This is a genomic window from Billgrantia hypersalina (assembly GCF_052584175.1).
On the sequence record NZ_JBMIQI010000018.1, the window covers coordinates 223494 to 280747 of the forward strand.

Below are 57254 nucleotides of genomic sequence, written 5' to 3' on the forward strand. Positions count from 1 at the left end.
CCCAGTCCAATGTTTCGCACTAGAGGGACAACCGTCAACACATTGCCAAGGTTCCGTTGCCACTTATTAATGACCGCATCCAGATTAGGCGTGAGCGGGCCATCCTGTACCAATACAATTTGGTTTGGCTTAAGTGTTTGTGAGTCATAAGTGCTGAAAAGTGCAGCATCGAGAAACTCAGGAGACTCGTTATGGTAAACCGACAGCAGGACTGACAGACTCATAGCTCAAGATCCATAGAGCATAGTTGACGCTTACCAGAAAATACAGTGTCGAAGAAAACTTTCTGACCATCTCTAGAAAATCTTGGATGCAGATCACATCGGCTTTCGCCAGTATAGTCAAAGCCATGAAAAAATTCACCAAGCTGTTTTACTTCACCTGTTTTCCAGTTACAAAGAAACAAGTGCTGCATTCTAGCTTTGTCAGGATAGGTATCAGTGACAAACCAATCACCATGAACATGCGGATGGCCGTCACCATAGCCATGTAGAGCGTTACCTGGCAAACGCGAAAATTCTTTTGAACCTGTATCAACTAACCAATAGGCGTCGATATACTCAGGGCCACGCATATAACCTAAAATAGTTGAGTCATCTGCCCAAAAACAATGGCTGACCATCCCAAAATCAGCCAGCAGCTGAAGCTCACCCGATGCAATGTCTAGCAGAATAAGCCTGTCAGAGCGCCTTTGGCCTTGAAGAAAGCGGTGCATGAAAACCAACTGCTCGCCATTCGGAGATATAAGCACATGATTAAACTTGTGCTGGGCACCGGCAAAGTCTTTCAAGGGACTTAACTCACATGCCTGTTGAATACTAACCAGAAGCCTGGACTCACCTGTATTAATATCAACATACCACAAACCATCATTGCTCAGGTCTGCCAGCTGTTTAGCATCTAGAGATGGCAGATTACGGTAGCCATAATCGGGACGCAGCGCCATGAGTCGCTGGTAATTCAAAGATATAAAATATTCATCCTTAAACGAATCCTGAACTGCAAGCAAGTAGCGTTTTACTTCAGCTTCCTTACTAACCGAAAAAATTCTGGCTGCATAACATTTCTCGTCTTCGTCAAAATCATTAAAAATAAACTCGTCATCATTCAGCCAGTGCGCACGGCAGCCTTGCTGCCAGTTATAAGCTTGAACAGGAATAGTTAAAATATTATTCTTCCCAGTTATAACAGCCAGTTTAATCGCAGCATCAGCAGCCGGCTTTTCCTTAGTACTGCCCTGCACTGTACAAACCAGAACGATGCCCTTGGAATTTATTGGAGACTTATCATAATAGCCAAAAAAATTTTCTTGAGCATCTGTGCAATACATTACAATTGGAGACTTAACTTGGTGCGTGTAGTTTTTTTTAGCCCTTAAATAAACCAACCTTGTGTAAGAAAATTTAGCGATTTTTTTTACTAAAGGAAAGCGAGCCAAGAGGCGTGCCCCGGCACGCTCTACATTGTTGAACTCTGTCATTTATTCACCTTTGAAAAAATAAAAAAAAACGCTTTTCGGCCTAACATGCTAAAAAAGGCAGCGAATAAAAATTTAAACTGCCTATACCTCATAAAAGAGGACAATAGAACACGAAAGGCTTTGAAATTAAGACCATTCATCATATATTTGTGCGCGAAAAATGTCGAAAATGCTGCAGACCGCTCTTTCTTCTGGTCTTCATTAAGCATTGATATATCGCCATAGTATTTCTTATCAATAAGAGAAACCGCAGCAATATTGTTTTCAATCGATTTTGAAACACTTGCAGAACAAAAGGACATATTTATTTGCACCAAATCAGTTTCAATGCAGCTATACGTAAACCCCTTTTTTAACATTCTTAACCAGGCCTCGTAGTCCTGTCTAGCCTCCAATTCTTCGTCAAACATACCAGCATAAATAAAACTCTCCTTACGAACACAAACCATGGAGGTCATACCGGTCTTATTTTTAATCAACTGTTCCTCATAGTTGCATTCAGCTGGAGGCCTTATCGTATAAAAATATTTATTCTCCAAGCTTACAGTAGCAAAGCTTGTTATTAAATCTGGTGATTGGTTACTCAACATGCTTATTATTCGCTCTATCTTACATGGCTTAAATTCATCATCATCATCCAAAAAAGCTATGAATGAGCCTGTTGCAGCAATTACCCCCTGGTTTCTTGCATTGTTTCCACCACGTGGTTTTTCATTACGCAACAGGGTACAGTTTACGCTTTCTGGAAAATCCTGAAAGATAGCTTTATTCACCGCCGGAACAGAGCCATCATCGACAACAATTATCTCATTAGGCAAAAGTGTCTGATTAATAATACTCTGCAATGAATGGCGTAAGCCATCTGGACGATTATGAGTTGGGATAACTATGCTAATAGTATTCGTTGTGCTCTGACCTGACATAATCATTAAACCCTGTAATCAGTAAAACCATAGATCCAATAGCAATGTAAGAACTTGTAATGGAAAAGGAGGAGTTGAACTGGAGAAAGAAAAATAAAGAAACACCGGCAGCGCTTAACAAGTGCGGGTTATACATATATTTTCTAAGAACTTTAATACCAACCATAAAAAATAATAAAACAATAACAATAAAAGGCATAAATAAAACCAGCCCGCCGATAGATAGTATTTCTAGAAAAATATTATGAGGGTAGTTACCATAAAGGGCTTTAGAAGAGCCAATCCCATAACCCAAAAAAGGGTTATCGGCTATATAGTTAATGGCTGGAATATATTTGTCCACCATCCGCGGCTCTGAACTGGTATTTTCAATAAGCCGGAGCATACGACCTGCTTGTCTAAACTCAATTTTTTCAGCAAAGGTATATATTCCAATTGCAGAGATAGTAATGACTATTGATACAAAAAACGTTTTATAGCGTAACCGAACATTAGTATTTATCAAGAGGAAAGCAAAGAAAAACATTATTGAAATAACAGCATTAAATATTAAAGCCGACCTACTTAATAGAGTAGAGAGCGCCATTAAAATAACAACTAATGAAGAAGCATAAAATACTCGTTTAACAAAAGTATCCTCAGTGGAAAAAAGGAAGCGTAGTGAGTAAGCTAAGGCAGCACCTAATGGCATAGAAACTGTTAAATAATGTTGACCGAAGTCGCGGCTCGTACTTACTCCGACAGTTATCTGCCATATCGCTATAAACACTCCCCATGCAAAAATTAACGATCCTGTTTTTTTTAATATATCATATGAACTTATAATTGTGATCAGATAAACAGAAAAAGATAAGTACAAAAAAGAAAAAACGTCATTACGGTCAAAAGTAAATTTACTCCATAACATACTACCGGAATACAAAATACAAAAAAATGACCATAAGAATAAAATAATTTTTTTATCATTCCCAAGTTTCACATTGATCACAAAGAAAGACATAATAACAAGCGAGGTTAGAGCAGACAAGTTAACAAAATGATTAGAGTAAATAAGCTTCACTGAGGGAATGGATAGTGTCAGCCAAATGCTTATAGAAGCAAGCCAAACAAATATTTTATATTGTAAAGCTGAATACATAACTTAGGCACCCCATCAAGTACTCAACCAAAACCAAAGGATGTTAGACGGCATAAAGATAACCGATACTCACGCCTCATGCCCCTGAAACCAATAACGAACAAAAAGCCGAAAAAGCCTGGGCGATGCCTTAAAAAACAGAAGTGATACGCCTACTTTTTTATTTCTTTTAATTACTTTCATTATATTCTTTAGGTTATACCTTTTTGGTTCTAACGTAGTCTTGAGCTCTTTTATGTCATATAAATAGTGTTTAGAGTATCTCGCAAACGTTACAATGGCAGGAAAAACAAATACTTTCAAATACACGTAATTCAAATATTGAGAATCACACAACTCTATTTTTTTTGCAAATGAGAACTTAATATTAGTTACAGCCATACGATCTTTTAAGTAGCCGGGCTTCAGTCCGTGTGTAGTTGACCCCTTTCGCTGCACATAATGATAAAGGAATTCATCAGTTTGAGCCAACTTACGGTTATAAACTAATCTAAACAAAAGATGCGCATCTTCAAATGTTTTTACGCTTGGATCAAACCTCACACCCTGAAAAATTTTTTTCGAAAAAAGCTTATCGCACATCCAATTTGAAATATATAAATCAGCATTTAGAACATCCTTTTCGTCTAAGAATTTTAATGTTTGATTTCGAAATGTTTTTACTACTTCTCCTGTCTCCGAAACATACCATGCATTACACACGCACACTTCAGCTTCTGCACGCTTGAGCTCTTCATACATGGCTTGTAGAAATCGTGGCTCTACATAGTCATCGCTATCAATGAAGGCAATATATTCACCACGAGAATAATCAAGCCCTAAATTACGTGCAGAACCCTGCCCACCATTTTCCTTGTGAATAATAATAAAGCGTTCGTCTCCAGCAATCGCTTCTTTTGCGACAGTAATTGAATTATCCTTAGTGCCATCATTTATTAATATGGCTTCGAAATCAGCGAAGGTTTGCTGCTTGATACTAGCAAGACATTTAGAAATATAATTTTCAACACCGTAAACGGGTATAATAATTGAAATGGTTGGATTACTATTCAATATGGATCCTCACAGGTGGTTTAGCAAGGGCACGCATAGGCAATTGCACAGCGCGTTTCTAAACCTTGGCATTTATGATGAAAGTCAATTTTAAGTTAACAAAAAGCTGTCGGCATAAGGAGATTAGAACATTACTGCTTTAATATACGCACAAAGTATATAATAAATAAGTTTTTCCATTGCAAGATTCTATTCCACATTCACAAATAAATGTTTGTTAGAACGCGTATGCTAATATCAAAACTGACGCGATAAACACTTTTGCTACGCGGCTAATGCAGAATATTTGTGAGGTGCCACATACCCTAGAGACTAATACTATCATTCTACATTACTACCATATGCAGAGTTCAATGGCCAATCGGGCCTAACCTAGGAATTCCAACACATGCTGACGAATTTATTCTTCAATTAAAATATAGAAGAAGCGAACCAGCACCCCTTTTGTACTAGGTATATCCCTTTGCAAAATTTGGTGAGGCCATTAGCTTTCTCTATCGCTTTATATGGTGGCAGCTGCTAAAGGCGAGCCCATTGACGTAATCCAGACGATAAATTAATGATGCGAGCCAGGCCGCCGAATCGGTCTACCAGGTGCTCTTCCAACGCCGCTGCGGCGGTTTTAATGCCGTCAAAAAGGCGTGGGTTCGATAGCCCATCCCTCATCAAGCCGTGAAGTCACTGACGCCGGGACGAAAGCCCAGGGCCGCTTGCGTTCGTGCCCCCCCTCCAATAGTAGGATGCGTCGTATTCTCGCTTTACGGTTCTCGCTCAGGTTTCACGCCATCAGGCAATAGTCAAAGGTTAAAAACTGGACTAGGGCCAGCTTAACCTACCTTATTAGCCAGTTTGGTATTTTTCGCACGATGCCGTGGCTCGGGCCGGTAATACAGAGTATACGAGTCCCAGCCACCAACACAGCTTGGCAAGTCATGCTACGCAGACCTCCTTGTCCATTTCCGCCTGCAACGACCTTACGAGATCTCATACTCGTCGAGCAGACAGCAAAACTTTAGTGTGTAGATTAGCAGACTGGTCTCGCCCAGCGCCTCTTAGCTCTTCGCAGTTACGTTGAGCCTCTCCGATACAGCCCTCCACCTCTGAAATGGTGAGGTCATTCTGAAAAGCGAGTTACCATAGCACTCAACTCGATGGAAAGTTATAAGTTAATTTTTATTATACTGTCAATGCCTAGCACATATAATAGTTAAAAACTTTATTATCGGCAATTTACGTCTCTATAAAAACTACGTTTTAAGAAAGTTACTATTAAGCTTGTCTGAATTTTATGAAAGAAATAAAAACATTATGTTCGTAACAAGCGCATATCTAAATTAATTTATCTTAAGTGAAAGAATAAAGCACAAGAAGCAATTAATAAATCAGGAGCAAGGTTCTGGTGCTCCATTTATTAAAGATAGAGCAAAGTATAGGTAAAAATTATCATAAAAACGTATTTTTAACAAATTAGACGTCTTTTTCACTTAACAATAAAGGGTTCGAAAATGCACGTATGGTAAAAACTGTACCGTTTTACAGAAAGTGGCTTTTAATTAGCAAGCTCTTTACATAAAAAATCAGTTGATTTATTGCGAAGGGTTTCGAGGTTTTTTATTACATGATTAAAGTTAATAGGTGTGTGAAGTAATTTTATTACACTTTTTTCATCGTATTCAGTTAATAGCCTCCATTCTAGCCCCAACTCATTAGCGAGAGATAAAAACCTCGACGCCCCTCTACTTGGATTAACCAAACTAATAAAAGGTTTGTTAAAAATGATGGAAAAAACTGTGCCGTGGAATGAGTCAGTGATGACTAAATCAGCTTCGGCGAAGCCTTTTAACCAGTTTTCTAACCTGGGCATTTTACAATCGTTCAGATTCCTTGCGCTACTCTTCGACATAACTAATTTTGGCTGGTTGCTGTACTGGGGCTTCTTAAGTATTTGCTTGGCGGTTTGTACTACTTGGCCTTTCCATTCCGACTGGTCGAGGATGTAGGTGTAAATTCCCTTCCTTACGGGTAGTTCTTTGCTTTTGTATAAATCTTCGTAGTCATGTCTTTCTAGTAACAGAGACGGATCAAGAACGTGCGTAGCTTCCACTCCTAAGTGGTTCCTGCATAGGGCCACGCCGGATTTCTCACGCACGCTGATAGCATCAAACTGCTTCGCAAGGGCAGCGCAGCGTCGGGTTTGCTCTTCGGTGAATTCCCATTTATCTACACCAAAGGAAGAAGCGTAAGCAATGCGCTTGATATCGCTACCTTGCAGAAAATCGAAAAAAAAGTTTTCAATGTTTGGCGAATATCTTGGGCGCCATGTCTGATCACTGCCGACTATTACCGCATCGTACTGCTCACTCTTGAAATGGGCCTTGAGTTCTGCGGTGCTACCCAGTGGCTCAGACATGCTAAGCTGCTGATCAATAAAAGCATGAGTGTGTTGGTAAATAAAAGGCATATGTCGTTCGAAATGAATTGGCGCCTTGCGCTTACCCAACACCTGTTGCAGCAAGCGGTAGCCAAGGCGGACCGCATGGTACGCGGGGCCTTTGGCTTCTTCCTGCCGATCAATGGTAACCGGCTCGTGCCCTGCTTTTTTTAGTACCTGCTGCAGAGCCCAGGCTTGAATTATGCCTCCATAATTTTTACCCAAGGGCTGGGTCATGATAGCAATTTTCATGATTTAATACCGGTTATTCTTTTAACTTTTCTCATAATGTGTGATAGCTTGGTGACTATCTTCAATTTCAACAACACAGGTTTCATACAACGGTCAAACTCTATCGAATTTTTATGTTCCGCCCATACTTCTAAACTTTTAAAGCGTGTCTCTCGTCGCCCACGTTGGACCAGTTCGAGATAAAACGGTAACTTATTCTTGCTGACACGCGTGGGCGGTACTGTATGACCATTACGCCTTGCTAGTTTCACTCTTGTGCTCATTCCATCATGTCTGTGGTTAAAGCTACCCTGTTGTGACGCTAGAAATTTTTCGAGAGATAGACTATCAAGGTGTAACTCTCCACTTTTTACACCTTCTTGCAGAATTCGATCCGCTAATTCTGTGCGACAAACAACAACGTTGTGCCCGCTACCGTCCTGACTGTAAGGCTTTAGCCAAGCATCACCCAAAGAAATGTCAGACAGCTCGGTTGTAACGTCATCGCAAAAATCACAAGCGTTGGCTTTGAACATCCCTGTACCCCACATATCACCTACTTCTTGCATTTTTATCAGTTTTGTGGTGCTACTAGGGTTATCGATGCAACTAAATCCGTAGTCTATTGCGGAACTATTTTTATCCTTAACACGGTACTCTGGATTGGTAAAATTATGTAACGACGAGCCGGCTCTATCAGCAAGATAATCGGTAAAAAATTTGCTTTTAACCCCGCCACAAATAATCCCCACCAGAAAGGTAATTTTTTCCTTCAAGACAGGATCGTTATCTTGAGCAAGCCTGATTGCTTTTATGAAGCATCCAACACCACTGATTGCAACTTTTCCCTCCAATAGTTTAATTTTTTCTAGCGCAGTAGCCAACGTGACTGGATAGTAACGAGTTTTGGATATACGCAACAGTTCTTCTTTACTGCTAACGATGTTGTACTCATAGTGTGTGTCTGAAGACTCCGACTCGCCAACTGTAACTATATGGTTTACCAAATTTCTATTGAGAAGCTTTTCGTAAACATAAGTGCCAATACCTCCTGAAGACGACGTTTCACGGTACTTATTTGAGTAACCGGCGTAAATGGCATGGTATCGCCCTACTTTGGGGTGATGGTTGTGGGCTTCAGCTAGAAAAACCGCTGCCAAACCATCTTCGTCCTTATATTCAATATCTGGTTCGGGATTGAATGGACAAACTTTTATACATACCCCATCAGCGTCACAGATGTTGTCGTTACGGGTCGCAATCAGAAAACCATAATCGTTCCAGTTTACATCCAACGCCTTGTTTGGGCATGCCTGTACACAAGCACCGCAGCCGATACACAGGTCCTTTTCTACGACTTTTGACAGAACAAGGGGTTTTCCAAAATCCATTTTACCTGATCCGTTTTTTCAAAGATTTCAATAGGATTATGACCATTTTCTTTTCAATTCCTTCCAAACCAAAAAACCATATCATTGTCAGAGTAACTGACATGGCAACTACCATGTTTACAAGAAGCAGCAGTAATGAATCAATTGACGCAATCTGAGTCAAGACCGCGATATTTACCGCCATTAATGCTACTACACCTACCCTGATAACAACATGCGAAACAAACAACCCTGCCGACAGGCCTATCAGAGGTGTAATGATGTATAAGCGCGCAATCAATGCAACCAGTGCCAGGCATATGGTTACCGCCAAAACCGTTTCTGGCGGTAGCCCATATGACAGAAGCAGATAGTTTATCGGCACATTCAACAACAGAACCCCGCCTACTACGCTATGATACACACGGATATGGCCTGTTGCTTGAGCAGAAGTCATCAGAGGTCCAGATATCGAGTTAATTAATGACGCAATGATGGTCAACTGCAACAAAATTGATGCATATGGTGGCACCTGCACCAGCCATAGCCTTAGCAAATGCTCAGTATTCAGTAGAACTGGCATCGCAAGTGTTAAAAGAACGAAGAAGTTATATTTGGCCGCCCGTAGCACAAGCTGATGCATTTCTGTCTTGTTGCCACTGGCATACAACTTGACTATTTGCGGGTTAACCGCAGCCTGAACATTGACAACGAATTGATTCAATGCGGCATTGGCTTGTGTTGCAATGCTACGACCAGCGTTGACAGCAGAACCAAAAAAGATATTGATCAGCATGTTATTACCATGCTCTGACATGGAGGCCGCAAAGTTACCCCAGGTGTTCCAAGCGGTAAAGCCCAGCATGCTGTAAAAACTTTCTTGGTTCCAGCCCCACTGGAGGCGCACAGCGGGGAAGATCGAGCGATTTACCAGTAGGTAGCCACTAAAGGTAACGATCGATACTCCCAGCAGCAAACCAGCATACATGCTCAACTTATCGTAGGCTAGATATGGCAAGAGCAGTGCAGCCACCAACTTGAGCAGGATATCGAGCATCCCCATCAGGGCAAATAATCCCATTCGTTCGTTAGCCATAAGCATGGCTATCAGGGGCACAGTCATTACGGTTATAGCAAAAGTTGCTACCGATAGGTGGTAGGCCATGAGCGCAGCATCCAGTCTGCCTTCTGGGAAGACTAGCTGAGTGCTAACGAACCAGTAACCAAAGGTTTCGGCTATCAGAACAATGCAGAACGCCAGCAGAGCGTGAACCTTTAAACTAGTATTGAACAAGCTACGTAGGTTGCTGCCGCTGTTCTGACCTATATCGAAAGCGAAGTAGCGTTGGGTGGCAGTAACCATCGCGCCCTGCAAAAAGCCAAGCAAAGCGACAAACCCAGCTACCACATGGTAGGTTCCAAAGTCTTCGGCGCCAAGGACATCTAGCACCACGCGGGACGTATACAGGCCAACCGCCATGGCCAATAGCATGCGTATGTAAAGCAGGCCAGTGTTACGTAGAATGCGTCTGTGATTGTTTACTAGCATGCTTTAGCAACTATTAAGAGCCCTACCGAATAGTACCTGAAGTTTTCACTGCTATTTATATGAGCTTGGATATAATAAATTTGCGTAGTGAACGGTTAGGAGGGTTGCTGTTTGAACAGGTCAAAAACCGTGGCGCGGAAAATTTTACATCGGCAATGCTCGCCAGAACGTTAGCGAATCGTAGGGTGGCTCCCTTGATACCGCACAGGTTGTGGTCGCCCGATACCCAGCTAAACAATTTGTGTTCTTGCAAGCAATTCTTGCTCAGAATTTTTCGTTTTATCACCCCCCCTTCATCTGGTTGCTTATGTAGGTTTTCCGTATTAAATGGCGCTAGCAAGCCATCTCTGAGGTGGAAAACAGTAAAATAGCAATATATATTTACAGACAGCACTGCACCTGTGTTGACAAAAAATCTAACACACCGAATTAAAGAATTTTCTTGTCTTGCATTCGGTCATAACAACCCTCCACCTAAGGTTCTTTATGTTCATGCGATGGTCGCAATCATACTGGACATGAGCTTGGCATCAGTTAGTTCTTAGACTTGTCACGATCCAATGTCTGCAGATCCGAATACGAACTTTTTTGCCGCTTTTTTTACCTTGAGCCTTCCTGCAGACTAAGTCTCACAATACTAGAAAAATGTAACATAAACGCCACCATTAGAGCCAGTATTCCGCCCATAACTATGGCTAAGGCTAAAATTAGCGTACGGCTGGTACCGGTTGGCTCCAGGCTTTGCACCGCGACTTGTACTACCCGGCCCTCATTGAGTTGTGCTAAACGTGTTTCTATCTCAGCTATGCGGTTCATTTGGGTTGCCAGCAGTTCACCGCTCGCTTCACGCTGCTCAGCAGTTTCCAGCGCCAGCTCGGCACGCGCAAGCCGCCTCTCCAGCCGCTCTCGGCTATGCTCAACGAGCGACTGTTGGTCATCCATAGCGCGCTGCAATAAATATTCGTGCAGCTCGGCTACTAACTCGCTATTCGACTCGCTGGTGTTCGACTCCAGCCGCACTAATAGTGTATCGATGGGGTTGTTGGCGTTAATCTCAAACGGCAAACGCTCAAGGTTGCTAGATTGGATGAGCTCCCGAACCGCCGGCCCTAGGTAGAGGTTCTGGATTTTGGCAATTATCGAATTGGGGGATTCCAACCCTGTAGGAGCCCCGCCCCCCCCTTGCTCTGCTAAGTGGTAGAGGGAGACATATTGATACGTACGCTCCTGCAGCAGCACATAGGCTAGCGCTCCTGTAACGACAATAAGGAAAGTGATGAGAATAGCTTTCCAGCGCTTGATCAAAATTTTGGCCAAGTCTACTAAAGTAATCTCGTCGCCATGCACTTTGGATTGGTGATGGGGGGGCACAGAGTGGGTCGTCATGAGTTTATAAGTCTCGTCCAAGATATGCTTCGTCGTTCCTTTAGCGGTGCAACGGTAAGATTTCAATCCATTGTCTAACGCGCTGACCAAAGGCAATAAATTCGGGGTTGATAAGGCTTTCCTGCTGATTGTATCGCAGCGATTCCAAGGTCCGGATATTAAGCACTTCACCTCCTGCGGCTTTTAAGACCGCCTGTGACGCAGCCGTGTCCCATTCACTGGTCGGCCCCAGTCGGAGGTAGAGGTCGGCTTTGCCCTCAGCGATGAGGCAGAACTTCAGCGAACTTCCCATTGTGATGCGCTCATGATTCGGCAGGCGAGCGCAGAAGGCTTCCAGCTCGGCAAGTCCATGGGAACGGCTGCCCGCGACTATCCAAGGCGCATGCATGGGGTCGGGCAGTGGGCGCACATGGATCGGTTCAGGAGCGTTAGCAGCTTTCTGCTTCCACGCGCCCTGCCCTAACTGCCCGAACCAGGTGGTATCCAGCACCGGGGCGTGGACGATACCGAAATCGGGCTCGCCCGCTTCGATAAGCGCCACGTTCAGCGTGAACTCACCATTGCGCTTGATGAACTCCTTGGTGCCGTCCAGCGGGTCGACGAGCCAGTAGCGCTGCCAACGCCGGCGAATCTCGTAAGGTATCTCACCAGACTCCTCGGAAAGAATCGGCACATCGGGAGCTACAGCTTCGAGTAACGCCACCAACGCATGATGCGCGGCCATGTCCGCTTCGGTCAGTGGACTATCGTCCTGCTTGATCTCGACAGCGAATCCACGTTCATAGATTGCCAGCACTTCACGCCCTGCGGCGCGAACGCCTTCGGCAAGGCGGCTACGCATGGTATCGTTAACGAAAGCGGTCAATAGCGACTCCCGCGGCTTCGGGCTGCAAGAATGACACCCAACGCTATCAAAGCGCCGTTCGACGTTAAAAATCTTAACGTTACTGCATTAACGCCCAACGGAAAGGTACGTGAAACCCTTGATCGCCATGCGCTTGGGGTCGAACATGTTGCGCCCGTCGATGATCAGCGGTTCGGAAAGCTGCTGCTTGATCAGCTCGAAGTCCGGCGCGCGGAAGCTTTGCCACTCGGTGACGATCACCAGGGCATCGGCACCACGCAGCGCGGCCTCCTTGGTGCCGCACAGGCTCAGGTCCTCGCGGTTGCCGTAGAGGCGCTGGGCCTCGTCCATGGCTTCCGGATCGTAAGCCTGCACCTTGGCGCCGGCTTCCCATAGCGCTTCCATCAATACACGGCTGGGGGCTTCGCGCATATCGTCGGTATTAGGCTTGAAGGCAAGGCCCCATATGGCGAAGGTCTTGCCCTCCAGGTGGCCCTGGTAGTGCTTGGTTATCTTCTGGAACAGCGTGGTCTTCTGTTCGTTGTTGCGCGCCTCCACGGCCTTGAGCACCTTGGCCTCGAAGTCGATCCCATCGGCAGCGCGAATCAATGCCTGTACGTCCTTGGGGAAGCATGAGCCGCCGTACCCTACGCCGGGGTAGATGAAATGGTAACCGATCCGGGGATCGGAACCGATGCCCTGGCGCACCATCTCGATATCGGCACCTAGCCGTTCCGCCAGGTTGGCCATCTCGTTCATGAAGCTGATCTTTGTCGCCAGCATGCAGTTGGCGGCGTACTTGGTCAGCTCCGCGCTGCGCACGTCCATCACGATCATCTTGTCGAACTGCCGACTGAAGGGAGCGTAGAGCTCCCGCACCACATCTTCGGCCTGCTTGCTGGAGGTGCCGATGATGATGCGATCGGGGCGCTGGCAGTCGCTGACGGCGCTACCCTCTTTCAGGAATTCGGGGTTGGAGACCACATCGAAGCGAAGATCCTTGCGCCCGCGGGCTTCCAGTATGGCGTCGACCTTGTCGCGCACCCTGTCGGCGGTGCCCACCGGCACGGTGGACTTGTCGATGATGATCTGGTCACGTTCCATGTGCTCGGCGATGGTCTCGGCCACGGCCAGCACGTACTTGAGATCCGCACTGCCGTCTTCGTCCGGCGGGGTGCCCACGGCAATGAACTGCACCTGGCCGTGCTTGACCGCGGCGGCCGCATCGGTGGTGAACTCCAGCCGGCCGGCGGCATGGTTCTCCTTCACCAACGGTTCCAGGCCCGGCTCGTAGATGGGCACATCTCCCATCTTGAGGCGCTCGACCTTGGCATCGTCCACATCCACACACACAACATGATGCCCTACATCGGCCAGCACAGCTCCTTGCACCAATCCAACGTAGCCGGTTCCAAAAACGGTAACGTTCATCGTCGTCCCTTTATTGAATGTGCGTTGCTACAAACCGTTTCATGCCAGCGCCTCGGCAGCGGCGTTGGTCGATCGAGTAACACCGGCAACCTGCTCCGCCCCCAGCGTGACCGTTAGTTCATGCCCCGCCCCTTTGGCCCACTCCAGCAGCTTGGCTTTAAGGGCGGCCTGGGCATGAGCCTCGCCATGAACCAGGCGTACCTCCCTGGGCGGGTGTCGCATGCGACGCACGAAGTTGAGCAGGTCGAGCTGATCGGCATGAGCCGAGTAGCCGTTCACGGTTTCGATTTGGGCGCGAATGTCGATACGCTGCCCGTCAAGCATCACCCAACCGCCACGCGGCCCGTAGCGCTGGATGTCGCGGCCCGGGGTGCCATGCGCCTGGTATCCTGTGAACAGTACGCAGTGGCGCGGATCGTTCAGCATGCGCTTGAGATAATTGACTACCCTGCCCCCGCTGGCCATTCCGCTGGCAGCGATCACCACTGCTGGCCGTCCCGTTTTCGCCAGGTACTCCACGGTGCGATCGTGGGCTTCGTGATCGTCTACGGTGTAGAGGTTCTCGAAGCTGAGCGGGTGGCGCCCGCTGCGCAGAACCTTGTGCGCTTCGGCATCCCACCAGGGCTTGAGCTCGCGATAGACCTCGGTGAAACGGGCTGCCAGGGGCGAGTCGACGATGATCTCGAGCTCGCGCCAGCGCTCATCGCGGCCGCTATGGACCAGCCCTTCAAGCTCGTAGAGCAGCTCCTGGGTGCGGCCTACGCTGAAGGCGGGAACAATGACGGTGCCGCCGTTATCCAGTGCCCTGTCGATGGCCGCCTTCAAGCGCTCGCGGCGATGGCGCCTATCTTCATGCAGTCGATCGCCATAGGTGGCTTCCAGCACCAGCACATCGGCACGATACGGCGGTTTGGGTGCCGGCAACAGCGGCGCATAGGGCGCGCCCAGGTCACCGGAGAATACGGTGCGCTGGCCCTTCCCTCGGCGTTGGCCGATGGCCTTGTCCAGCGTATCCACTTCCACGTAGGCGGAACCGAGAATATGCCCGGCACGCTGCAGCTTGACTCGAATGCGATGACGTTCGTCATCGATTACGGTGTGCCAGGTCTTGTAATCCAGCGCCACCAGCCGCCCCTGCACTTCGGCCAGGAAGCGTTCGATCAGGGCACGGTCGCGGGTGAAGCCGATCTTGAGGGCATCTTCTATCACCAGCGGCAGCAGGCGGGCCGAGGGTACCGAACATAGAATCGGTCCCTCATAGCCCGCCGCCAGCAGGTAGGGAAGCCGGCCGATGTGGTCGATGTGCACGTGGGTGACGATCAACGCCAGCACGTCATTCACCGGGAAGCGCACCGTGTGCTGCTCGAGGCTGTCGATGTGTTCGGCATCCTGCCCCTGGAATAGGCCGCAGTCGACCAGCAGGGCACGGTCCGGCGCGATCTGCAGGCGGTGGCAGCTGCCGGTAACGCCGGTAGCGGCACCATGATGGAGAATCTCAGACCGCATAGAATTTCCGGTACCAGTCCACGAAACGATGCACACCCTCCTCCACTTGAACCGTGGGCCGGTATCCCGTCGCTTGCAGCAGCGCTTCGGTATCGGCCCAGGTGCGCGGCACGTCGCCGGGCTGCATGGGAAGGTATTCGCAAACGGCCTCACGCCCGGTGGCGGCTTCCAGCGCGCGGATGAAGCTCATCAGCGAAACCGGGGCGCCATAGCCGATATTGTAGAGCGCGTAGGGGGCAGTGCTCCGGTCCGGCCGGGCGCTGGCCGCAACCTGGTCCGTAGTGGGCTGGGGAATCACGTCGAGAATGCGTACGATGCCTTCCACGATATCGTCGATATAAGTGAAGTCCCGCGACATGTCGCCGTGGTTGTACACCTGGATCGGCTTGCCCTCGAACATCGCCTTCACGAACTTGAAGATGGCCATGTCCGGCCGCCCCCAGGGCCCATACACGGTGAAGAAACGCAGCCCGGTCATCGGTACGCCGTAGAGATGGGCATAGGTGTGGCTCATCAACTCGCCGGCCTTCTTGGTCGCGGCATAAAGACTGACCGGGTGGTCAACGCTGTCGGCGGTGTCGAACGGTGTCTTGGCATTCATGCCATACACCGAGCTTGAAGAAGCGTAGACCAGGTGCCCCACTTTATGCAGGCGGCAGCCTTCCAGCACGTTGAGCTGACCGATCAGATTCGAGTCGGCATAAACGTGCGGATTTTCGAGCGAATAACGCACGCCGGCCTGGGCAGCCAAGTGAATCACCCTGTCAAAGCCGTTTTCTCGAAACAGCGCCGCCACCGCCTCTCGATCCGCCAGTTCCAGGTGAATGAACTGAACGTCGCGACAAACGGACAGGTCGTTGAGCCGCGCCTGTTTCAACGTGACATCGTAATAGGTATTGAGGTTGTCGATGCCGACGATCTCGTGACCCTGCCCACTGAGGCGCTTCGCAACGGCGTGGCCAATAAACCCCGCAATGCCGGTGATAAGTATCTTCACGCTGTCCTCTACCTGTATGAATCACGCATCCTTGGAGGCTTCATGTCGCTTACAATTACGGATATTGCGTTACCAATCTTAACGAAAGGCAAATGAGTCGCGAGATGGTTCGTCTCATGCGAGGAGTATGGTTCCTGGTAACCGGTCGTTCAGGCACGCTACCGCCCAGGGATTGTTCCGGGCGGTTCCCTTGCCCTTACTGCATGCGATACCTGAATCCATAAGGCAGGCACCACCAAAATTTTTTGTGCACCATGAGCCGTGGCTGGTGGCCTTGGCCGTTCCTGACGGTCTACTTGGGTATCGTTAACGGAATGGCGTAATTCTACGGGACTCCGGCAACACGCTCTACTGCTGATAACGATAAAATAGTCGTTTCATTCCAGTCAGTTGAGATCGACTTACGATTCAATGACGAAAAACCGTAAGAAAGTATGAGCCGCCCTTCTCTCTACGCTTTCTCAACGACACCGCCACGCCGCCAGGCGGTGCAATAGCGCGAGCAGAATAAGCGCGGCAGAAAGCCAGCCAAGGCCGGCCACGAGGGAATCGAACCCACTGGGCGCGCTGTAGGGCGGCCGGTAGCTCATGCCGTGTTCCACGAGACGTGCCACGAGGTAGACGAGCGCGGCGACCAGCGCCAGCGCCATGCTGGAATGCCACTCGGCCAGGCGGCGAGTGATACCCCAGGGCTGGCTGGGAGGCTTACTCTCGCTCTTGGTGCGGGCACTTTTGGGTTTGGTGTTGGCGGCGCTGGACTTAGCACTACCGGCCTTGGCGGTACGCCTGGCACCGGCCTGTGTTGCGCCGCGGCGTTTGGCCGCTGCGCCCCGAGACTTCCCGGCCCCACCTGTACGGGCCAGCGTGAAGCCGGAAGCCACCCAGCGCAGCAGGCGGGAAAGCGCCCACCCCAGCGTGAACAGAACAGACAGCACCAGGCTGCCCATTACCAGGAAATACGTCATTCGCGAAAGCCGCTCTTCGACGAAATGGGCTTAACGCCGCTCAGGCGAGGTGTCCGAGGGACTGCAGGGTGCGCAGCAGGTCGGTCACGCTCTCCTTGGGCTGGGCGTATTCGCTCATCAGCGACTTGAGCCGCTGTTCGAATACCTGCTGGCGTTGCTGCTGCTCTTCCGCCTCAAGCTCCGCCAGGCTGCGAACCGGGGGGCCCGTGGGAATGTCGAGCCTTGAATGGGGTTTTTCCAGCTCGCGCAGCGCCTGAGCGAAGGCATCATCGAGCTCACGAAACTTGCGCAGTTTCTCGCGCTCATCCATGGAACGGTTGGGTTTTTGGTTTCTCATCGTAATCCATATTGACTCAAGTACCGGAGGAACAGGGCACGCCCATTGCCTTCCACACGCGGGCGGCACCGTCGGTACAGGGTGGTGAGTGGCCCCAGTATACCGCCAAACCGCCGGGTAGCGAAGGCAGGGCCATGCGCTACGCTGGGAGTCAGGAACGCAACGAGCATGGAGGCACATATCGCTATCGAAAAATATTATGCACAAACGGTCAAACTGAGTAACCGAACTTGCCTTTGCATCCCGCGACAGCGCATAAAGAGATCATAAAAAGCATAAAAACGGGCGTTCGGCCGAACCGGCACGGCCCAGGTGCCTTCAACGGCACCAGCGTTGTTAAGGACGCAGCAATCGCGCTTTTGCTGCTGAATTCAAGCAAGGGACAGTTATGTATAACGAGATGATGCGGGCGGAGATCTGGCTGCAAGACCATTTGGATAGCCAGCAGGGAATCGAAGACCTCGCCAGCCGACTCGGTTATTCGACCTCACAGGTTCGGCGCAGGTTCAAACAGTGTTTCGGGCAATCCCCCAGTGCGTACCGTGACAGCTTGAGGCTGGAAAAGGCGGCTCGATTGCTGGCCTTCACGCCGTTTGCTGTCCAAACCATTGCGAACAAGTGCGGTTATCAGAACCATTCCGCGTTCAGCCGCGCCTTCCAACGATACCACAATCAAACGCCGCGCCAATACCGCCAGGCCCAGCGTTTGAAACTACGCGACCACCCCTTTGGCAGCGACAAGGAGGGCGAGCCCCCGGCGTTCCAGATACGCAAGCTGCCCACCAGCCACGCCGTGGTGACGCGCCTGTACCGCCTTGCTCACCACTCGCCTCTCAGTCTGTTGAGAAAATGGCGCCAGCATGCCAAGGGAGCAGAAGGTTTACCGGAGCGCTTGAAGCAGGGAAGCACGCTTGCCCTGCTGCATGGCAATCCTCTGGCCTGCGAAACCGAGCGAATCGACGTGGGGCCGCTGGTCAAGCAGAGCGAAGCGCCGGGCATTCCGATTCCGGCCTCATTTCGACTGCTGAAGATACCCGCCCAGGAACATGCTTGTGTCGCAATACAGACGCTCGAGGAGATACCGGACGTCCTGCAGTATCTGGTATGCGAAGGCTTGCCGGGAGAACAGCGACACGCCACGGGAGATGCCCTTCAAGTGGAATGGGGAGAGGATGGCATTGAAATGCGCTTGCCCGTTCAGAAAGCCTGAGCGCTTCATACCCAAAACCCACTCATACTAACGCTATATACCGAAGCCGGGCCCCAGGCCCGGCAACATAGTGCCAGTAACAGCAATGGCTCAGGATTCGACGCGAACCAGCCAACCCTCGACGGTGTCGGAGCCGTATTCGTCTTTCCACGCTTTCAGCGTCTTTTGATTACCGCCGCGGGTTTCCACCACTTCGCCGGTCTTGGGGTTCTTGTAGATCTTCAGCTTGCGCTTGCGACGGCCAGTGCTGTTAGAGGATGCCGTCTTGGCCGGCGCAGATTTTCCGCCCTGCGGTTCCAGCAGGTTGATAACATCGGCCGAGCTCTTATTGAACTCGCGCATCAGCGCTTCAAGCTTATCCTTGAATTCCAGTTCGGCCTTGAGGCGCTCGTCGTTCTGCAGGCGCTCCATTTCAGCCTGGAGCTGCTTGAGCTGCTGCTCTTTCTGCATGAATTCGCTTAAGAGGGACATTGGCGATTCCTGTCATCGATTGGGAGTTTGCGGGATGCGGCTTATAAATACATCAACGCGCTTGAAATGACAATAGCGTAAGATAATTTTTAGCGAGTCTTATTGGCAGCGTCAATATACCGAAACTTATGCCGCCTCGAAAAGCATCAACGAAAGAGATCTTGAATAAGTGCGCTCGCGCTCAGACTGGCTGCTCTTAGCCAGCCGTGGCCGGCTTGTCGGGTCACTGTCGTTTGCTACACTGCTAACGGAAAGAAATGGAGCGGCAACGTAAGGATGACATGTATTTTTTCCATAATTTCAAGTCACGCAATGACTTATGCGACGAGGACAAACGCGTTTTCTTCTCCTACATGGGGCCTGTGCGCGAGGTAAGGAAAGGCAGCCACATTGTCCGTGAAGGCGACACGCTCGCCTGCCTGCACCTAATCGAGAAGGGCTGGGCCTGTCGCTACAAGATGCTGCGCGATGGCCGCAAGCCCATCACCTCGCTACTGCTGCCCGGCGACATTAGCGACAATGGCCAAGGGCTTTACAACAGGCTCGATTTTTCCATCAAGGCCATCACGCCCCTTCGCTTCACCACCATCGATCCCGAAAGCGCCGAGCGACTCTTCGAGCGACCGCGCATCCTTCGCCTGTTCAAGGCGTCGGGCCATATGAGTCATAGCGTGGCCATGAACTGGATCGTCAATGTGTCGGCACGCGACGCGGAGGGCCGCATCGCCAACTTGCTGTGCGAGTGTTACGCCCGCTCGTACGCCGCGGGCCTGACGTATCAGGGGCGTTATTTCTTTCCTTTGACGCAAGAGGAAATGTCCGACGTCCTCGGCCTATCGAGTGTTCACGTCAGTCGCTCGATGAACAAGATCAAGCGCAAAGGCCTGATCGAGCATTGCGATCATAAACAGATCCGCATCAAGAACTGGCAAGGCCTGGCTTCGCTGGGCGATTTCAAGCCCCACAATCTGCATTTCCCCCACTAGCCTCCCGGCCCGCTTCTCTTCGCCAGCCCAACTTACGCAGCCACCCAATGCCTGACCATTGCGGAGGCGGATACCTGCGCAGATTTGAAACTTCGTGTTACAACCGTTAGGGTTGTCGGTTTTGTCGGGCAAGGCATCGCAATGAACGAAAATCGTAACGTCAAGATACGCGTTCGACACTTGAGCAAGGTCTTCGGCAACCAGCCGAAGAAAGCGCTCGAGCTGCGCGACAAGGGGCTCAAGCGCCCCGAGATACTCGAGAAGATAGGACAGACACTGGGACTCTCCGATATCAGCTTCGATGTCTATGAAGGCGAGCTGCTGGTCATCATGGGGCTTTCGGGTTCGGGCAAGTCGACCCTCATCCGCTGCCTTAACCGTCTTATCGAACCCACCCAGGGCGAAATCGTCATCGATGGCGAGAACATCCCCGAATTGGGCGACAAGGCGCTGCTGGAATGCCGCCGCCGCCACTTCTCGATGGTATTCCAGAACTTCGCCCTCTTCCCCCACCGCACCGTGCAGCAAAATGCCGAGTTCGGCCTGGAGATCCGCGGCGTTGACAAGGCCGAACGCACCGAAACGGCCCGCAACGCCCTCAGGCAGGTGGGGCTCGAGGGCTGGGAGGACGCCTACCCCAACCAGCTTTCCGGCGGCATGCAGCAGCGGGTGGGCCTGGCCCGGGCACTGGCCAACGATTCCACCGTGCTGCTGATGGACGAGGCCTTTTCGGCGCTCGATCCGCTGATTCGCGGCGACATGCAGCAAGAGCTGCTGGAGTTGCAGCACCGCATGCAGAAGACCACGGTGTTCATCACCCACGACCTCGACGAGGCGCTGACCATCGGCGACCGCATCGTGCTGCTCAAGGATGGCGAGATCGTGCAGATCGGCACGCCGGAGGAGATTCTCACCCGCCCCGCCGACGAATACGTGCGCCGCTTTATCGAGGGGGTCGATCGTTCGCGCATCCTCACGGCCGAGAGTGCCATGCGCAAGGTGCGGGCCACCGTGCGGGATACGGACGGGCCACGTACCGCCCTGCGCAAAATGCACGAGCACGCCATCGACTCCATCTACGTCACCCGGCGCGACCGTTCGCTGGTGGGCCTGCTCGAGGCCGAAGCCGCCGAGAACCTGATCAAGGCAGGCAAGGAGAGCATTGCCGATGCCCTGACCCAGGATTTTCGCACCGTGGGGCCGGATGAGCCGATGCATAACCTCTTCGCCATGTTCTCCGAGAAGAGCTTCCCCATCGCCGTGGTCGACGACCAGAAGCGACTGCTGGGCGTGGTGGTCAAGGGAGCGGTACTCGATGAACTGGCCCAGGCGGCTGAAGGAGGCAACTGATGGCTATCGACATTCCCCGTATTCCGCTGGGCAAGTGGATCGAAGGCGGCCTGGACTGGCTGACCAGCGAATATTCGATGGTGACGCGCGGTATCTCCCGGGTGACCCAGACCGGCATCGCCTGGCTCAACGAGGTGCTGATGTGGCTGCCCGAGTGGGCGCTGCTGGCCATTATCGCCGGGCTGTGCTGGAAACTGGCCAACCTGCGCCTGGCCATCGGTGCCGTGGCCGGGCTGGCGCTGATCTGGAACATGGGCCTGTGGGAGCCGATGATCGAGACCCTGACGCTAGTGGTCATCGCCACGCTGGTGGCGGTGGTCATCGCCCTGCCGGTGGGCATCGCCGCGGCGCTCTCCGAGCGGCTCTACCGCGCCATCATGCCGGTGCTGGACTTCATGCAGACGATGCCGGCCTTTGTCTACCTGATACCGGCAATACCTTTCTTCGGCATCGGTTCGGTGTCGGCAATATTTGCCACCGTGATCTTCTCCATGCCCCCCGCCATCCGTTTCACCACCCTGGGCATTCGCCAGGTGCCGGTGGAACTGATCGAAGCCGCCGATGCCTACGGCGCCACCCGAGGCCAGAAGCTGTTCAAGGTACAGCTGCCGCTCTCGCTGCCCACGGTGATGGCAGGCATCAACCAGACCATCATGCTGGCGCTTTCCATGGTGGTGATTGCAGCGATGATCGGCGCCGATGGCCTGGGCAGCGAAGTGTGGCGGGCCATTCAGCGCCTGCGCCCCGGCGATGGCTTCGAGGCGGGAATCGCCGTGGTCATCCTGGCCATGTTGCTGGACAGACTCACCCAGTCGCTGCGCAAGCCACGAAAAGGCAGAGGCTGAGCCCGTCCTTGCATCACGAGTGATGAAGGGGCAGGCTGTTCATGTAAAGCAAAGTAAACTGAAGCAAAGGGAGGGAACTCATGACTACTATCTCGCCGCGTCATATGCGTCTATCTGGCCTGGCCCTGGCTGTTGGTGCCGGCCTGGCCGCGGGTGTTGCCCAGGCCCAGGACAAGGGCACGGTTCACCTGGCCTACGTGGAGTGGTCTTCCGAAGTAGCTTCCACCAATGTGGTACGCGCCGTACTCGAGCAGGCGGGCTTCGAGGTCGACATGACCTCCCTGGGTGCCGCCGCCATGTGGCAGGCCGTGGCCAGCGGCGATGCCGATGCCATCGTGGCGGCCTGGCTGCCGACCACGCATGAAGAGTACATGGAACGGGTCGGCGACGATGTCGAGGATCTCGGCCCGAACCTGGACGGCACCAAGCTGGGCCTGGTCGTGCCGGAGTACACCGAAGTCGACAGCATTGCCGAGCTCAACGACAATGCCGACACCTTCAACGGCGAGATCATCGGTATCGACCCCGGTGCCGGCCTGATGGGCCTGACCGAAGAGGTGATCGATACCTATGACCTCGAGCTGGACCTGCGCAGCGGCAGCGATGCCACCATGGTTGCCGCCCTGTCCAACGCCATTTCCAACGAAGAGGACATCGTCGTCACCAGCTGGACGCCGCACTGGATGTTCGCACGCTGGGACCTCAAGTACCTGGAAGACCCGGAAAACGTCTACGGCGGCGCCGAGCAGATCCATACCATCGTCCGCCAGGGCCTGGAGGACGACATGCCCGAGGCCTACGCCATCCTGGATGCCTTCGAGTGGACACCCGAACAGATGGGTGAAGTCATGCTGATGAACCAGGAGGAGGACGCCGACCCCTACGAGAACGCCAAGCAGTGGGTCGAAGAGAACCAGGACGTGGTGGAAGGCTGGATTAACGGCTGAGCGAGTATGCCACGTCGCAGAAGTGGGCCCTGCACATCAGCAGGGCCCTTTCTATTGTCTAAAGGTGCCGATGACTAGAGGTCTCCAATCGCCTGGAGACGGGGTAAAGCTATCGCTCCGCCTTCGTTCAGGCCATCGGGCATGTCTCCGAAAGCCTCGTCATAATGGAATCCACCCGCGCCGTCGACCGTGATGCTACCAGCACTTACCTCTCCATAGAATTGGCCACTACCATTGATGAGCACTTGTGAATAGGGTGCGATAATCTGACCATAAAAGCTCGACGATCCCCCAATCTTCACACCCACCTTGCCGCCATCGTCTTCAAGCGTTGAGATAAGGGAAAAGATCGGCTGGATTTCACCATCCACCATACGCGTCGGCTTGCCATCCCCCAGCACGATTCCACTGGGGAAATCAACCTCCCCCGTGGTGAGCAATGTCAGTGAGCTTCCTTCAGCAATTTCAAACGATGCGCCACCTTTAACAGCCACGTTTCCTGTCACCACCATAACGATGTCGACTGGCTCGCCCACCTTACCGATCTGAAACTTGGCGCTACCGTCAAGGTTTAAGCTACTGGCACGAACGACAAGGGGCCCCTCGTCTGGTGGAACACCGACAGATCGGGGGGGCACTGCTCGGATCTCGCAAGCCGTCCAATCCCAGTGTAACAGTACGACTCCCTCCTCCGAAATCGAGAGCACCAAGGTGTTCTCCCGATGAGCTGCTAAGATAGGGCAAGAAAGACGTATATCGCCCATGCACGATACAATCTTCTTTATTAGTTTTCGGCTTGAAGCCAAAAGATTCTTCATCGGGTGGAGCGGAACCGATAACAAGTTCTCCACTGACATGATCATCAGGCGAACGATTATCTGACAAGACGAGCGGGCTCCTGGCATTACCATTCACACCAGCAGAATGGTTTTTGAAGTGAAGCAAGTGGCCTGCATGAACGTTACCATGAACCGTGGCGCTACTTTCAAATATAATATCCTTCATGCCAGAGGTTGAGCCGTAGACGTTAACCCCACCCCCTTTGAGCTTGATGTCTTCGTAGGCGCGTACTCGACCATGGATTTCACCCGACCCCTCGGCCAAGACTCCACCACTCGAGGCAACGTTGCCATAGATGGGTGAAGAGCCGGTCACAAAGACATTGGAATCAGCAGTTTGAGTGGCTACATCGATATTGCTCCGCCTCGAATTACTACCCCCATAGCTACCTAAGCGAGAGTCATAGCTATCGATCATGCCACTTCCCTTGACAAGGATGCTTTCACAACTGGTCAGCCCCCGCCGACCTCCTGTTGGGAGTTCAGGCAGTAGCATGAGTGCGGAGAGGGAGCGCTTGGCTGCCTCTTGATCATTAGCCGAGCCGTAAAAACCCTCGCTTTCGATACGAATACCAACCTGCCCCGCTAGCAATGCTTCCTCTTCAGGTGTAGGCGGCCTCAGGCGCCATCGGTAACGCCCGCCGTCATTGAGATTGCCGGTTTGCCATGGTCCGGAAAAGGCACTGGCGAGTGCTGCCTCGATTTCTTCAGCACTGTCCAGATTGGCTGCATCACGCAAACGGCTGTAGAAGTTACTGACATTGCCGCTGGCAAATACAGGCGGCACGGGTAACTGGCCCTCGTTAAGTGCCGTGACAGCCGCACGCAGCTCATCATTAAAAGTAAATAGCCCTGCTTCCGCTTCGTTCTGCGCCAGAACCGATGCCCGGTAGTTACCCGCCAACCTCTCGTTTACGAGACTGCCGCTCATGCTGGAGAGGCCGAGCATGAGCGTCATGCTCAGCATGGCGAGCACCATCACCAACGCAGCGCCCTGCTGCTTCTGTCGTATGCCCGCCATCGCCACCTCCTGTGACATTCGCACCTAAAATTTACACAACTTTACTTTATTCACTGATAGGCGTCACGCATGGATGGGGTGCGTGTCTTATCGAAGGCGAACCGATCATTGATCTAGCGCCATGACCAGAACAACCAATGATCTGGCGCGACCATTTGCATGCATTCCAACCGGCCCTGAGTCCAGAAGCGGGGGTACAGCATCGGTCGCCCTGCTTCTTGCATACACAACGTGCGTGAATCCACCGAGAGCCAATAAAGCTCCATGCCCGCGTAGAGAAGATAAGCCATCATTAGCATCATCCCAGCCCATAACAGCGTCGCCTGAATAGGCACTGGGCCTGCGGGTCGCTGCATAGGTGGCTGTTGGGAATCGCGATAGCCGAACACCAAGCCGATAGCAAGCACCATTACTAACGAACTCAAAGGAAAGATATGCGCACCGGCGAACTGCACGTTCACCATGACGCCGACGAAAGCCATCACCAGGCAGGCGTAAACCGGCTTGTCGGCTTCAGGTATGACACGTGAGCGTTGGTAAATTTTCCAGCACCCATAAATAATCAGTGCCAACAGCATTAGCGCCAGCGGAATGCCCCATTCCGCGGCCGTATTAAGAATCAGGTTATGGGCATGGGCGTAGCTGATCCGCCCATCCCCAGCGAACTGCATCGGCCCAATGCCTAACGGAAAGTTTTCCAAGCCATACTGAATGGCGGTTCGCCACAGGTCGAAGCGGTTGCTGTCACTGGTAATGTTACGAAGGAAAATGGCGCCATCCGCTGACTTACGAAGGGGATTAATGAACCACCAACCTGCTAAGCCTGCAAGAGCAGAAGAAAACAGCGTAGCCACCGGCCATTGTGCGGCACGTCCAAACAGTACCAAAGCGATAAACGTCGAAAGCACAAGTGAAAGAATACCTGCCCGCCCCTCAGTAATGAATAGCACATACCACCAGACGGAAAGCGGCAGGAAACTGAGAAAGGCGGCGATTAGGGAAGGACGGGAGCGGCAAACGACATAGAGCAGCGCAAGGGGCATCAGGCCTGCTGCAACGTCTGAGAAATGGCGAATGTTCGTAAACCCAGGGGTAAAATCTATTTGCCTTATAAAGTAATACTTTACGTAAACCGCATCGAAAACATAAACAATGTATGCAGCAAAAAAAATAATAAGCATACTGCCAAAAAGATACCAGTGATTATTTTTCCCGCTTATTTTTAATAAAAAAATCAAAATACCAATGGTATAAAATATAAACAAAAATGAAAACAATTCTAGCAAAGACAGAGCAAGGTAACCTTCACTCATGGTTAAAATAAAAAAAATAGTCACAAACAAAATTGCAAAACGCACGACTGGAGTTTTGATAGATTTATTTAAAAAAAACAGCCACATAGTATGGCTAAACTTCCATCCAAAAACAGCAAAAACCAACAAAAAAAACAAAACAAAAATTCGGCTTAAATCAAAAGTATACATAAAGATGGCCGGCATTTTGCCGGCCTTAACTGATGTCGAGTTAAGTTAGCTGCCAATATCTTGGCCGCCGACACGGACAACGACGTTTTCACTTGAAACTGACGTCCTAGTAGGATTAGCCGTAAAAGTTGCACCCAATGCTGTATTTTGTACGTCTGCAGGGTAGGCGCAAGCACCGTTAGCTTGTGGTTGAGGCAACGTGTTAGCTTCGATTATCCTTGCTCCAGCTAAAGAATTAGCGTAAGCCTTAGCTTCAGCTTCGCAGGCTGCAATAGCCGATCTATCTAAGTAATTATTGTATTGTGGAACAGCAATAGCAGCCAAAATACCAATGATCGCCACGACGATCAGCAGTTCGATCAGGGTGAAACCGCCCTGGCCTCGCTTGGCTGCCGCCCTCTTCTGCATCAATTCATTCATTTTCATCGCCGTTGTCCCCTGCTCTCTCTCGTGCCGTGCGGCTGCATCGGCAGCCTTGGCCGTCACCTGTGCGGCACGGTGCCGCTCTCGCGTCGTGGGCAGCAAGCTGCCCTTCCCCTTGCCAACGGCCCGAGCCCTTGCCTGCCTTTGCCCGGGTCCGCTTCGTTCCGGTGGCACACGGCCCCCTTATGGCTCACATTAATTTACACATACTTCACACTGCAAGCGCTACCTACGTATGCCGTAGCGAGCATGTGAACAAACTCATCATAAACGATGCTAACGTTAATGCCAGTACGTGGCTGGACGAGTCAATAGTGTGTGATATCTCATACCTACGGACTAGAATGCCGGTAACCCTGAGCTCACGCCCGTACGGGCCAAACGCCTGAGGCGACATGAACGAGTATCGTAAAGCACCTCACGCCTCCCATGCGGCTGCCGACGAGCAAGCCGCTGCGCCGCCTGTGGCCGATCTGGAGGGACTGCGCGGCTTTACCCGCCGCCTGGTGGAGTACGGGCTGCTTTCGCGCGCCGCAGCGGAGCGGGCGGAATACGAGGCGCGCGAGGCCGAGATCAGCCTGCTGCAACATGTGATCGAAACCGGCCTGGCCACGGCCCGCCAGGCCACGCTGTGCGCCGCCTGGGAGTACGGTCTGCCGGTGGTCGACCTGGATGCGCTGCGGCTCTCTAGCCTGCCGTCGGCCAGCGAATACCCCCACAAGCTGCTGCGCAAGCTGTGCGTGGTACCGCTGACCCGGCGTAATCATCGCCTGACGGTGGCGGTGCCCTACCCCTCCACCCTGGCGTTGCTCGATGAGCTGCAGTTCGCCACCGGCTTGAGCATCGAGGCGGTGCTGTGCCCGGTCGACCAGCTCACGCCGGTGCTCGAGGCCTACCTGGCGCAGAACGACGCCAGCATGATGGACGAGCTGGCGGGCGTAGACGACGCCGTCAGCGAACTCGAGTTCGAGCATGGCGTCGATATCAGCGACGATAGCGCCCCCGATGCCGCCACCAGCGGCGCCGACGACGCCCCCATCGTCAAGTTCGTCAACAAGGTGCTGCTGGATGCCATTCGCCGGGGTGCCTCGGACATCCACTTCGAACCCTACGAAACCAGCTACCGCGTGCGTATGCGCGTGGACGGCATGCTGATGGAGGCGGCGCGCCCACCGTTCGCCATGCGTTCGCGCATCGCCGCGCGCCTGAAGGTGATGGCACGGCTGGACATCTCCGAGCGCCGCCTGCCGCAGGATGGCGCGATCAAGCTGAAGGTGTCCCGCACGCGCTCGATCGATTTTCGTGTCAACTCGCTGCCTACCGTGTATGGCGAAAAGCTCGTGCTGCGTATTCTCGACCCCACCTCGGCGCAGATCGGCATCGATGCCCTGGGCTTCACGCCGGAGCAGCGCGAACTCTACGAAGGCGTGCTGGACCACCCCCAGGGCATGATCCTCGTCACCGGGCCCACCGGCAGCGGCAAGACGGTCACGCTCTACACCGGCCTGAACATTCTCAACGAGGTGCAGCGCAATATCTGCACCGCCGAGGATCCGGTGGAGATCAAGGTACCGGGGGTCAACCAGGTCAACGTGCTGCCCAAGATCGGCCTGGATTTCGCCAGCGCCCTGCGCGCCTTCCTGCGCCAGGACCCGGACGTGGTGATGGTGGGCGAGATACGCGACCTGGAAACCGCGGAGATTGCGGTGAAGGCCTCGCAGACAGGCCACCTGGTGCTCTCGACAGTACATACCAACTCCGCGGCCGAGACGCTGACACGCCTGGCCAACATGGGCGTGCCGGCCTTCAACATTGCAAGCTCCGTGAGCCTGATCATTGCCCAGCGCCTGGCACGGCGACTATGCAAGCACTGCCGGCAGGAGGCCGCCATCCCCCGCGAAGCGCTGCTGCAGGAAGGCTTCACCGAGAAGGAAGTGGATAGCGCGACGGTCTACGAGGCGGTGGGCTGCAAGCACTGCACCCTCGGCTACAAGGGGCGCGTGGGGATTTACGAGGTGGTACCGATCAGCAACGCCATGAGCCAGCTGATCATGCGCAACGGCAACGCCATGGACTTCGACCGATTGGCACGGGAAGAGGGTCACCCGGACCTGCGCCGCAGCGGGCTGCTGAAAGTGATGCAGGGTATTACCAGCCTGACCGAGGTCAACCGGGTGACCAAAGACTAACTCATACCTTTGCTTTATCTGGCTGGGCAATTTGTTAGGGTGGAATCCGTTAGCGGTTTACTCAAGTTAGGCGCACACGCGCCGATGATAAATAAAGCTTCGTTAGAGCAGCAGGGAACCTATGGCAACCAGATCGGCGAGAACGCCACGGAAGCTGAAGCTGTATCGTTGGCGCTGGACGGGCAAGGGCCCGGGCGGTCGCACGGTGAGCGGCGAGCTCGTTGCTGCCGAGAAGTTCGAGGTGGAGCGCGAGCTGGCCAACCAGAACATTATCGTCAAGCGGGTGCGGCGCAAGAGCGGGATCGGCGGCGGCATGGGGACCATCAAGCCGCGCGACGTGATGCTCTTCGCGCGTCAGATGGCGACCATGATCCGCGCCGGCGTGCCCGTGCTGCAGGCCTTTCAGGTGGTCGCCGAGAGCATTCGCAAGCCGGCCATGAGTGCGGTGGTACAGCAGATGATGAACGAGGTGGCGGCCGGCTCGAGCTTCTCCCAGGCGCTGCGCAACCATCCCGATCATTTCGACAGCCTGTTCTGCAACTTGGTGGAAGCCGGCGAGAGTTCCGGTTCGCTCGACCGCATGCTCGACCGGATCGCCACCTACAAGGAAAAGGTGGAGTCGCTCAAGGGTCGGGTGAAGAAGGCACTTTGGTATCCCATTGCGGTGATCCTGGTGGGTATCGGGGTCACGGCCCTGCTGCTGATCAAGGTGGTGCCTCAGTTCGAGAGCCTGTTCCACGGCTTCGGCGCCGAGCTGCCCGCCATGACCCGCATGACCATCGCCCTTTCGGAGTTCGCGCAGCGGTACTGGCTGTGGGGCCTGGCCGGGTTGATCCTCTTCGTCTACCTGATGCGCCAGGGCGTAAAGCGCTCGCCGGCCTTCGCCTACCGCGTGCACGCCTTCATGCTCAAGGTGCCGGTGCTGGGCGATATTTTCGATAAATCCGCCGTGGCGCGTTATTCCCGCACCCTGGCGACGACCTACGGTGCCGGCGTGCCGATGGTGGAAGCGCTGGATATCGCGGCCGGGGCCACCGGCAACCTGGTCTACGAGCGTGCCACGCGCCAGATCCGCGAGGATGTCGCCACCGGCCAGCAGCTCCATTTCGCCATGCGCCTGACCGAACGCTTCCCGGCGCTGGCGGTGCAGATGGTCGGCATCGGCGAGGAGTCCGGTTCGCTGGACGCCATGCTCAACCGCGTGGCCGATTACTACGAGGAGGAGGTCGACAACAAGGTCGACGCCCTCACCTCGCTGCTCGAGCCGCTGATCATCGTGGTCCTCGGCGTGCTGGTGGGCGGTCTGGTGGTCTCGATGTATCTGCCGATCTTCGAGCTGGGTACGGTGCTGTGAGCGAAGCGCCGTATAGCCACCGGTTTTCGCGCTACGTTCATGTCACGCGCCATGCGCGTGAGCGCATGGCGGAGCGCGACATAACTGAATCCCTACTGCTCGAATTGTTAGAGAGGGGAAGCACACGTTATAAAGATCCAGAGCGGCTCTGGATTGCATTGAATACCAAAGGAAGGCGAGACAATCTAATCTGTGCTGCAGTAGTGCTTGAAGATAAACTTGTCGTCAAGACGATAATGCATCACTTCCGCTGGGAGGAGTAGATGAGAACCACTTACGATGAAGCTGATGACATCCTCGTACTCCATCTTTCGGACAAGCCCATCGTGAAAGAACTGTCCCAGGATTGGAATACACATGTCAGCTATGCCGAGGACGGTACCTTGGTTGAGATCGTGATTCTAGATGCTTCCAAGCAGGGCGCCTGGCCGCTGCTCAAGAGTGAGGCGGCTTGAGTAAGGAACGACATTGACTGACCTTCCCCCCGCCATCCTGTGGCCGCTGGCGGCCGTACTGGGCTTGTGTCTCGGCAGTTTCCTCAACGTGGTGATCGTGCGCCTGCCGGCCATGCTGATGCTGGGCTGGCGAGCCGAGGCACGCGAGGCGCTGGAATTGCCGGAAGAGGAAACGCCGCGCTTCAACCTGCTAGTGCCGCGTTCGATCTGCCCTCGGTGCGAAACGCCCATTGCCTGGCACGATAACCTGCCCGTCGTCGGCTGGTTCAAGCGCCGTGGACGCTGTGCCACTTGCGAGGCCCGCATCAGCCCGCAGTATCCGCTGGTGGAGCTGGCCGGTGCCGGCCTGACGCTGGCCGTTATGACGCTGTATGGTGCGACCTGGCAGGGCCTGTTTATCCTGGCGGCCTGCCTGACCCTGCTGGCCCTCGCCGTGATCGACCTGCGCACCCAGCTGTTGCCGGATGCCATGACCCTGCCCCTGCTGTGGGCCGGCCTGCTCTATCAGTTGCTGTTTCAACCGTTGCTGCTGCCCAGTGCGGTCATCGGCGCCATGGCGGGCTATCTTGCCCTGTGGAGCGTCTACTGGCTGTTCAAGCTGGTCACCGGCAAGGAGGGCATGGGCTACGGGGACTTCAAGCTCCTGGCTGCCCTGGGCGCATGGCTGGGCTGGCAGTACCTGCCGATGGTGCTGATACTGTCGGCCGGCGTGGGCGCCATTGTGGGCATCGCCGTTCAGCTGGCCCTGCCGCGGCTGTGCGGGGCACCGATGCCCTTCGGCCCCTTCCTGGCCAGCGCCGGCCTGCTGGCGCTGCTCGTGGGTGAGCCGCTCCTGGCCACCTATGCCGGCCTCTTCTTCTGAAACCAGCGAAGGAGAACGCATCGTGATCGTAGGCGTAACGGGCGGTATCGCTTCCGGCAAGAGCACTGTGGCGCGGGCCTTCGCGGCGCTGGGCGTACCATGGGTGGACGCCGACGACGTGGCTCGCGAGGTGGTCGAGCCCGGCGAGCCGGCGCTGGCGGAGATTGCCGGACGCTTCGGCGAGCGCGTATTGCAGGCCGATGGCACGCTGAATCGACGTGCGCTGCGCGAGATCGTGTTCGCCGATGAAAACGAGCGCCGCTGGTTGGAGTCGGTGACGCACCCACGCATTCGTCAGCGTATCGTCGCCCACCTGGAGCGGCTGCAAGCCGAGGGGGCGCCCTACGTGCTGCTGGTGTCGCCGCTGCTGTTCGAATCCGGCCAGAGCGAGATGGTGGATCGCTGCCTGGTGATCGACGTGCCGGAGCGCCTGCAGATCGCCCGCACCGCCGCCCGCGACGACGTGGACGATAACCAGGCCCGCGCCATCGTTGCAGCCCAGATGCCGCGTAGCGAGCGTTTGGCCCGCGCCGATGACGTGATAGACAACGCCGGCAGCGAAGCGCACCTTGCCGCCCAGGTCGCCGAGCTGGATCGCCTCTACCGCGAGATGGCGACCTCTTGAAAGACTCATTAAAAGACCTATAATCAGGTCTCGAATGAATCAAGTGACAGGAGGCTGTTATGCCCCACACTATTCTCGCCAATACCACAGCCAGCATTTCTGAGCTTAAAAAGAATCCCATGGCCACCGTGGCGGCAGGTGAGGGCTTTCCTGTGGCTGTTTTGAATCGAAACGAGCCGGCTTTTTACTGCATACCCGCAGCCGCCTACGAAGAGCTGTTGGAAAAGCTGGAAGATGCAGAGCTGAACCGAATCGCCGACGAAAGAAGCTCTCAAGCCGAGATTACGGTAACGCTGGATGAGCTATGAGCTTCGCTTCAGGGAGGAAGCGCTCAAGGAGTGGCGAAAACTCGATAGCAGCGTTCGTTTGCAGTTCAAGAAAAAGCTCATCGCCATTCTCGACTCCCCCGTCAGGCCCGCATCGCAGCTTTCAGGCAGCAAATGCCGATACAAGATAAAGCTACGCAGTGCTGGCTTTCGCCTCGTTTACGAGGTTCGCGACCGGGAGCTTGTCGTGCTCGTCATTGCCGTGGGTAAACGGGAGCGCAATGACGTCTATCTCAAAGCGGACCGTCGGCACTGAACGTCGATGGTGAGTTCCATCGGCCTGGCCATCCACTCTCCGGGCTAGCTAAACTGCACGAAAGCCACCAACCGCTTCGGAATTCATGAGCCAACATAGCCAACGCCCCCTCACCGTCGCCTGCCCGCAATGCCAGAAGCAGGTGGCGTGGAGCGAGAAGAACCCCTACCGCCCCTTCTGCAGCGAACGCTGCAAGCTGATCGATCTGGGCGCCTGGGCCGACGAGTCGCACCGCATTGCCGGCGAACCGGCCCTCGATGAAACCAACATCGAGGAGTGGCTGGCCCGCGCCGACCGAGGCGAAGAGCGGTGACCCTGGCCCCGGCGCCGACCTATCGGCTGCTGGCCGAGCTGGAGGCCGCCTTCGACAGGCTGATCGAGCGCACCGAGGAATTGCTGGCGGCCTACGCCGCGTCGCCCGGCGACGCATGGGCATTCCAGGCGGAGGCCAGTACCGACTGGCTGCGCCGCGCCCTGCTCGATTTCTGGTACACCGACGGCCAGGACGGGCGAGCCACCCGCAGCCATATCGGGTTGATTGCCGCCGATGAGACACTGATGGCCAAGGTGGCCGAGGTGAATGCAGCAAAGGCCGAATTCGCCGAGCGGCTGAGCCGCATCAAGGCCGAGGACCCACCGCTGCTTGCCGAAGCCAAGGCGGTGCTGCCCTTCCGCCATCCACAGCTGCACGACCATTTACGCGGCAGCGGCCTGGCACGGCTACATCTCAAGCAGTGCTGGCGTGCCATTCCCCTGGCCGAGGCGCCGGTAGCTCGGGTGCGCCTGGCCTGGTACTCGAGCGGCCGCTCGATCAAGCGGCTGACGGTGCGCGAGGTCGAGAAAAAACTCTTGGCGCTGGATACCGACGCGCCGCATGTACGCATTCAGCTGCGCAAGCTGGCTGCGCTGCCCTCCAGCGAACCGCTTGCCCAGGTGCAGAGCCAGGCGCCCCTGATGCGGGCCAACCTGTTCTACTGCGAACCGCTGGAAGACGGCCGCACACGACGCGCCATGAACGTGGCGCTGCCGCTTTTCCTGCCCGCCCCGCGCGAGCGCCTGCCCGACCATAACCTGCCCCCCGCAGCCCCGCCGCCGAACCGCACCCGCGCCCGGCGCAGCGACGAAAAGCTGGAAGAGCACCCTTACCTGCCCTCGCTGCGCATCTACCGCTACCGCTACCGCTAAGCCTAGCCGGCTTGACGCGCCTGGTGCTCCAACTCACCGGCAAGTTCGGGGGCAAGCTTCAGTTCCTTGGCCAGTTGGTCGAGCCAGGCTCGCTCCATGGGGTTCTGCTCGTCGATCACCGCTACGCTGATCAGGTACATCTCGCGCGCCGCCTGCGGCGAATCGGCCTGACTGGCCAGCGCCGCGGCATCCAGCGGAGCGCTCAGCTGGCGTTCGACCCAGCGATGCAACTCGTCGTCGGCGCCCAGCGCGTCGATCTGTTGGGTGATGAGCTCACGCTCCTGCGCGTCGATATGGCCGTCGGCCCGCGCGGCCATGATCATGGCCTGCAGCAGTTCGAGGCTACGGCGCTCCTGGTACTCCCCTTCCAGCTCTTCGATCCGCGTGCCTTCGCTTTCACCTGCCCCTGCCTGGCTGCCATTGCTCTTGGCCTGGGCGTTCTGCCAGGCTTTCCAGGCCAGCATGCCGACGGCGGCAATCGCCCCATACTTGAGCGCCTTGCCGCCGAGCTTGCGACCGCGTTTGGAGCCCACCAGCAGCCCCATCGCCCCGCCACCCAGCAGGCTCTTCATGTCCAAGCCACTCCCGCCGGACGCTGCCGAACCCGACGAGCCGCCTCCCAAGTGGCGAGACAGGCCGTCGAGCATGCCTTTCACATCCACGCCACCGCTGTTCTGGCCACGGGTCTGGCCTCCGGCCTGCTGCATCAGTTGCTGCAAGATCTTGCTGGCGTTCATAGTCCGTTCTCCACGGGATGGAATTGGGCTTTCAATCGGAGCATGACGCTTCATACCAGTCGAGCGCCTGCTCCATGCGGTCGTACCCCCAGAACGGCTCGTCACCGGCCATGAAGAACGGTGCGCCGAAGATGCCCAGCGCCTGTGCCTTTGCCGTGGCGTCGCGCAGTGCATCCTTGGCCTCGGGCCGTTGGCTCTCCTCCAGCAGGTAGCGGGCATCGAGCTTCAGTTCGGCCAGGCAATCCGCGATGACCTGGGGGTCGGCGATATCCTTGTCGTGCTCGAAGTTGGCGCGGTAAACGCTGCGCACGAACGCCGGCACCCACTCCTCCTCGGCATGCCAGTTGGCGATACGAGCCGCCAGCAAGCCATTGCGGGGAAACTGCGAGGGGCGGCGAAAGACGATGCCCTCGCGGTTGCAGATTCGCTCGACGTCGCGCCACATGTAGCGCCCCTTGGCCGGGTAGAGCTTGAAGGGCGTGTCGTTCCAGCCTTGGGCCTGGAAGATCGGCCCCAGCAGGAAGGGCTGCCAGCGCACCTCGATGTCCCGCTCGGCGGCCATGTGTTCGAGTTGCATGGCGGCGGGATAGGAGTAGGTACTGGCGAATTCGAACCAGAAGGTAAAGGCCATGTGCGGCTCCTCGTGTTTCGCTACAGAGTCGCGCGCCCGTGACAGGAGCGCAAGCTCGCCCGCGCGTTTGACCTTCATCAGGCATTGTTCCTGCGTCTCCTCCATACTGGCCAGTATCAGAGATCAAGGAGAGATGTCGGTGAGACCTTTGGACACCACGCAGGTTTATCGCGCCTGCCCTGAGGATAGCTTCGATTTCGAGCTGACCAGTGAACTCGAGTCGCTGGACATGCTCAGTGGACACGAGCGTGCCCGGGATGCGCTGGATTTCGGCACTGCCATGCGCAGCGAAGGATTCAATCTCTTTGTGCTGGGCCAACCCGGGCATGGCAAGCAGCCACTGGTGGAGCACTTTCTCACCGAACGCTCCCGCGACGAGCCCACACCGCCGGACATCGCCTACCGCTACAACTTCGATGAACCCTCCCGTCCGTTGCATTTACGGCTGCCTGCCGGTCTGGGCCGTGTGTTGCGTGCCGACATCGAACAACTGGTCGCCGAGCTGCGCACCGCCATTCCCGCCGTGTTCGAGGGCGATGAGTACCAGAACCGCCTTCATGAATTGAAGCAGGCCATGGGCGAGCGACAGCGCGATGCCATCGAGGCGGTGCGCCGCGAGGGTCGGGAGTACGATATTCTGCTGCTCTCCACGCCCAACGGTTTCACCTTCGCGCCGGCCGCCGGCGACGACAGCATGATGGCACCGGAAGAGTACGAGAAGCTCGACAAGGATGAACGCGAACGCATCGAGGCTACGGTCGAGGTATTGCAGCGGAAGCTGAGCCAGGCCATTCGCCAGATGCCACGCCTGGCCAAGCAGTTGAGCGAACGGATCACGGCGTTGAACCACGAGATGCTGCAAACCGTCATCGAGGCGCCATTGGCCGAGCTGAGGGAGCGCTACGCCGACCAGCCCGGTATCCAAGATCACCTGAAGGCAGTGCACGACGCACTGTTCCAGCACGTCGACGCCTTCCTTGCCACTGAGCCGGAAGTCACTCCCGAGACGATCTTCAACCGCTTTCAGCTCAACCTGATCGTCGACAACAAGCACTGCGAAGGCGCGCCCGTGGTGTATCTCGACCTGCCTACCCATCATCATCTGGTAGGCCGCACCGAGCACTATGTGCAGAACGGCACCCTGCTGACGGATTTTTCGCTGATTCGCGCCGGTGGCCTGCATCGAGCCAACGGCGGCTACCTGCTGGTGGATGCCCGCGCCCTGCTGGCGCAATCAGGGGCCTGGGAGACGCTGAAGCGCGTGCTACGCGCCGGCGAGATCCGCACCGAATCGCTGGAACAGGCTTATGGCATGCTCAGCACCACCACGCTGGAACCCGATCCGGTGCCGCTGGACCTCAAGGTGGTGCTGCTTGGCGAGCGTCAATACTACTACCGGCTGTGCGAGAACGACCCCGACTTTCTTGAGCTGTTCAAGGTACAAGCCGACCTGGAAGACGAGCTTTCCCGCAACCACGCCAGCCAGAAGCAACACGCGCGCAGGGTTGCGACGCTGGCACGCGATGCGGCCCTGCGCCCGCTGGACCGCAGCGGTGTAGCGGCGGTGATCGAGCGCGCTAGCCGTCTCGTCGACGACCAGAACAAGATCACGGCACGCCACCGGGCATTGAGCGACCTTCTACAGGAGGCCGACCATTGGGCTGAACGGGATGACGCCCGGGTGATTGCGCGCGCTCATGTCGAGAAGGCCGTCGTCCAGCAGCTGTGGCGAGCCAGCCGCATCCACGAAAGCAGCCACGAGAACATCGTGCGCGGCACCGTCGCGATCCAGCTCGAGGGAAGGCAGGTAGGTCAGGTCAATGGCCTGACGGTCAGGAGCTTGGGCGACTATACCTTCGGTCAGCCCTCCCGGATCACGGCCACCGCTCGGCCCGGGCCCGGCCATGTGGTGGATATCGAACGCGAGGCGAAACTGGGCGGACGCATTCACTCCAAGGCGGTAATGATTCTGTCCCGCTATCTGGCCAGTCGTTACGCACCGGATACCCCGCTGTCGCTTTCCGCCAGCCTGGCCTTCGAGCAGTCCTACGGCGGTATTGAGGGCGACAGCGCGTCGGTCGCCGAGGCGTGCGTGCTGATCTCGGCCATCGCCCGGGTGGGCATCGAGCAGCGGCTGGCCGTGACTGGCTCCATCGATCAGCATGGTCGGGTGCAGGCAGTGGGCGGGGTCAACGAGAAGATCGAGGGCTTCTTCGATATCTGCCGGGCACGCGGCGGCGTGAAGGGCCATGGCGTCCTGCTTCCCGCGGCCAACGTGCAGAATCTGATGCTCAAGGGCGAGGTCCGCGACGCTATCGCCGTCGGCGACTTCAGCGTCTATGCCATTGAGCATCTGGATCAAGCGCTGGAGCTGCTGACGGGCATGGCGCCCGGTGAGCGTGGTGCAGAAGGTTCCTACCCGGCAGGAAGCTTGAATGCGAAGGTCGCCGAACGGTTGGCTGCCTTTCACCGGGTAGTGAAGCAGCGTAGTGGGCCGGAGAGGAGCAGGGGCAACGGTAACCCCGACGGTATCGACGCCCAGGGCGACGAGGAGCACGGCGATGACGAATGACGATACGCTGCGCGACCCTACGCAAACGCTGCAGGCGGAACGGGTATTGGTGCTGCTCGACGCCTCGCGCCATAGCCTGGCGGCACTCGCCGCTGCGGTGGAATTGGCCAGCCAGCGGCATGCCGAACTGGTCGCTTTCTATGTGGAGGATCTTGACCTGCTGAGCTGCGCCACCTTCCCCTTCTCTTGCGAGATCGGCGCGCAGTCAGGGCTGACACGCCCGCTCACTCCGGATTCGCTGGAAGCCGGCATTGCCAGGCAGCTGCAGCGTGTGCACGAGGCGCTTGCCGGTGCCGTGGCCGGACATCGCCTGGCACATCGGCTCGAAATCAGCCGCGGCCAGGTGGCCAATGCCGCCTTGAGCATGGCCAGGGCGAGCGATGTGCTGGTACTGGGCAAGGCAGGCAACAGCGAGCATTGGGGCGCCCGGCTGGGCTCCACCAGCCGTCGGCTGGTCATGGAAGCCCCCTGCGCGGTGCTGCTATGGGATGAACGCCAGACCGGCAAGCGTGGCCCGCTACGCTGGCTGGGAACATCGCCAGAAGACGAAAGACCACGGCAAACCGCCTCGTCGGCGCTGGTTGAGGGGTGGTCACCTCTGTTCGACGGGAGCGCTTCCTTGCCGGTGAGCCATGCCGGCGATCTCGAAAGGGTTCTGGCACATGCCGACACCGGTGGACTGCTGCTGCGGCGTGACGAGTTGATGCGACTGCTGCGAGAAGATCCGGAACTGATTGCCAGGGTGCCGTTGCCGATCGTCGTCATCGCCTGATCAAAGCTCCCGGCCCTGCTCCACCCTCATCCACGCCCCGACGAGCAGCAGCAGGGCCAGGGCGAACAGCGGCAGCAGGATGTCGAAGCTCAGCGCCTCGTCCTCGCGGGATACGGCTTGCAATCCACTGTAGATGGCACTGGCATAAACCGCCCATTTGATGCCAAGCCCCAGCACGGCGGCCAAGATGAAAGTACTCAGGGGAAGCCGGCAAAGGCCCGCCGCATAGTTGATCACCGAGTGGGGAAAGCCTGGCAGCACGCGCAGGGCACTCTGGGTGAGCAAATCGCCGCGTCGGGTGAGCATGATCATGATCTTGCGGGTCAGCCCCTTGGGATTCCAGCGCTCCCTGACCCGGGCAGCCAGATGATAGGCACCCAACGCACCGCCGACGCTACCGAGGATCAGCATCGGCGTAGCGAAATGGGGCGGATAAAACGGTGCAATGAGCCATAGCCCGATGCTCCCGGGCAAGCCGATGGCCAGCGTAATGGCCATGATCGCCATGACGCCGATGATGACGAGTGGATGGTGGGAGGTCTCCTCGACCCAGTGCCGCACGGCCGCCAGGTCCGGCGAGTGCCAGAACCAGAGGTAGGCTGCCATGGAGGCGCTGGCACCGAGGGCAACCCAGCGCCAGCGTCGGCGAAGTGACGACTCGTTCGGCATCGGCATTCCTTCCTTCCGTTTGCAACCCAGGCTGCCATGCCGTGCCGTTCAGGTCACTTCACGATGAGTCGTTGCCGTAAGCGTTCAGGCGTCGAGCTTGCCCTCCCTCTCGGTCGGTGCGGTAACGACAGGAGCGGTAGTGGCAGGGGACGATGCCTCTTCGCGTTCCAGGGGCGGTTCCTTCAACCGTGGCATCGCCGCCACGCGTATGTCCACGAAGTACAAGAGCCCGAGCAGGGCTGACAGTACGACCAGGCACCACAGGAGACCTTCTATCTCGCTCACGACTGCTTTCCTCACAGAGGCCGATGCGACCTCGCCTAAACGAGTTTAGACCTCGCCTGAGGAAAGCAACAGAGGGTACCGACTTTTTAGCGAAGTCGGGCCTCGACTCTTTCGAGTATCTGCCGGCTTACCTTGCTCACCAGCGGCCTGGCGGCCTTGGTCACGGCCTTTTCGACCAGTCGATTGCGCAGGTGATAGGTCAGCGTGAAATTGACTTCGGTCCCCCCTTCCACCGCGCGCAGCCGGTAACAGCCCTGGTTCTGCACGCCATCCACCGACTCCCAGGCCAGCACGTCGGGCGGCTGACGCTCGGTAATGGCCACGTCAAAGGTCCAGTCCATACCCACGGCATGGACATGCCAGCGGTAACGGTCGCCGCCGAGGGGCTCGATCGCCTGGATCAGGTCGGAATAGTCGACAAAGTCCTCGACCCGTTCCAGCAGGGCGAATACCCGTTCCGGCGGGGCCTGGAGAATTGCGCTGTGCTCGATCGTGGCCATGCGGTTCCCTATGCTGCTGTACGAGGCTAAAATGCTCCACCTTCATTCCGCAGGGTAAACGCCCTGCCCCTCATCAGACCATACTCGCTTCAGATTTTACTGAAGAAGGATGGTTCAGCGTTAATCAAGAGGTTTCGCATGTCCACACCCAAGGTCGGTTTCGTCTCGCTGGGTTGCCCCAAGGCACTGGTGGATTCCGAACGAATCCTGACCCAGCTGCGTACCGACGGCTACGAGATCGTGCCCAGCTATGACGACGCCGATGTCGTGGTGGTCAATACTTGTGGCTTCATCGACAGTGCCAAGGCCGAGTCGCTCGATGCCATCGGCGAGGCGATTGCCGAGAACGGCAAGGTGATCGTCACCGGCTGCATGGGCGTGGACGAAGGCGCAATTCGCGACGTTCACCCCAGCGTGCTGGCGGTTACCGGCCCGCAGCAGTATGAACGTGTCGTCGGTGCCGTACACGAGGCGGCCCCGCACCACCACCGTCACGACCCGCACATCGATCTGGTCCCGGCACAGGGCGTCAAGCTCACCCCTCGCCACTATGCGTATCTGAAGATATCGGAAGGCTGCAACCACAGCTGCAGTTTCTGCATCATTCCTTCCATGCGGGGCAAGTTGGCGAGTCGCCCGGTAGGCGACGTACTGCGCGAGGCAGAAGGCCTGGCCAAGGCCGGCGTAAAGGAACTGCTGGTTATCTCGCAGGACACCAGCGCCTACGGGGTGGACCTGCGCTACGCGCCTAGCGAATGGCGCGGCCGCGAAGTGAAGACGCGCCTCACCGAGCTGTGCGAGGCACTTTCGGAGCTGGGCATTCGCGTGCGGCTGCACTACGTCTACCCCTACCCGCACGTCGACGAGCTGATTCCACTCATGGCCGAGGGCAAGATCCTGCCCTACCTCGACATTCCCTTCCAGCACGCCAGCCCCAAGGTGCTCAAGGCGATGAAGCGCCCCGCCTTTGAGGACAAGACGCTGGCCCGCATCAAGTGCTGGCGCGAGCTCTGCCCCGAGCTGACCATCCGCTCCACTTTCATCGTCGGCTTTCCCGGCGAAACCGAAGAGGACTTCCAGTATCTGCTCGACTGGCTGAGCGAAGCCCAGCTCGACCGTGTGGGCTGCTTCCAGTACTCGGCGGTGGAGGGCGCACCGGCCAATGAACTGGGGCTGGAACCGGTACCGGATGAGGTGAAGCAGGCCCGTTGGGAGCGCTTCATGGCGCACCAGCAGCAGATCTCTGCTGCCCGCCTGGAGCGGAAGATCGGCCGCGAGATCGAAGTGCTGGTGGACGAAGTCGATGAAGAAGGCCCGATCGGTCGCAGCGAAGCCGACGCTCCCGAGATCGACGGCATGGTGTTCCTGGAATCCAAGCGCACGCTGCGCCCCGGCGATGTGGTTCGCGCCCGGGTGACGAATGCCGACGAGTACGACCTGTGGGCGGAAGTGATCGAGGAGACGCAACCCGTCAAGTTCATGGATTTTTACGGTGCCTGAGTAAAAAACCCAAACGCAAAAACGCCACCCTAGGGTGGCGTTTTCGTTGGCTACGAGAGCCGGGTTCGGGCTCCGCAAGCGGAGCCCGAGGGACGATCAGTCCTGACCCATCTGCTGCTTGATCAGGTCGCCGATGGTGGTCGGGCCACCGGTCTCGACTTCCTGCTCGCGCAGCTTCTTCAGGTTCTGACGGGTGTCGTCCTGATCCTTGGCCTTGATCGACAGGTTGATCGCGCGGTTCTTGCGATCGACACTGATGATGCGGGCTTCGACGGTATCGCCTTCGGTCAGCACGTTACGTGCGTCTTCGACGCGGTCGGCGCTGATTTCGGAGGCCTTGAGCACGGCGACGACGTCAGTCGCCAGCTCGACGTGAGCTTCCTTGGCATCGACCTCGACCACGCGACCGGAGACGATGGAGCCCTTGTCGTTGACGGACAGGTACTCGGCCACCGGGTCGGAATCGAGCTGCTTGATACCAAGCGAAATGCGCTCGCGCTCCGGATCGATGGAGAGGATGACGGCTTCGGCTTCGTCGCCCTTCTTGAAGCGGCGCACGGCTTCTTCGCCCGTCTCGGACCAGGAGAGGTCGGAGAGGTGAACCAGGCCGTCGATGCCGCCTTCCAGACCGATGAAGATACCGAAGTCGGTGATCGACTTGATGGTACCGGACACACGGTCGCCCTTGTTGTACTGGGCGTTGAAGGTTTCCCACGGGTTCGGGGTGCACTGCTTGATACCCAGGGAGATACGACGACGCTCCTCGTCGATGTCGAGGATCATGACATCCACTTCGTCGCCGATGTTGACGACCTTGGACGGGTGGATGTTCTTGTTGGTCCAGTCCATCTCGGAGACGTGAACCAGGCCTTCGACACCCTCTTCCAGCTCGGCGAAGCAGCCGTAGTCGGTGAGGTTGGTGACGCGAGCCGGGACCACGGTACCCTCGGGGTAGCGGTCCTTGATGTTGACCCACGGATCTTCGCCCAGCTGCTTCAGGCCCAGCGAGACGCGGTTACGCTCGCGGTCGAACTTGAGCACCTTGACATTGATCTCGTCGCCCACGGCCACGATTTCGCTCGGATGCTTGATGCGCTTCCAGGCCATGTCGGTGATGTGCAGCAGGCCATCGACGCCGCCCAGGTCGACGAAGGCGCCGTAGTCGGTGAGGTTCTTGACGATACCGATGATCTGCTGGCCTTCCTGCAGGGTGGCGAGCAGGGCTTCACGCTCGGCGCTGTTCTCGGCTTCGAGCACGGCACGACGGGAAACGACAACGTTGTTGCGCTTCGGATCGAGCTTGATGACCTTGAAATCGAGTTCCTTGTGCTCGAGGTGCGTGGTGTCGCGCACCGGACGCACGTCGACCAGGGAACCCGGGAGGAAGGCACGGATGGAATCGATGTCGACGGTGAAGCCGCCCTTGACCTTGCCGTTGATCACGCCCTTGACGATTTCTTCCTTCTCGAAGGCCGCTTCCAGAACCTTCCAGGCTTCGGCGCGCTTGGCCTTCTCGCGAGACAGGCGGGTCTCGCCGAAACCGTCTTCGACGGCTTCCAGGGCGACACTGACTTCGTCGCCAACGGCGATGGTGAGCTCGCCGTTATCGTCGCGGAACTGCGCCGCGGGAATCTGCCCTTCAGACTTCAGGCCGGCATTGACGGTGACCCAGTCACCCTCGATGTCGACGACGGTAGCCGTGACGATGGCGCCCGGCTCCATGTTGATGTCCTGCAGTGACTGTTCAAACAGTTCAGCAAAGCTTTCGCTCATGATTTTCCTACGTGATCAACGGTGTTGAGGCGTTGCCGCCTTCTCCGCACCACCAGCGAGTGCGGGCCTTATTTACCAAACCCCCGGGGATGTTAGCGCTGGTTGGACCTGGCCGGGCTTGCAAGAATGATAGTGCCCGACCATGCCATGACATCCGCTCGAGGGCGCCGCAAGGGAGTTCAAGTCCCGGAGACCAGGCCGCGCTCGGCCAGCCACTCCGTCAACCGTTCCACCACTTCCGGTATCTTCAGGCTCGTGGTATCAAGCGTTATGGCGTCATCGGCCGGCTTGAGGGGAGCCACGCTGCGCTGCATGTCGCGTGCATCGCGCGCCTGAATTTCCTTCAAAAGACTCGATAGACTAGCATTCACCCCCGCTTCCTGCAACTGGAGGTGGCGCCGGCGCGCACGCTCTTCCGAGCTCGCGGTGAGGAAAACCTTCAGTTCGGCATCGGGAAATACCACGGTGCCCATGTCGCGGCCATCGGCCACCAGCCCGGGAGGCTTCCTGAAGTCGTGCTGTCGCTGCAGCAACGCCTGGCGCACGCCGTTCAGCGCGGCCACCTGAGAGGCAGCGTCGCCCACCTGCTCGGTGCGGATCTCACGGCTGACGTCGTCGCCCTCGAGCAGCACACGCGTGGCCTGCTCCTCTGCCACGAATACCACGTCGAGCCTTGCGGCCACCTGCGCCAGCGCCGCTTCGTCATCGAGCGCCACGCCGTGACGCATGGCCGCCAGCGCCGTCAGGCGGTACAGCGCCCCGCTGTCGAGCAGGTGCCAGCCCAGGCGTTCCGCCACCAGGCGGCTGATGGTGCCCTTGCCGGCGCCGCCGGGTCCGTCGAGAGTCAGCACCTTGGCCTCGCTCATGCCCCCACCTCTTGTTTTTCCTCGCTCACTCTGAGCCCAACCACCCGGGCGAGTTCCGTGAAACCGGGGAAGGACGTGGCGACGTTGGCACAGTCATCGATGACGATCTCCTTGCCGGCGCGCAGGGAAGCGACGACGAAGGCCATGGCAATGCGATGGTCGCCCAGGCTGTCGATGCGACCGCCGCCATAGGCCACCTCGCTGTCGCCCGCACCGACGATGTCGATGCCGTCATCACGCACGGTGTGCTCGACCCCCAGGGTGGCCAGGCCATCGGCCATGGCCTGGATGCGGTCGGACTCCTTGACCCGAAGCTCTTCGGCACCGCGCAGGCGGGTGGTGCCCCTGGCGCAGGCGGCAGCGATGAACAGCGCCGGGAACTCGTCGATGGCCAGCGGCACCTGGTCGACGGGGATGTCGATTCCCTTGAGCGGCCTGTAGCGAATGTGCAGGTCGGCCACCGGCTCCCCGCCTACTTCGCGCTCATTGGTGAGGCGCAGGTCGGCGCCCATCAGCTTGAGAATGTTGAGCACGCCGATACGCGTGGGGTTGATACCGACGTGTTCGAGGGTCAGGTTGGAGCCTGGGGTGATCGCCGCTGCCACCAGGAAGAAGGTGGCCGAGGAGATGTCGGAGGGCACGTCGATAGGCGCGGCGGTCAGCTTGCCGCCGCCGCGAAGCCAGCAGGTATCGCCTTCACGATGCACGTCGTAGCCGAAGCCGGCCAGCATGCGCTCGGTATGGTCGCGGGTGGGGGCCGGCTCGCGTACGCGGGTTTCGCCTTCGGCATAGAGCCCGGCGAGCAGCAGGCAGGATTTCACCTGGGCGCTGGCCATGGGCATGTCGTAGACGATGCCCTTGAGCGCCTGGCCGCCATGGATCTTGAGCGGCGGCCGCCCGCCTTCGGCGGTGTCGATCCTGGCCCCCATCAACCTCAGCGGGTCGGCCACGCGGCCCATGGGGCGCTTGGTCAACGAGGCGTCGCCGATCAGTTGGGTGTCGAAGCGCTGCCCCGCCAGCAGACCGGCGAACAGGCGCATGGCGGTACCGGCGTTGCCCACGTAGAGCGGGCCGGAGGGTGCCTTGAGCCCGTGCATGCCGACACCGTGCACGGTGACGCGACCCTGATACGGCCCCTCGATGGCCACGCCCATCTCGCGGAACGCCTGCAGGGTGGCCAGGCTATCCTCCCCTTCCAGGAATCCCTTCACTTCGGTAACGCCTTCGGCCAGCGCACCGAGCATGATCGAGCGGTGGGAGATGGACTTGTCGCCGGGCACGCGAATGCGACCGGCCACGCGGCCACCCGGGGCGGCCCGAAAGGTGAGTCTGCCTTGTTGTTGCATCTGGTATTCCGCCTGATAACTGGTCTGGTTCAGGAGAGAGTCGAAATAGCGCCGGGCATGGCTGGCACGGTCGAAGATGGCAAGCATAGCATCGCCGTCTGCCGCCTCCACCGCTTGGCGCAGCCGGCCGAGCCCAGCTTCGAAGTCGTCGAGCGAAGCCAGCACGGCGTCGCGGTTGGCGGTGAAGATATCGCGCCACATCACCGGGTCGCTACCGGCGATGCGGGTGAAGTCCCGAAAGCCGCCGGCGGCGTAGCGGAAGATCTCCAGCCGCTCGTCCTGGCGTGCCAGGGTATCCACCAGCGAGAAGGCGAGCAGGTGCGGCAGATGGCTGGTGCGCGCCAGCACCTGATCGTGCCGGTCGACTTCCATCTCCAGCACCTCGGCGCCGCAGGCAAGCCACACTGCACGCACCCGCGCGACCGCGGTCGGGGCGGTTTCGACACTGGGGGTGAGGATGACCTTGTGCTTGACGTAGAGCCGCGGGTTGGAGGCCGCCACGCCGCTCTTCTCCGAACCGGCGATGGGATGGCCCAGCACCAGCCCGGCAGGCAGGCGGCCGAACGCGGCCATGGCACAATCACGCACCGCCGCCTTGGTGCTGCCTACGTCCGTGATCACCACACGCGGGGCTTCGCCCTCCAGCGCCTCCCGCGGCAGCGCCGCGGCGAGCTCGGCCATCACGCCCTGCATGGCCAGCACCGGCACGGCCAGCACGATCAGCGTGGCGCCTTCCACCAGCGGTGCCAGGCGGGTTTCGCCGTGATCGATCAGGCCCATTTCGATGCCGCGCTCGATCTCGCCGGGGTCCGGGTCGCAGGCGTGGATGGCACCCTGGAAGCCGGCGTCACGCAGCGCGGCGGTAAGCGACCCGCCAATCAACCCCAGGCCGACGATGAGGACGCGCGATTCAACCGGCGGCTCGCCATGGACGCTGCCAATCGCCACGCTTACAGCACGCCCACAGGGTAGGAGCCGAGCACCTTCACCTCCGAGGCGCGCAGGCGAACCTCCTCGAGCACAGCGGCGACCCGGGGCTCATCGACATGGCCCTTGAAGTCGATGAAGAAGACATAGTTCCACACGCCGGTGCGCGAAGGGCGCGTCTCCAGGCGCGTGAGATCGATGCGATGGCGATGGAACGGCTCGAGCAGGTCGTGCAGCGCACCGGGCTGGTTGCGCATGGCCACCACGATGGAGGTCTTGTCCTCGCCGGACATGGGCACGTGCTGGCTGCCGATGATCAGGAAACGCGTGGAGTTGTCGGGGCGATCCTCGATCTTCTCGGCGACCTTCTCGAGGCCGTAGAGCTTGGCGGCCATGTCGCCGGCGATGGCGGCGCTGTGCCATTCGCTCTTGATCATGCGCGCCGCCTCGGCATTGGACGACACCGGCACGCGCTCGGCTCGGGGGTAGTGGGCGTCGAGCCACTTGCGACACTGCGCCAGCGACTGCGGGTGCGAGTAGACCCGCGAGACCTTGTCGCGCAGCGTGGTATCGGCCACCAGCAAGTGGTGGTGAATGCGCAGCACCACTTCGCCGCAGATGTGGATCGAGGAGTCCATGAACGAATCCAGGGTATGGCTGACCACGCCTTCGGTCGAGTTCTCCACCGGGACCACACCGTAGTTGACCGCCCCCGCTTCGACTTCGCGGAACACCTCGTCGATGGCGGCCATGGGCATGCTCACCGCACTCTCGCCGAAGTGCTTGAGCGCGGCCTGCTGGGTAAAGGTGCCCTCGGGGCCCAGGTAGGCCACCTTGGTGGGCTGTTCCAGCGCCAGGCAGGCGGACATGATCTCGCGGAACAGGCGCGCCATCTCTTCGCTGTTCAGCGGCCCCGGGTTGAGTTCCATGATGCGACGCAGCACCTGGGCCTCGCGCTCGGGGCGGTAGAACACGGCACTGGGATCGTGCTTGGTCTTGACGTCGGCAACTTGCTTGGCGCACTCGGCACGGGCGCTGATGAGGCGCAGGATTTCGTTGTCGAGCGAGTCGATGCGCTCGCGCAGCGAGTCGAGATTGGTGGGGGTGTCGGTCATGGCTTATCCCCTGCGTTGCTCGAAATCGGCCATGAAGTCGATGAGCGCATCGACGGCCGCTTCGGGTACGGCGTTATAGAGGCTCGCCCGCATGCCGCCGACACTGCGGTGGCCCTTGAGGTTGAGCAGCCCGGCCTGTTCGGCCTCGGCGAGGAACGGCTTGTCCAGGCGGTCGTCGGCCAGCACGAAGGGCACGTTCATGCGCGAGCGGTTGCGCGGCGCGATGGGGTTGGAATAGAAGCCGCTCGCGTCGATCGCCGCGTAGAGCTTGGCCGCCTTGCGCGCATTGATCGCCGCCATGGCGTCGAGTCCGCCGATGTCATGCTTGAGCCACTGGAACACCAGCCCCGCCAGGTACCAGGCGTAGGTGGGCGGCGTGTTCACCATGGAACCCGCCTCGGCCATGGCGCGGTAGTCGAACAGGCTGGGGATGCGCTCGCAGCGCCTGTCGAGCAGGTCGTCGCGCACCAGGACCAGCGTCAGGCCCGCAGGGCCGATGTTCTTCTGCGCGCCGGCGTAGATCACCCCAAAACGCGACACGTCAAGCGGCTCGGCAAGGATGCTCGACGAGTAGTCGCACACCAGCGGCACATTGACGTCGGGAACGTAGTCGAACTCCAGCCCGCCAATGGTTTCGTTGGCGGTGTAGTGCAGGTAGGCGGCGTCGCTCGAAAGCGCCAGGTCTGATTGGGTCGGCACTTCGGCATGGCCACTGGGCTCGCTGGAGCCCGCCATGTGCACATCGAACCCCAGCTGCCTGGCTTCCGCCAACGCCTTCTTGCCCCAGATGCCCGTGTAGAGAAAATTGGCCGTGCCGCCCTGCCCCAGCAGGTTCATCGGTACCATGGAGAACTGCAGGCTGGCGCCGCCCTGCAGGAACAGCACCTTGTAGTTCTCGGGCACGGCGAGTAGCTCGCGCAGGTCGGCCTCGGCCTGCTCGGCGATGGCGACGAACTCGGGCGAACGGTGGCTCATCTCCATCACCGAGAGCCCGCGGCCCTGGTAGTCGAGCATCTCTTCCCGCGCCCGTTCGAGCACCGGCGTGGGCAGCGCCGCGGGACCGGCGCAGAAGTTATAGTGGCGTGTCATCAGCGTGGTGTTCCGTCTCAGCTCAAGCTTGGTTACTGACTGGAGCGACGCGATGTGCTGATCCGTCGACAAGTCTACGTGAGGGCGCTGTGAACCCATCCCTGGGCGCTACTTTTGCCCTGCGGCGCTCTTGCATCCTGCACCGCTTGCAGGGCCTGGGTTGGCCATCCATGGCCAACCCGTTCGACGGGAAGAACATGTTCTTCTGATTCCGCCTCACCCATGGCAAAAGACCCTCACTTCGGCTTGTCCCCGGCGCCATCGCTCGGCCTGGGGCAAGCCTTATTCGTCGTTCTGGCTCTCGTCTACGCTGCCGTTCGCATCAGCGCCCGGCTCCTCCCCCTGCGGCTCGACTTCAGGCGCCTCGGTCTCTGCGCCATTCCCGGCTTCGGGTTCGTCGATGCGCACCGTCTTGACCAGCTTCTCGTCGTTGCCCAGGCGAATCAGCATGACGCCCTGGGTGTTGCGCGAGGTGATCGAGACTTCATCGACACGGGTACGCACCAGGGTGCCTCGGTCGGTGATCAGCATCATCTCGTCGGCGGAGTAGACCTGCATCGCCGCCACCAGGGAGCCGTTGCGCTCGCTGGTCTGCATGGCGATCACGCCTTGGCCGCCACGACCGCGCAGCGGGAACTCCTCGAGCCGGGTACGCTTGCCGTAGCCGTTTTCGGAGGCGGTCAGGATATAGATCTGACCGCCGTTGCCGTTCTCGACCGCAGCCCCCTCAGCGCCTTCCAGGTCGTTGTCGGCGTCGGCATCGATCTGCTGGCTCTGCGGGATGATCAGGCTGATCACCTCGGCACCGCCCAGCAGCTTCATGCCGCGCACGCCGCGGGCGGTACGGCCCATGGCGCGTACATTGGTTTCTTCGAAGCGGATCGCCTTGCCGTTGGAAGACAGCAGCATGACGTGGTCGTTGCCCGAGGTGATGGCAGCACCCACCAGGCGATCGTCTTCCTCGATATCGATGGCGATCAGGCCGACGCTGCGCGGGCGCGAGAACTGGTCGAGGCTGGTGCGCTTGACCGTACCCTTGGCGGTGGCGAAGAAGATGAAGCAGTCGGGGCTGTAATCCTTCACCGGCATGATGGCGTTGATCGCCTCGCCCTCGTCCAGCGGCAGCAGATTGACCAGCGGCTTGCCTCGGGAACCGCGGCTGGCTGCCGGCATCTCGTAGACCTTGAGCCAGTAGACCTTGCCCTTGTTGGAGAACAGCAGCACGGTATCGTGGGTGGAGGCCACCAGCAGGTGCTCGATGACGTCCTCGTCCTTCATGGAGGTTGCCGACTTGCCGCGGCCGCCGCGACGCTGGGCCTGGTAGTCGGAGAGCGGCTGGGTCTTGGCGTAGCCGGTGCGCGATACCGTGACCACCATGTCTTCCTCGGCGATCAGGTCCTCGATGGAGAGGTCGAGGTGGCTGGCCTGGATCTCGGTGCGACGCGGGTCGCTGAACTGGTCGCGCACGGCGGTCAGCTCCTCGCGGATCACCTCGAGCAGGCGCTCGCTGGACGCGAGAATGGCCATCAGCTCGGCGATCTTCTCGAGAATACCCAGGTACTCGTCGAGCAGCTTTTCCGTTTCCAGGCCGGTCAGACGGTGCAGGCGCAGCTCGAGGATGGCCTGGGCCTGGGCCGGCGAGAGTCGATACTCGGTGCCGGTGGTGTTGAGGCCAAAGCCTTCTTCCAAATCCTCCGGCTTGCACGAGGTGGCGCCGGCACGCTCCAGCATGGCGGTGACCTGGCCGGGCTGCCACACCTTGTCGAGCAGTTTTTCCTTGGCCTCGGCGGCACTCGGCGAAGCCTTGATCAGCTCGATCACCTCGTCGATGTTGGAGATCGCAACGGCCAGGCCTTCCAGGATATGGCCACGCTCGCGGGCCTTTTTCAGCTCGTACAGGGTGCGCCGGGTCACGACTTCGCGGCGGTGGCGAATGAAGGCCTCGAGGACCTCCTTGAGATTGAGGATCTTCGGCTGGCCGTCCTCGATGGCCACCATGTTGATGCCGAAGACGTTCTGCAACTGGGTCTGGGCGAAGAGGTTGTTCACCACCACTTCGCCGGATTCCCCGCGCTTGACCTCGATCACTACGCGAAGGCCGTCCTTGTCGGATTCGTCGCGCAGCTCGGCAATGCCCTCGATCTTCTTGTCCTTGACCAGCTCGGCGATCTTCTCGATCAGCCGCGCCTTGTTTACCTGGTAAGGCAACTCGGTGACGATGATGTGGTCGCGGCCGGTCTTGTCGTCATGCTCGATGGTGTGGCGGGCGCGTACATAGATGCGCCCGCGACCGGTGCGATACGCCTCGAGGATGCCGGCGCGGCCATTGATGATGCCGGCCGTGGGGAAGTCGGGGCCGGAGATGTACTCCATCAGGTCGTCGACGGTGAGGGTGTAGTCGTCGATCAGCGCCAGGCAGCCATCGATCACTTCCGCCATGTTGTGGGGCGGTATGTTGGTCGCCATGCCCACGGCAATGCCCGATGAGCCATTGATCAGCAGGTTGGGCACCTTGGTCGGCAGCACGTCGGGAATGCGTTCGGTGCCATCGTAGTTGTCGACCCAATCGACGGTGTCCTTGTCGAGGTCGGCAAGCAGCTCATGGGCGAGCCTGGCCATGCGCACCTCGGTGTAACGCATGGCCGCGGCACTGTCGCCATCGATGGAGCCGAAGTTGCCCTGGCCGTCGACCAGCACGTGGCGCATGGAGAAGTCCTGGGCCATGCGCACGATGGTATCGTAGACCGCACTGTCACCGTGGGGATGGTATTTACCGATGACATCGCCCACCACGCGGGCCGACTTCTTGTAAGGCTTGTTCCAGTCGTTACCAAGCTCGTGCATGGCGAACAGCACGCGACGATGCACCGGCTTGAGGCCATCGCGTACGTCAGGCAGCGCACGGCCGATGATCACGCTCATCGCGTAGTCGAGGTACGACTGCTTCAGTTCGTCCTCGATATTGACTGGCAGAATCTCTCTGGCGATGTCACCCATGGGTTTCGGAATCCTTTGCGCTACATCGATTTGGCACGTGCCTCAGGCCAAGCCGTGACCGAGGCGGTGGCGCGCCATTACAGCCTGCCATCATACCACTTCAGCCGACACAAAGGCAGCGTGCGGGAACGTGCAAAGGAACCCTGGACACGGCAGGAAGCTTGGTGTTGTCGCTCAAGTTTCCTTAGGCAGCACGAGCGGCTCGAGCGCCTGGCGAATCTCGCCCTCGATGGACATCGACTGCTGTGCGCGCACGTCCAGCAGCACGAAGGTGAGGTCGGCGTCGGTGATCTGCTTGCCGTCGCCGATGCGGCGAATCTCCTGGTACATGCGCGCACTGCGACTCCCAAGCTCGGCAAGCCGGGTCAGCACTTCAAGATCGTCGCCGGCCACCGCTGCCAGGCGGTAATTGATATTGAGGTTCACCGCTACCAAGGCAGGATTGCCGGAGGCGAAGTGCCGGGCGAGATCGGGGCGGTCGTCGAAGTAGCCCCAGCGGCCCTCCTCCAGAAACTCCAGGTAACGGGCATTGTTGACGTGGCCATAGCCATCCAGGTGGTAGCCACGCACGCGCAGGGTGACACGGGAAATGCGGGAATCCATTAGCGGTGCTTTCCTTCGTGGGTTGGGTGATCACGCTCGATTCTAGGCTCGCCATTGCCTTGAATTCAAACAAGGGTTTGAAAAAGTGCCACTGGAACCCGGATGTCCCCTTCGCCATAATATGCGTCCTTTACGCCCAGAGAATGCGCTATGTGGTTCAAGCACTTGCACCTTTACCGCCTGCATGGGGCGGCGGAGATTCCTGCCGCCGACTTGGAAGAGGCCCTGGCCGGGCTGGCCGCTCGGACACCCGGCACGCAGGAGGCCCGGCGTGTCGGCTGGTGTCCGCCAGCCGGGCGAGCCGGCACGGCACTCTTGCATGAACTGCAGGGCCAGCGGCTGCTGACCATGTTGCGTCATGAGCGGCTATTGCCGGCAGGCGTGGTTCGCGAGGAGGTCGACGAGCGTAGCGCCGAGATCGAATCCCGTGAAGGACGCAAGCTACGCCGCCAGGAGAAGCAGGAACTGAAGGAGCAGGTCTATGAAGAGCTGCTGCCCCGCGCCTTCATCCGCAGCCAGAAGGTCGACCTCTGGTGGGATACCCGGCGCCAATTGATCGCCGTTAACACCAGCTCCCGAAAGCGCGCCGAAGAGGCACTGGACTTGCTACGCGAGACCCTGGGCAGCCTCCAGGTAACGCCTCTGGCCACCCAGACCCTGCCGATGCGCGCCATGACCCAGTGGCTCGCAGAGGAAGATTCCCGCCCAGCCGCGCTACTGCTGGGCGACCAGGTGGAACTCAAGGCCAAGGGGGACGACGGCGTATTGCGGGCACGCCAGGTGGACCTGGACAGCGACGAGATACAACAGCTGCTAGCCACCGGTAAACAGGCCAGTCGCCTGGCCTTAGAGGTCGAGGGCCGCCTTGGCTATGTGCTGCATGACGACATGACGCTGAAGTCGCTGCGGTTCAGTGACGCACTGATCGACGAAGCCAGCGAGACAGAGGACGATGGGGATGCCATCGTACGGCTCGAGGCCGACTTCATGCTCATGACCCAGGCGCTGGCCGAAGAGATTGAGCGATTGATCGATTGGCTGGGTGGCGAAGCCAATCAGGCTGCCACGCAAGCTTCATGACCGAACCCGGTAACCAAGAAAAATCGATGACCGATTTCCAGACAGGCACGACTCCGACGGACCCCTGGGCCGACATTCGCCCCTACCGGGACGATGAGGTGGCCGCGGTACTGGCAGACCTGGCCAACAACCGCGAGCTGCTCGACGCCCTGACCCGCTACCGGCTTCCACGCCTGAGCCGCACATTGCCATGGTTCGCTCGCGCCCTGGCTTCGTACGCCATTCGCCGCGAGACCCGCGACGTAACGAGCGTGCGCGATTTCCAGATGCGCGTGGCCTACTACATGGCTCGCATGATTCGCACCTCGACCGACGACTTCCGTGTGGAGGGGCTCGAGCGCCTGGCCCCCGATACCGCCTATCTGTTCATCGGCAATCATCGCGACATTTCCCTGGATCCGGCCTTCGTCAACTACGCCCTGCACCAGGCAGGACGCGACACAGTGCGCATCGCCATCGGCGACAACCTGCTCAAGAAGCCCTATGTGACCGACCTGATGCGGCTCAACAAGAGCTTCATCGTGCCGCGTGCCCTGCGAGGCAAGCGCGCCATGCTGGCCGCGTACCAGAACCTTTCCAGTTATATCCGCCATTCGATCACCGAGGACAACCACTCGATCTGGATGGCTCAACGCGAAGGACGCGCCAAGGACGGGATCGACCGTACCGACCCGGCCATCATCAAGATGCTGACCATGGCGCGCCGCCAGGAGGATCGCAACGCTCCCATCGGCAAGGCCATCGCCGAGCTTCGCATGGTGCCGGTCTCGATCAGCTACGAGTACGACCCTTGCGACCTGCAAAAAGCGCGAGAACTGCACGCCATCCATAGCCAGGGCCGCTACGAGAAGAGTGAATTCGAGGATATCCAGTCCATCGTCGCCGGCATTACCGGGGCCAAGGGACGCGTTCAGCTCAACTTCGGCGAACCGTTGGGCGATGGTTTCGATACACCCGAAGCCGTAGCCACCGAGCTGGACCGCCAAGTGGTCGGCGGCTACCACCTTTTCCCCAGCCACTACCTGGCGCTGGAAGCCCTCGGTGACGCGCCGGAGCTGCTGGACATGAGCGAAGTCAGCGATGTCGACCGGGCGCGTTTCCAGGCACGCCTCAACGAAGTACCCGCCGAACTGCGCGACTGGTGGCTGGCCCAGTATGCCAATCCCGTGCGCAACAAGGCGGCGCAGCGCACCGGCCGCGACTTGGATCCCTTGTGAACGAGCCTGACCGCCTGCCACTCGATCGAGGTGCCCAGACCCGCGAAGCCCATCGGGTCACGCTGATCGGGGCCGTCATCGACCTCACCGTGGGTGTGCTCAAGGTCATCACGGGCTGGCTGGTGGGCTCAGCCGCCCTGATCGCCGACGGCATACACTCCTTCTCCGACCTGGTGACCGACGGTTTCGTGATGGCAGCCACGCATTTCGGCCGCCAGGCGCCTGATAGTGATCATCCGTACGGCCACGGCCGCATCGAAACGCTGGCGACCCTGGTGCTGGGCAGTGTGCTCATCTTCGTAGCGGGCGGTATTGCCTGGGCCAGCCTCGCCCGCCTGCTGGCGGGCGAGCCGATACCCGCCCCGGGCTTGTGGGCGATTGCCGTCGCCGTTGCCTCTCTTATCGCGAAGGAGTGGATCTTTCGCTACACCCTGGCGGTGGCGAAACGGGTGCGTTCCAGGCTGCTCGAAGCCAATGCCTGGCACTCACGTTCGGATGCGCTCTCCACCGGCGTGGTCATTGTAGGGCTGGTGGCCGCACAGTTCGGTGCCGGCTGGGTCGATGCGGTGGCGGCCATTGTCGTCGGCATCCTGGTCGGCCAGGTGGGCTGGCGATTGCTCTGGGAATCGAGCCGAGAGCTGATCGACACCGCCCTGCCCGAGCAGGACATCGAACAGATGACCGCCATTGCCGAGGCAGTATCGGGCGTCGACAGCGTTCACGACCTGCGCACACGCTCATTGGGCAGTCAGGTCGTCCTCGACCTGCATATCGTGGTGGCGCCGCGCCTGACCGTCTCCGAAGCACACGAGATCGGCAATGCGGTGAGCCGCCAGCTGCGCGAAGCCTTCCCCAACCTGGCCGACGTGACCTTCCACATCGACCCCGAAGACGACTCCGACCAGATCGAGCATAGCCTGCGCCCCGGCCTCCCCCTTCGACGCGACGTGGAAACCATGCTCGACGAAGCCTGGCAACACAGCCCCGTCTGGCAGAGCCGCGTCGCCCTCGACCTGCACTATCTGGCCGAACAAGTGGACATCTCGGTCTACGTACGCTGCCTGCCGCGGGGAAAAAGCCTCGACGATGCCGCCCGCGAGCTGCGCGAGGCCTCTCACGGACTCAGCTGGCTGGGGCGCTTGCGCGTATGGCAGGGGCCGGGGAAAGGATAGGCTGCAACCTTGGAGTGGCAGATCGCTAACGCATGGTCCAGGCGGGCATTTGCTGGCGTGGGTGAGCCTGCTCTCGGGGATTGGGCGCCATGTCCTGCGCGACCGTCTCGTCTCCGGGCCAATCAATGTCCCGATACGTCATGAACCGATACCCTCCAGTACTCTGGTTAGGCTGCCGATTACGATAGGTCATCTCCTCCGGCTGCTTATCGTGCAAGCCATAGGCGAATAGCAATTCGATTGGCTCGGGAAGTGCTGGCGGAGACGCTTCACGCGTCCAACGATGCCAGCTTTCCGCCAAAGCGTAATTCTCGCGCAGTACGGCCCGGGCATGTCGCCGCGTGTTGGGATCAGGCGAGCTGAAGCGATTTCGTATGTCCCGGGCTTCGCTATCGACTTGTTCCAGCCATCCCCAGGTCGTCTTCAAGTCGGCGAGCCCTGCATCGATATCGGCCCGCTCCGCCTCTTCCCGCTCCCATTGCTCACGACTCTCGGTGAGGGAGGCTGTCACGGCTCCCAGCGTGTGGTTGTAGTAGCGACTGGGTAGCGCCTCCTCCCGATTTTCCAGTAGGGCCAAGGCCTCACGATAGTCGCGATACCGCTGAGCCAGCCAGGCCAGGTAGATCAGCGTGTGGAAGCGAAAGTTTTCTGCTGATGGGCTTCGATGGCTCGACGTCTGACGCTGGTAATGGCTAGCCATCGCCATAAGTGAATAGCCTTCGATCTGGTCATTTAGCTCGAAAAGCTGTGCCGTCACGGCATCTTTTTCTCCCAACTCTTCTAACGTTGGCAACGGTACTCCGGCTCGCGTTGCCTGGCGGTACAAGCGGTGCAGCGCAGCGCGGGATAACTCGGCACTATGTTTCTGCTCAGCGGAAACCAGTCCTCCGCCGATATCCTCGCTTATCCCCGGGCAAAGCTCTTCGCGCCAGTT

Annotated in this window: 54 protein-coding genes (2 of these 54 cut by a window edge); 21 read left to right on the forward strand and 33 right to left on the reverse strand. The window is 57.8% G+C overall.

Annotated features, from left to right (window positions below; translation table 11 throughout):
• The 15 genes from ACOJCM_RS15615 to ACOJCM_RS15685 form a co-directional block, all read right to left on the reverse strand.
• On the reverse strand, positions 1-224 hold the beginning of the coding sequence (locus ACOJCM_RS15615; protein WP_445212992.1) for a glycosyltransferase. It extends 586 nt beyond the left edge of the window; only the first 224 of its 810 coding nucleotides appear in the window; its start codon is at positions 222-224; its stop codon lies off the left edge, out of view.
• Positions 221-1480, reverse strand: coding sequence for a TolB family protein (locus ACOJCM_RS15620; protein WP_445212993.1), 1260 nt, complete (start codon positions 1478-1480; stop codon positions 221-223). Before ACOJCM_RS15620 ends, ACOJCM_RS15615 begins: the two co-directional genes overlap by 4 nt.
• The gene (locus ACOJCM_RS15625; RefSeq protein WP_445212994.1) at positions 1477-2403 is read right to left on the reverse strand and encodes a glycosyltransferase family 2 protein; all 927 of its coding nucleotides are present in this window, start codon (positions 2401-2403) and stop codon (positions 1477-1479) included. Before ACOJCM_RS15625 ends, ACOJCM_RS15620 begins: the two co-directional genes overlap by 4 nt.
• A complete protein-coding gene (locus ACOJCM_RS15630) occupies positions 2372-3541 on the reverse strand; it encodes an O-antigen ligase family protein (RefSeq protein WP_445212995.1) in 1170 nt (389 codons plus the stop codon). Before ACOJCM_RS15630 ends, ACOJCM_RS15625 begins: the two co-directional genes overlap by 32 nt.
• Before the next feature lie 69 nt (positions 3542-3610).
• Positions 3611-4594, reverse strand: coding sequence for a glycosyltransferase family 2 protein (locus tag ACOJCM_RS15635; protein WP_445212996.1), 984 nt, complete (start codon positions 4592-4594; stop codon positions 3611-3613).
• Between the two features lie 1549 nt (positions 4595-6143).
• A complete protein-coding gene (locus tag ACOJCM_RS15640; protein ID WP_445212997.1) occupies positions 6144-7277 on the reverse strand; it encodes a polysaccharide pyruvyl transferase family protein in 1134 nt (377 codons plus the stop codon).
• Positions 7274-8647: a Coenzyme F420 hydrogenase/dehydrogenase, beta subunit C-terminal domain gene (locus tag ACOJCM_RS15645; protein ID WP_445212998.1), complete on the reverse strand. Its 1374-nt coding sequence runs from the start codon at positions 8645-8647 to the stop codon at positions 7274-7276. Before ACOJCM_RS15645 ends, ACOJCM_RS15640 begins: the two co-directional genes overlap by 4 nt.
• A gap of 1 nt (position 8648) precedes the next feature.
• The gene (locus tag ACOJCM_RS15650) at positions 8649-10106 is read right to left on the reverse strand and encodes an MATE family efflux transporter (protein ID WP_445212999.1); all 1458 of its coding nucleotides are present in this window, start codon (positions 10104-10106) and stop codon (positions 8649-8651) included.
• 669 nt (positions 10107-10775) lie between these two features.
• Positions 10776-11561, reverse strand: coding sequence for a Wzz/FepE/Etk N-terminal domain-containing protein (locus tag ACOJCM_RS15655; RefSeq protein WP_445213000.1), 786 nt, complete (start codon positions 11559-11561; stop codon positions 10776-10778).
• A gap of 40 nt (positions 11562-11601) precedes the next feature.
• On the reverse strand, positions 11602-12426 hold the full coding sequence (gene cysQ, locus ACOJCM_RS15660; RefSeq protein WP_445213001.1) for a 3'(2'),5'-bisphosphate nucleotidase CysQ: 825 nt from the start codon (positions 12424-12426) through the stop codon (positions 11602-11604).
• Between the two features lie 87 nt (positions 12427-12513).
• A complete protein-coding gene (locus ACOJCM_RS15665) occupies positions 12514-13836 on the reverse strand; it encodes a UDP-glucose dehydrogenase family protein (RefSeq protein WP_445213002.1) in 1323 nt (440 codons plus the stop codon).
• 39 nt (positions 13837-13875) lie between these two features.
• Positions 13876-15342, reverse strand: coding sequence for an MBL fold metallo-hydrolase RNA specificity domain-containing protein (locus tag ACOJCM_RS15670; RefSeq protein ID WP_445213003.1), 1467 nt, complete (start codon positions 15340-15342; stop codon positions 13876-13878).
• Positions 15332-16339 carry an NAD-dependent epimerase gene (locus ACOJCM_RS15675; RefSeq protein WP_445213004.1) on the reverse strand — a complete coding sequence of 336 codons (1008 nt, stop codon included), beginning with the start codon at positions 16337-16339 and terminating at the stop codon, positions 15332-15334. The genes ACOJCM_RS15670 and ACOJCM_RS15675 overlap by 11 nt, the downstream gene beginning before the upstream one ends.
• 461 nt (positions 16340-16800) lie before the next feature.
• On the reverse strand, positions 16801-17304 hold the full coding sequence (locus ACOJCM_RS15680; protein WP_445213005.1) for a hypothetical protein: 504 nt from the start codon (positions 17302-17304) through the stop codon (positions 16801-16803).
• Positions 17305-17344: 40 nt separating this feature from the next.
• Positions 17345-17641, reverse strand: coding sequence for a hypothetical protein (locus ACOJCM_RS15685; RefSeq protein ID WP_445213006.1), 297 nt, complete (start codon positions 17639-17641; stop codon positions 17345-17347).
• A 388-nt stretch (positions 17642-18029) separates the two neighbouring features.
• Between ACOJCM_RS15685 and ACOJCM_RS15690 the strand changes: the two genes are divergently transcribed.
• On the forward strand, positions 18030-18851 hold the full coding sequence (locus ACOJCM_RS15690; protein ID WP_445213007.1) for a helix-turn-helix transcriptional regulator: 822 nt from the start codon (positions 18030-18032) through the stop codon (positions 18849-18851).
• Between the two features lie 90 nt (positions 18852-18941).
• Here ACOJCM_RS15690 and ACOJCM_RS15695 read toward each other — a convergent pair whose 3' ends face one another.
• Positions 18942-19322 (reverse strand): histone-like nucleoid-structuring protein, MvaT/MvaU family, encoded by a 381-nt coding sequence (locus ACOJCM_RS15695; RefSeq protein ID WP_445213008.1) that lies wholly within the window; start codon positions 19320-19322, stop codon positions 18942-18944.
• Positions 19323-19603: 281 nt separating this feature from the next.
• Between ACOJCM_RS15695 and ACOJCM_RS15700 the strand changes: the two genes are divergently transcribed.
• The 4 genes from ACOJCM_RS15700 (at position 19604) to ACOJCM_RS15715 (ending at position 23450) form a co-directional block, all read left to right on the forward strand.
• Positions 19604-20308, forward strand: a complete 705-nt coding sequence (locus ACOJCM_RS15700; RefSeq protein ID WP_445213009.1) for a Crp/Fnr family transcriptional regulator — start codon at positions 19604-19606, stop codon at positions 20306-20308.
• 141 nt (positions 20309-20449) lie between these two features.
• Entirely contained in the window at positions 20450-21658 is a 1209-nt protein-coding gene (locus ACOJCM_RS15705; protein WP_445213010.1) for a quaternary amine ABC transporter ATP-binding protein, read from the forward strand.
• A 5-nt stretch (positions 21659-21663) separates the two neighbouring features.
• Complete coding sequence (locus ACOJCM_RS15710; protein ID WP_445213488.1) at positions 21664-22503, forward strand: ABC transporter permease; 840 nt, start codon at positions 21664-21666, stop codon at positions 22501-22503.
• Positions 22504-22583: 80 nt separating this feature from the next.
• The gene (locus tag ACOJCM_RS15715; protein WP_445213011.1) at positions 22584-23450 is read left to right on the forward strand and encodes a glycine betaine ABC transporter substrate-binding protein; all 867 of its coding nucleotides are present in this window, start codon (positions 22584-22586) and stop codon (positions 23448-23450) included.
• A 74-nt stretch (positions 23451-23524) separates the two neighbouring features.
• Here the strand turns inward: ACOJCM_RS15715 and ACOJCM_RS15720 are convergent, their stop codons facing one another.
• The 4 genes from ACOJCM_RS15720 to ACOJCM_RS15735 all read right to left on the reverse strand — a co-directional run bounded on the left by ACOJCM_RS15720 (position 23525) and on the right by ACOJCM_RS15735 (position 27220).
• Positions 23525-23962 carry a DUF7305 domain-containing protein gene (locus ACOJCM_RS15720; RefSeq protein ID WP_445213012.1) on the reverse strand — a complete coding sequence of 146 codons (438 nt, stop codon included), beginning with the start codon at positions 23960-23962 and terminating at the stop codon, positions 23525-23527.
• Positions 23963-24026: 64 nt separating this feature from the next.
• Positions 24027-25310, reverse strand: a complete 1284-nt coding sequence (locus ACOJCM_RS15725) for a PilX N-terminal domain-containing pilus assembly protein (RefSeq protein WP_445213013.1) — start codon at positions 25308-25310, stop codon at positions 24027-24029.
• A gap of 113 nt (positions 25311-25423) precedes the next feature.
• Positions 25424-26809: an O-antigen ligase family protein gene (locus ACOJCM_RS15730; protein WP_445213014.1), complete on the reverse strand. Its 1386-nt coding sequence runs from the start codon at positions 26807-26809 to the stop codon at positions 25424-25426.
• 30 nt (positions 26810-26839) lie between these two features.
• Positions 26840-27220 carry a prepilin-type N-terminal cleavage/methylation domain-containing protein gene (locus ACOJCM_RS15735; RefSeq protein WP_445213015.1) on the reverse strand — a complete coding sequence of 127 codons (381 nt, stop codon included), beginning with the start codon at positions 27218-27220 and terminating at the stop codon, positions 26840-26842.
• Positions 27221-27612: 392 nt separating this feature from the next.
• Here ACOJCM_RS15735 and pilB point away from each other — a divergent pair, with 392 nt between their 5' ends.
• The 10 genes from pilB to ACOJCM_RS15785 all read left to right on the forward strand — a co-directional run bounded on the left by pilB (position 27613) and on the right by ACOJCM_RS15785 (position 34469).
• On the forward strand, positions 27613-29406 hold the full coding sequence (gene pilB, locus ACOJCM_RS15740; RefSeq protein WP_445213016.1) for a type IV-A pilus assembly ATPase PilB: 1794 nt from the start codon (positions 27613-27615) through the stop codon (positions 29404-29406).
• Between the two features lie 121 nt (positions 29407-29527).
• On the forward strand, positions 29528-30760 hold the full coding sequence (locus ACOJCM_RS15745) for a type II secretion system F family protein (RefSeq protein WP_445213017.1): 1233 nt from the start codon (positions 29528-29530) through the stop codon (positions 30758-30760).
• Positions 30757-31023, forward strand: coding sequence for a DUF4258 domain-containing protein (locus ACOJCM_RS15750; RefSeq protein WP_445213018.1), 267 nt, complete (start codon positions 30757-30759; stop codon positions 31021-31023). The genes ACOJCM_RS15745 and ACOJCM_RS15750 overlap by 4 nt, the downstream gene beginning before the upstream one ends.
• Positions 31024-31215: a DUF2283 domain-containing protein gene (locus ACOJCM_RS15755; protein ID WP_445213019.1), complete on the forward strand. Its 192-nt coding sequence runs from the start codon at positions 31024-31026 to the stop codon at positions 31213-31215.
• Positions 31216-31228: 13 nt separating this feature from the next.
• Positions 31229-32077 (forward strand): prepilin peptidase, encoded by an 849-nt coding sequence (locus ACOJCM_RS15760; RefSeq protein WP_445213020.1) that lies wholly within the window; start codon positions 31229-31231, stop codon positions 32075-32077.
• A gap of 22 nt (positions 32078-32099) precedes the next feature.
• On the forward strand, positions 32100-32702 hold the full coding sequence (gene coaE / locus ACOJCM_RS15765) for a dephospho-CoA kinase (RefSeq protein ID WP_445213021.1): 603 nt from the start codon (positions 32100-32102) through the stop codon (positions 32700-32702).
• A gap of 59 nt (positions 32703-32761) precedes the next feature.
• Positions 32762-33010: a type II toxin-antitoxin system Phd/YefM family antitoxin gene (locus tag ACOJCM_RS15770; protein WP_086508920.1), complete on the forward strand. Its 249-nt coding sequence runs from the start codon at positions 32762-32764 to the stop codon at positions 33008-33010.
• Positions 33000-33284 carry a type II toxin-antitoxin system RelE family toxin gene (locus ACOJCM_RS15775; protein ID WP_445213022.1) on the forward strand — a complete coding sequence of 95 codons (285 nt, stop codon included), beginning with the start codon at positions 33000-33002 and terminating at the stop codon, positions 33282-33284. Before ACOJCM_RS15770 ends, ACOJCM_RS15775 begins: the two co-directional genes overlap by 11 nt.
• A gap of 85 nt (positions 33285-33369) precedes the next feature.
• Positions 33370-33597 carry a DNA gyrase inhibitor YacG gene (gene yacG / locus ACOJCM_RS15780; RefSeq protein ID WP_445213023.1) on the forward strand — a complete coding sequence of 76 codons (228 nt, stop codon included), beginning with the start codon at positions 33370-33372 and terminating at the stop codon, positions 33595-33597.
• Between the two features lie 2 nt (positions 33598-33599).
• Entirely contained in the window at positions 33600-34469 is an 870-nt protein-coding gene (locus ACOJCM_RS15785; protein ID WP_445213489.1) for a DNA replication terminus site-binding protein, read from the forward strand.
• A gap of 2 nt (positions 34470-34471) precedes the next feature.
• Here ACOJCM_RS15785 and ACOJCM_RS15790 read toward each other — a convergent pair whose 3' ends face one another.
• Positions 34472-35206: a tellurite resistance TerB family protein gene (locus ACOJCM_RS15790; protein ID WP_445213024.1), complete on the reverse strand. Its 735-nt coding sequence runs from the start codon at positions 35204-35206 to the stop codon at positions 34472-34474.
• Between the two features lie 31 nt (positions 35207-35237).
• Positions 35238-35915, reverse strand: a complete 678-nt coding sequence (locus ACOJCM_RS15795; RefSeq protein WP_445213025.1) for a 2-hydroxychromene-2-carboxylate isomerase — start codon at positions 35913-35915, stop codon at positions 35238-35240.
• A 61-nt stretch (positions 35916-35976) separates the two neighbouring features.
• Here ACOJCM_RS15795 and ACOJCM_RS15800 point away from each other — a divergent pair, with 61 nt between their 5' ends.
• Positions 35977-38409 carry a Lon protease family protein gene (locus tag ACOJCM_RS15800; RefSeq protein WP_445213026.1) on the forward strand — a complete coding sequence of 811 codons (2433 nt, stop codon included), beginning with the start codon at positions 35977-35979 and terminating at the stop codon, positions 38407-38409.
• A complete protein-coding gene (locus ACOJCM_RS15805; RefSeq protein ID WP_445213027.1) occupies positions 38399-39181 on the forward strand; it encodes a universal stress protein in 783 nt (260 codons plus the stop codon). The genes ACOJCM_RS15800 and ACOJCM_RS15805 overlap by 11 nt, the downstream gene beginning before the upstream one ends.
• Here ACOJCM_RS15805 and ACOJCM_RS15810 read toward each other — a convergent pair whose 3' ends face one another.
• The 3 genes from ACOJCM_RS15810 to ACOJCM_RS15820 all read right to left on the reverse strand — a co-directional run bounded on the left by ACOJCM_RS15810 (position 39182) and on the right by ACOJCM_RS15820 (position 40635).
• Entirely contained in the window at positions 39182-39856 is a 675-nt protein-coding gene (locus ACOJCM_RS15810; RefSeq protein ID WP_445213028.1) for a TVP38/TMEM64 family protein, read from the reverse strand.
• Positions 39857-39934: 78 nt separating this feature from the next.
• Positions 39935-40135: a hypothetical protein gene (locus ACOJCM_RS15815; protein ID WP_445213029.1), complete on the reverse strand. Its 201-nt coding sequence runs from the start codon at positions 40133-40135 to the stop codon at positions 39935-39937.
• 86 nt (positions 40136-40221) lie between these two features.
• On the reverse strand, positions 40222-40635 hold the full coding sequence (locus tag ACOJCM_RS15820) for an SRPBCC family protein (protein WP_445213030.1): 414 nt from the start codon (positions 40633-40635) through the stop codon (positions 40222-40224).
• A gap of 138 nt (positions 40636-40773) precedes the next feature.
• Here ACOJCM_RS15820 and rimO point away from each other — a divergent pair, with 138 nt between their 5' ends.
• Complete coding sequence (gene rimO, locus ACOJCM_RS15825; RefSeq protein ID WP_445213031.1) at positions 40774-42135, forward strand: 30S ribosomal protein S12 methylthiotransferase RimO; 1362 nt, start codon at positions 40774-40776, stop codon at positions 42133-42135.
• 96 nt (positions 42136-42231) lie between these two features.
• Here rimO and rpsA read toward each other — a convergent pair whose 3' ends face one another.
• The 7 genes from rpsA to ACOJCM_RS15860 all read right to left on the reverse strand — a co-directional run bounded on the left by rpsA (position 42232) and on the right by ACOJCM_RS15860 (position 52851).
• On the reverse strand, positions 42232-43908 hold the full coding sequence (gene rpsA, locus ACOJCM_RS15830; RefSeq protein ID WP_445213032.1) for a 30S ribosomal protein S1: 1677 nt from the start codon (positions 43906-43908) through the stop codon (positions 42232-42234).
• Between the two features lie 179 nt (positions 43909-44087).
• A complete protein-coding gene (gene cmk / locus ACOJCM_RS15835; protein WP_445213033.1) occupies positions 44088-44774 on the reverse strand; it encodes a (d)CMP kinase in 687 nt (228 codons plus the stop codon).
• A complete protein-coding gene (locus ACOJCM_RS15840) occupies positions 44771-47068 on the reverse strand; it encodes a bifunctional prephenate dehydrogenase/3-phosphoshikimate 1-carboxyvinyltransferase (RefSeq protein WP_445213034.1) in 2298 nt (765 codons plus the stop codon). Before ACOJCM_RS15840 ends, cmk begins: the two co-directional genes overlap by 4 nt.
• A 2-nt stretch (positions 47069-47070) precedes the next feature.
• A complete protein-coding gene (gene pheA, locus ACOJCM_RS15845) occupies positions 47071-48162 on the reverse strand; it encodes a prephenate dehydratase (protein WP_445213035.1) in 1092 nt (363 codons plus the stop codon).
• Between the two features lie 3 nt (positions 48163-48165).
• Positions 48166-49251: a 3-phosphoserine/phosphohydroxythreonine transaminase gene (gene serC, locus ACOJCM_RS15850; protein ID WP_445213036.1), complete on the reverse strand. Its 1086-nt coding sequence runs from the start codon at positions 49249-49251 to the stop codon at positions 48166-48168.
• 282 nt (positions 49252-49533) lie between these two features.
• On the reverse strand, positions 49534-52248 hold the full coding sequence (gyrA, locus tag ACOJCM_RS15855; protein ID WP_445213037.1) for a DNA gyrase subunit A: 2715 nt from the start codon (positions 52246-52248) through the stop codon (positions 49534-49536).
• 174 nt (positions 52249-52422) lie between these two features.
• Positions 52423-52851: an acyl-CoA thioesterase gene (locus ACOJCM_RS15860; protein WP_445213038.1), complete on the reverse strand. Its 429-nt coding sequence runs from the start codon at positions 52849-52851 to the stop codon at positions 52423-52425.
• A 150-nt stretch (positions 52852-53001) separates the two neighbouring features.
• On the opposite strand from ACOJCM_RS15860, the gene ACOJCM_RS15865 reads away from it, so the two are divergent.
• The 3 genes from ACOJCM_RS15865 to ACOJCM_RS15875 are packed head-to-tail and all read left to right on the forward strand — an operon-like array spanning position 53002 to position 56320.
• Positions 53002-53931 (forward strand): recombination-associated protein RdgC, encoded by a 930-nt coding sequence (locus ACOJCM_RS15865; RefSeq protein WP_445213039.1) that lies wholly within the window; start codon positions 53002-53004, stop codon positions 53929-53931.
• Positions 53932-53957: 26 nt separating this feature from the next.
• Positions 53958-55148 (forward strand): 1-acyl-sn-glycerol-3-phosphate acyltransferase, encoded by a 1191-nt coding sequence (locus ACOJCM_RS15870; RefSeq protein WP_445213040.1) that lies wholly within the window; start codon positions 53958-53960, stop codon positions 55146-55148.
• Positions 55145-56320, forward strand: coding sequence for a cation diffusion facilitator family transporter (locus ACOJCM_RS15875; protein ID WP_445213041.1), 1176 nt, complete (start codon positions 55145-55147; stop codon positions 56318-56320). Before ACOJCM_RS15870 ends, ACOJCM_RS15875 begins: the two co-directional genes overlap by 4 nt.
• Positions 56321-56345: 25 nt before the next feature.
• Here ACOJCM_RS15875 and ACOJCM_RS15880 read toward each other — a convergent pair whose 3' ends face one another.
• A protein-coding gene (locus ACOJCM_RS15880) for a DUF2235 domain-containing protein (RefSeq protein ID WP_445213042.1) crosses the window boundary here: on the reverse strand, positions 56346-57254 show its final stretch. It continues 969 nt past the right edge of the window; the window shows 909 of its 1878 coding nt (coding positions 970-1878); its start codon lies off the right edge, out of view; it ends in the stop codon at positions 56346-56348.

What these genes read in the sequence shown, in the direction of transcription:
- ACOJCM_RS15620 (WP_445212993.1), bottom strand. Translation starts at nt 1,480, where the DNA reads ATGACAGAGTTCAACAATGTAGAGCGTGCCGGGGCACGCCTCTTGGCT.
- ACOJCM_RS15625 (WP_445212994.1), bottom strand. Translation starts at nt 2,403, where the DNA reads ATGTCAGGTCAGAGCACAACGAATACTATTAGCATAGTTATCCCAACT.
- ACOJCM_RS15630 (WP_445212995.1), bottom strand. Translation starts at nt 3,541, where the DNA reads ATGTATTCAGCTTTACAATATAAAATATTTGTTTGGCTTGCTTCTATA.
- ACOJCM_RS15640 (WP_445212997.1), bottom strand. Translation starts at nt 7,277, where the DNA reads ATGAAAATTGCTATCATGACCCAGCCCTTGGGTAAAAATTATGGAGGC.
- ACOJCM_RS15645 (WP_445212998.1), bottom strand. Translation starts at nt 8,647, where the DNA reads ATGGATTTTGGAAAACCCCTTGTTCTGTCAAAAGTCGTAGAAAAGGAC.
- ACOJCM_RS15650 (WP_445212999.1), bottom strand. Translation starts at nt 10,106, where the DNA reads ATGGCGGTTGGCCTGTATACGTCCCGCGTGGTGCTAGATGTCCTTGGC.
- ACOJCM_RS15655 (WP_445213000.1), bottom strand. Translation starts at nt 11,561, where the DNA reads ATGACGACCCACTCTGTGCCCCCCCATCACCAATCCAAAGTGCATGGC.
- ACOJCM_RS15665 (WP_445213002.1), bottom strand. Translation starts at nt 13,836, where the DNA reads ATGAACGTTACCGTTTTTGGAACCGGCTACGTTGGATTGGTGCAAGGA.
- ACOJCM_RS15670 (WP_445213003.1), bottom strand. Translation starts at nt 15,342, where the DNA reads ATGCGGTCTGAGATTCTCCATCATGGTGCCGCTACCGGCGTTACCGGC.
- ACOJCM_RS15680 (WP_445213005.1), bottom strand. Translation starts at nt 17,304, where the DNA reads ATGACGTATTTCCTGGTAATGGGCAGCCTGGTGCTGTCTGTTCTGTTC.
- ACOJCM_RS15685 (WP_445213006.1), bottom strand. Translation starts at nt 17,641, where the DNA reads ATGAGAAACCAAAAACCCAACCGTTCCATGGATGAGCGCGAGAAACTG.
- ACOJCM_RS15690 (WP_445213007.1), top strand. Translation starts at nt 18,030, where the DNA reads ATGTATAACGAGATGATGCGGGCGGAGATCTGGCTGCAAGACCATTTG.
- ACOJCM_RS15695 (WP_445213008.1), bottom strand. Translation starts at nt 19,322, where the DNA reads ATGTCCCTCTTAAGCGAATTCATGCAGAAAGAGCAGCAGCTCAAGCAG.
- ACOJCM_RS15700 (WP_445213009.1), top strand. Translation starts at nt 19,604, where the DNA reads ATGTATTTTTTCCATAATTTCAAGTCACGCAATGACTTATGCGACGAG.
- ACOJCM_RS15705 (WP_445213010.1), top strand. Translation starts at nt 20,450, where the DNA reads ATGAACGAAAATCGTAACGTCAAGATACGCGTTCGACACTTGAGCAAG.
- ACOJCM_RS15715 (WP_445213011.1), top strand. Translation starts at nt 22,584, where the DNA reads ATGACTACTATCTCGCCGCGTCATATGCGTCTATCTGGCCTGGCCCTG.
- ACOJCM_RS15720 (WP_445213012.1), bottom strand. Translation starts at nt 23,962, where the DNA reads ATGGTGGTGACAGGAAACGTGGCTGTTAAAGGTGGCGCATCGTTTGAA.
- ACOJCM_RS15725 (WP_445213013.1), bottom strand. Translation starts at nt 25,310, where the DNA reads ATGGCGGGCATACGACAGAAGCAGCAGGGCGCTGCGTTGGTGATGGTG.
- ACOJCM_RS15730 (WP_445213014.1), bottom strand. Translation starts at nt 26,809, where the DNA reads ATGCCGGCCATCTTTATGTATACTTTTGATTTAAGCCGAATTTTTGTT.
- ACOJCM_RS15735 (WP_445213015.1), bottom strand. Translation starts at nt 27,220, where the DNA reads ATGAAAATGAATGAATTGATGCAGAAGAGGGCGGCAGCCAAGCGAGGC.
- pilB (WP_445213016.1), top strand. Translation starts at nt 27,613, where the DNA reads ATGAACGAGTATCGTAAAGCACCTCACGCCTCCCATGCGGCTGCCGAC.
- ACOJCM_RS15745 (WP_445213017.1), top strand. Translation starts at nt 29,528, where the DNA reads ATGGCAACCAGATCGGCGAGAACGCCACGGAAGCTGAAGCTGTATCGT.
- ACOJCM_RS15755 (WP_445213019.1), top strand. Translation starts at nt 31,024, where the DNA reads ATGAGAACCACTTACGATGAAGCTGATGACATCCTCGTACTCCATCTT.
- ACOJCM_RS15770 (WP_086508920.1), top strand. Translation starts at nt 32,762, where the DNA reads ATGCCCCACACTATTCTCGCCAATACCACAGCCAGCATTTCTGAGCTT.
- ACOJCM_RS15775 (WP_445213022.1), top strand. Translation starts at nt 33,000, where the DNA reads ATGAGCTATGAGCTTCGCTTCAGGGAGGAAGCGCTCAAGGAGTGGCGA.
- yacG (WP_445213023.1), top strand. Translation starts at nt 33,370, where the DNA reads ATGAGCCAACATAGCCAACGCCCCCTCACCGTCGCCTGCCCGCAATGC.
- ACOJCM_RS15790 (WP_445213024.1), bottom strand. Translation starts at nt 35,206, where the DNA reads ATGAACGCCAGCAAGATCTTGCAGCAACTGATGCAGCAGGCCGGAGGC.
- ACOJCM_RS15795 (WP_445213025.1), bottom strand. Translation starts at nt 35,915, where the DNA reads ATGAAGGTCAAACGCGCGGGCGAGCTTGCGCTCCTGTCACGGGCGCGC.
- ACOJCM_RS15805 (WP_445213027.1), top strand. Translation starts at nt 38,399, where the DNA reads ATGACGAATGACGATACGCTGCGCGACCCTACGCAAACGCTGCAGGCG.
- ACOJCM_RS15810 (WP_445213028.1), bottom strand. Translation starts at nt 39,856, where the DNA reads ATGCCGATGCCGAACGAGTCGTCACTTCGCCGACGCTGGCGCTGGGTT.
- ACOJCM_RS15820 (WP_445213030.1), bottom strand. Translation starts at nt 40,635, where the DNA reads ATGGCCACGATCGAGCACAGCGCAATTCTCCAGGCCCCGCCGGAACGG.
- rimO (WP_445213031.1), top strand. Translation starts at nt 40,774, where the DNA reads ATGTCCACACCCAAGGTCGGTTTCGTCTCGCTGGGTTGCCCCAAGGCA.
- rpsA (WP_445213032.1), bottom strand. Translation starts at nt 43,908, where the DNA reads ATGAGCGAAAGCTTTGCTGAACTGTTTGAACAGTCACTGCAGGACATC.
- cmk (WP_445213033.1), bottom strand. Translation starts at nt 44,774, where the DNA reads ATGAGCGAGGCCAAGGTGCTGACTCTCGACGGACCCGGCGGCGCCGGC.
- pheA (WP_445213035.1), bottom strand. Translation starts at nt 48,162, where the DNA reads ATGACCGACACCCCCACCAATCTCGACTCGCTGCGCGAGCGCATCGAC.
- serC (WP_445213036.1), bottom strand. Translation starts at nt 49,251, where the DNA reads ATGACACGCCACTATAACTTCTGCGCCGGTCCCGCGGCGCTGCCCACG.
- gyrA (WP_445213037.1), bottom strand. Translation starts at nt 52,248, where the DNA reads ATGGGTGACATCGCCAGAGAGATTCTGCCAGTCAATATCGAGGACGAA.
- ACOJCM_RS15860 (WP_445213038.1), bottom strand. Translation starts at nt 52,851, where the DNA reads ATGGATTCCCGCATTTCCCGTGTCACCCTGCGCGTGCGTGGCTACCAC.
- ACOJCM_RS15865 (WP_445213039.1), top strand. Translation starts at nt 53,002, where the DNA reads ATGTGGTTCAAGCACTTGCACCTTTACCGCCTGCATGGGGCGGCGGAG.
- ACOJCM_RS15870 (WP_445213040.1), top strand. Translation starts at nt 53,958, where the DNA reads ATGACCGATTTCCAGACAGGCACGACTCCGACGGACCCCTGGGCCGAC.